Annotated in this window: 51 protein-coding genes and 1 other RNA gene (2 of these 52 cut by a window edge); 5 read left to right on the top strand and 47 right to left on the bottom strand. The window is 45.8% G+C overall.

The window, feature by feature from the left end; all coding sequences use genetic code 11:
- The 8 genes from BVG16_RS11240 to BVG16_RS11205 form a co-directional block, all read right to left on the bottom strand.
- Positions 1 to 1,283 carry the 5' portion of a PhoH family protein gene (locus BVG16_RS11240; RefSeq protein ID WP_078498725.1) on the bottom strand. It extends 49 nt beyond the left edge of the window, so only the first 1,283 of its 1,332 coding nucleotides appear in the window; the start codon lies at positions 1,281 to 1,283; its stop codon lies beyond the left edge, outside the window.
- A gap of 165 nt (positions 1,284 to 1,448) precedes the next feature.
- Complete coding sequence (locus BVG16_RS11235; RefSeq protein WP_078498724.1) at positions 1,449 to 1,652, bottom strand: PNPOx family protein; 204 nt, start codon at positions 1,650 to 1,652, stop codon at positions 1,449 to 1,451.
- Between the two features lie 131 nt (positions 1,653 to 1,783).
- Positions 1,784 to 2,872: an LCP family protein gene (locus BVG16_RS11230; RefSeq protein ID WP_078498723.1), complete on the bottom strand. Its 1,089-nt coding sequence runs from the start codon at positions 2,870 to 2,872 to the stop codon at positions 1,784 to 1,786.
- Positions 2,873 to 2,907: 35 nt separating this feature from the next.
- Complete coding sequence (locus BVG16_RS11225) at positions 2,908 to 3,183, bottom strand: hypothetical protein (RefSeq protein ID WP_078498721.1); 276 nt, start codon at positions 3,181 to 3,183, stop codon at positions 2,908 to 2,910.
- Between the two features lie 29 nt (positions 3,184 to 3,212).
- Positions 3,213 to 3,518: a YlaH-like family protein gene (locus tag BVG16_RS11220; RefSeq protein ID WP_078499096.1), complete on the bottom strand. Its 306-nt coding sequence runs from the start codon at positions 3,516 to 3,518 to the stop codon at positions 3,213 to 3,215.
- A 65-nt stretch (positions 3,519 to 3,583) separates the two neighbouring features.
- Positions 3,584 to 5,425 (bottom strand): translational GTPase TypA, encoded by a 1,842-nt coding sequence (gene typA / locus BVG16_RS11215; RefSeq protein WP_078498720.1) that lies wholly within the window; start codon positions 5,423 to 5,425, stop codon positions 3,584 to 3,586.
- Positions 5,426 to 5,597: 172 nt separating this feature from the next.
- Positions 5,598 to 6,083 (bottom strand): hypothetical protein, encoded by a 486-nt coding sequence (locus tag BVG16_RS11210; protein ID WP_078498718.1) that lies wholly within the window; start codon positions 6,081 to 6,083, stop codon positions 5,598 to 5,600.
- 131 nt (positions 6,084 to 6,214) lie between these two features.
- Entirely contained in the window at positions 6,215 to 6,880 is a 666-nt protein-coding gene (locus BVG16_RS11205) for a TerC family protein (RefSeq protein WP_078498716.1), read from the bottom strand.
- 142 nt (positions 6,881 to 7,022) lie between these two features.
- Between BVG16_RS11205 and BVG16_RS11200 the strand changes: the two genes are divergently transcribed.
- Positions 7,023 to 7,712 (top strand): TerC family protein, encoded by a 690-nt coding sequence (locus tag BVG16_RS11200; protein WP_078499095.1) that lies wholly within the window; start codon positions 7,023 to 7,025, stop codon positions 7,710 to 7,712.
- Between the two features lie 54 nt (positions 7,713 to 7,766).
- Here the strand turns inward: BVG16_RS11200 and thiI are convergent, their stop codons facing one another.
- The 6 genes from thiI to BVG16_RS11170 all read right to left on the bottom strand — a co-directional run bounded on the left by thiI (position 7,767) and on the right by BVG16_RS11170 (position 12,360).
- Entirely contained in the window at positions 7,767 to 9,071 is a 1,305-nt protein-coding gene (gene thiI / locus BVG16_RS11195) for a tRNA uracil 4-sulfurtransferase ThiI (protein ID WP_078498715.1), read from the bottom strand.
- The gene (locus tag BVG16_RS11190; RefSeq protein WP_078498714.1) at positions 9,068 to 10,231 is read right to left on the bottom strand and encodes a cysteine desulfurase family protein; all 1,164 of its coding nucleotides are present in this window, start codon (positions 10,229 to 10,231) and stop codon (positions 9,068 to 9,070) included. The genes thiI and BVG16_RS11190 overlap by 4 nt, the downstream gene beginning before the upstream one ends.
- 129 nt (positions 10,232 to 10,360) lie before the next feature.
- Complete coding sequence (locus BVG16_RS11185) at positions 10,361 to 11,077, bottom strand: lytic transglycosylase domain-containing protein (protein WP_078498713.1); 717 nt, start codon at positions 11,075 to 11,077, stop codon at positions 10,361 to 10,363.
- A gap of 123 nt (positions 11,078 to 11,200) precedes the next feature.
- Positions 11,201 to 11,572 carry an MFS transporter gene (locus BVG16_RS11180; RefSeq protein WP_078498712.1) on the bottom strand — a complete coding sequence of 124 codons (372 nt, stop codon included), beginning with the start codon at positions 11,570 to 11,572 and terminating at the stop codon, positions 11,201 to 11,203.
- A complete protein-coding gene (locus tag BVG16_RS11175) occupies positions 11,569 to 11,802 on the bottom strand; it encodes a DUF1540 domain-containing protein (RefSeq protein ID WP_078498711.1) in 234 nt (77 codons plus the stop codon). The genes BVG16_RS11180 and BVG16_RS11175 overlap by 4 nt, the downstream gene beginning before the upstream one ends.
- A gap of 57 nt (positions 11,803 to 11,859) precedes the next feature.
- Positions 11,860 to 12,360 (bottom strand): YpuI family protein, encoded by a 501-nt coding sequence (locus BVG16_RS11170; RefSeq protein WP_078498710.1) that lies wholly within the window; start codon positions 12,358 to 12,360, stop codon positions 11,860 to 11,862.
- 153 nt (positions 12,361 to 12,513) lie between these two features.
- On the opposite strand from BVG16_RS11170, the gene BVG16_RS11165 reads away from it, so the two are divergent.
- Positions 12,514 to 14,415: a S8 family peptidase gene (locus BVG16_RS11165; protein ID WP_078498709.1), complete on the top strand. Its 1,902-nt coding sequence runs from the start codon at positions 12,514 to 12,516 to the stop codon at positions 14,413 to 14,415.
- 76 nt (positions 14,416 to 14,491) lie between these two features.
- Here BVG16_RS11165 and BVG16_RS11160 read toward each other — a convergent pair whose 3' ends face one another.
- Positions 14,492 to 15,565, bottom strand: a complete 1,074-nt coding sequence (locus BVG16_RS11160; protein ID WP_078498708.1) for a Gfo/Idh/MocA family protein — start codon at positions 15,563 to 15,565, stop codon at positions 14,492 to 14,494.
- Positions 15,566 to 15,570: 5 nt separating this feature from the next.
- On the bottom strand, positions 15,571 to 16,692 hold the full coding sequence (locus tag BVG16_RS11155; RefSeq protein WP_078498707.1) for a Gfo/Idh/MocA family protein: 1,122 nt from the start codon (positions 16,690 to 16,692) through the stop codon (positions 15,571 to 15,573).
- A gap of 150 nt (positions 16,693 to 16,842) precedes the next feature.
- On the opposite strand from BVG16_RS11155, the gene BVG16_RS11150 reads away from it, so the two are divergent.
- Positions 16,843 to 17,697 (top strand): helix-turn-helix transcriptional regulator, encoded by an 855-nt coding sequence (locus BVG16_RS11150; protein ID WP_158081668.1) that lies wholly within the window; start codon positions 16,843 to 16,845, stop codon positions 17,695 to 17,697.
- A 114-nt stretch (positions 17,698 to 17,811) separates the two neighbouring features.
- The gene (locus tag BVG16_RS11145) at positions 17,812 to 18,669 is read left to right on the top strand and encodes a sugar phosphate isomerase/epimerase family protein (protein WP_078498705.1); all 858 of its coding nucleotides are present in this window, start codon (positions 17,812 to 17,814) and stop codon (positions 18,667 to 18,669) included.
- Positions 18,670 to 18,736: 67 nt separating this feature from the next.
- Here BVG16_RS11145 and rnpB read toward each other — a convergent pair.
- The 30 genes from rnpB to BVG16_RS10995 form a co-directional block, all read right to left on the bottom strand.
- Positions 18,737 to 19,141, bottom strand: an RNA gene (gene rnpB / locus BVG16_RS11140) — RNase P RNA component class A.
- Positions 19,142 to 19,233: 92 nt separating this feature from the next.
- Positions 19,234 to 20,349, bottom strand: coding sequence for a Nif3-like dinuclear metal center hexameric protein (locus tag BVG16_RS11135; protein ID WP_078498704.1), 1,116 nt, complete (start codon positions 20,347 to 20,349; stop codon positions 19,234 to 19,236).
- A complete protein-coding gene (locus BVG16_RS11130) occupies positions 20,325 to 21,098 on the bottom strand; it encodes a tRNA (adenine(22)-N(1))-methyltransferase (protein ID WP_198957448.1) in 774 nt (257 codons plus the stop codon). The genes BVG16_RS11135 and BVG16_RS11130 overlap by 25 nt, the downstream gene beginning before the upstream one ends.
- A 1-nt stretch (position 21,099) precedes the next feature.
- Positions 21,100 to 21,957, bottom strand: coding sequence for a hypothetical protein (locus BVG16_RS11125; RefSeq protein ID WP_078498702.1), 858 nt, complete (start codon positions 21,955 to 21,957; stop codon positions 21,100 to 21,102).
- A gap of 92 nt (positions 21,958 to 22,049) precedes the next feature.
- Positions 22,050 to 23,171, bottom strand: coding sequence for an RNA polymerase sigma factor RpoD (gene rpoD / locus BVG16_RS11120; RefSeq protein ID WP_078498701.1), 1,122 nt, complete (start codon positions 23,169 to 23,171; stop codon positions 22,050 to 22,052).
- Between the two features lie 39 nt (positions 23,172 to 23,210).
- Positions 23,211 to 25,043 carry a DNA primase gene (gene dnaG, locus BVG16_RS11115; RefSeq protein ID WP_078498700.1) on the bottom strand — a complete coding sequence of 611 codons (1,833 nt, stop codon included), beginning with the start codon at positions 25,041 to 25,043 and terminating at the stop codon, positions 23,211 to 23,213.
- A 43-nt stretch (positions 25,044 to 25,086) separates the two neighbouring features.
- On the bottom strand, positions 25,087 to 25,551 hold the full coding sequence (locus tag BVG16_RS11110) for a YaiI/YqxD family protein (protein ID WP_198957447.1): 465 nt from the start codon (positions 25,549 to 25,551) through the stop codon (positions 25,087 to 25,089).
- Between the two features lie 105 nt (positions 25,552 to 25,656).
- Entirely contained in the window at positions 25,657 to 27,735 is a 2,079-nt protein-coding gene (glyS, locus tag BVG16_RS11105) for a glycine--tRNA ligase subunit beta (RefSeq protein ID WP_078498698.1), read from the bottom strand.
- Between the two features lies 1 nt (position 27,736).
- Positions 27,737 to 28,615: a glycine--tRNA ligase subunit alpha gene (gene glyQ / locus BVG16_RS11100; protein WP_078498697.1), complete on the bottom strand. Its 879-nt coding sequence runs from the start codon at positions 28,613 to 28,615 to the stop codon at positions 27,737 to 27,739.
- Positions 28,616 to 28,917: 302 nt separating this feature from the next.
- The gene (gene recO / locus BVG16_RS11095; protein ID WP_078498695.1) at positions 28,918 to 29,667 is read right to left on the bottom strand and encodes a DNA repair protein RecO; all 750 of its coding nucleotides are present in this window, start codon (positions 29,665 to 29,667) and stop codon (positions 28,918 to 28,920) included.
- Between the two features lie 30 nt (positions 29,668 to 29,697).
- Positions 29,698 to 29,838 (bottom strand): YqzL family protein, encoded by a 141-nt coding sequence (locus tag BVG16_RS11090; RefSeq protein WP_078498693.1) that lies wholly within the window; start codon positions 29,836 to 29,838, stop codon positions 29,698 to 29,700.
- Between the two features lie 123 nt (positions 29,839 to 29,961).
- Positions 29,962 to 30,867 carry a GTPase Era gene (gene era, locus BVG16_RS11085; protein ID WP_078498692.1) on the bottom strand — a complete coding sequence of 302 codons (906 nt, stop codon included), beginning with the start codon at positions 30,865 to 30,867 and terminating at the stop codon, positions 29,962 to 29,964.
- Positions 30,868 to 30,893: 26 nt separating this feature from the next.
- Positions 30,894 to 31,310: a cytidine deaminase gene (cdd, locus tag BVG16_RS11080; protein ID WP_078498691.1), complete on the bottom strand. Its 417-nt coding sequence runs from the start codon at positions 31,308 to 31,310 to the stop codon at positions 30,894 to 30,896.
- A 14-nt stretch (positions 31,311 to 31,324) separates the two neighbouring features.
- Positions 31,325 to 31,708 (bottom strand): diacylglycerol kinase family protein, encoded by a 384-nt coding sequence (locus BVG16_RS11075; protein ID WP_078498690.1) that lies wholly within the window; start codon positions 31,706 to 31,708, stop codon positions 31,325 to 31,327.
- Positions 31,708 to 32,205 carry an rRNA maturation RNase YbeY gene (gene ybeY, locus BVG16_RS11070; protein ID WP_078498688.1) on the bottom strand — a complete coding sequence of 166 codons (498 nt, stop codon included), beginning with the start codon at positions 32,203 to 32,205 and terminating at the stop codon, positions 31,708 to 31,710. Before ybeY ends, BVG16_RS11075 begins: the two co-directional genes overlap by 1 nt.
- A gap of 12 nt (positions 32,206 to 32,217) precedes the next feature.
- Positions 32,218 to 34,452 (bottom strand): HD family phosphohydrolase, encoded by a 2,235-nt coding sequence (locus BVG16_RS11065; protein ID WP_078498686.1) that lies wholly within the window; start codon positions 34,450 to 34,452, stop codon positions 32,218 to 32,220.
- A gap of 14 nt (positions 34,453 to 34,466) precedes the next feature.
- Complete coding sequence (locus BVG16_RS11060; RefSeq protein WP_078498685.1) at positions 34,467 to 35,441, bottom strand: PhoH family protein; 975 nt, start codon at positions 35,439 to 35,441, stop codon at positions 34,467 to 34,469.
- Between the two features lie 15 nt (positions 35,442 to 35,456).
- Positions 35,457 to 36,638: a sporulation protein YqfD gene (gene yqfD, locus BVG16_RS11055; protein ID WP_078498683.1), complete on the bottom strand. Its 1,182-nt coding sequence runs from the start codon at positions 36,636 to 36,638 to the stop codon at positions 35,457 to 35,459.
- Positions 36,635 to 36,928: a sporulation protein YqfC gene (yqfC, locus tag BVG16_RS11050; protein WP_078498681.1), complete on the bottom strand. Its 294-nt coding sequence runs from the start codon at positions 36,926 to 36,928 to the stop codon at positions 36,635 to 36,637. The genes yqfD and yqfC overlap by 4 nt, the downstream gene beginning before the upstream one ends.
- A gap of 651 nt (positions 36,929 to 37,579) precedes the next feature.
- Entirely contained in the window at positions 37,580 to 38,083 is a 504-nt protein-coding gene (locus tag BVG16_RS11045; protein ID WP_078498679.1) for a hypothetical protein, read from the bottom strand.
- 3 nt (positions 38,084 to 38,086) lie between these two features.
- Positions 38,087 to 39,082, bottom strand: a complete 996-nt coding sequence (floA, locus tag BVG16_RS11040) for a flotillin-like protein FloA (RefSeq protein WP_078498677.1) — start codon at positions 39,080 to 39,082, stop codon at positions 38,087 to 38,089.
- Positions 39,083 to 39,099: 17 nt separating this feature from the next.
- Positions 39,100 to 40,476: an NfeD family protein gene (locus tag BVG16_RS11035; RefSeq protein WP_078498676.1), complete on the bottom strand. Its 1,377-nt coding sequence runs from the start codon at positions 40,474 to 40,476 to the stop codon at positions 39,100 to 39,102.
- 113 nt (positions 40,477 to 40,589) lie between these two features.
- Positions 40,590 to 41,033 carry a GatB/YqeY domain-containing protein gene (locus BVG16_RS11030; protein ID WP_078498674.1) on the bottom strand — a complete coding sequence of 148 codons (444 nt, stop codon included), beginning with the start codon at positions 41,031 to 41,033 and terminating at the stop codon, positions 40,590 to 40,592.
- 15 nt (positions 41,034 to 41,048) lie between these two features.
- A complete protein-coding gene (rpsU, locus tag BVG16_RS11025; RefSeq protein WP_005547957.1) occupies positions 41,049 to 41,222 on the bottom strand; it encodes a 30S ribosomal protein S21 in 174 nt (57 codons plus the stop codon).
- Between the two features lie 127 nt (positions 41,223 to 41,349).
- The gene (locus tag BVG16_RS11020) at positions 41,350 to 41,712 is read right to left on the bottom strand and encodes a histidine triad nucleotide-binding protein (RefSeq protein ID WP_078498673.1); all 363 of its coding nucleotides are present in this window, start codon (positions 41,710 to 41,712) and stop codon (positions 41,350 to 41,352) included.
- 652 nt (positions 41,713 to 42,364) lie between these two features.
- The gene (locus tag BVG16_RS11015) at positions 42,365 to 45,835 is read right to left on the bottom strand and encodes an SbcC/MukB-like Walker B domain-containing protein (RefSeq protein ID WP_078498672.1); all 3,471 of its coding nucleotides are present in this window, start codon (positions 45,833 to 45,835) and stop codon (positions 42,365 to 42,367) included.
- The gene (locus tag BVG16_RS11010; RefSeq protein ID WP_078498671.1) at positions 45,832 to 47,037 is read right to left on the bottom strand and encodes an exonuclease SbcCD subunit D; all 1,206 of its coding nucleotides are present in this window, start codon (positions 47,035 to 47,037) and stop codon (positions 45,832 to 45,834) included. The genes BVG16_RS11015 and BVG16_RS11010 overlap by 4 nt, the downstream gene beginning before the upstream one ends.
- A gap of 116 nt (positions 47,038 to 47,153) precedes the next feature.
- Positions 47,154 to 51,365 carry a helicase-exonuclease AddAB subunit AddA gene (gene addA, locus BVG16_RS11005; protein WP_078498669.1) on the bottom strand — a complete coding sequence of 1,404 codons (4,212 nt, stop codon included), beginning with the start codon at positions 51,363 to 51,365 and terminating at the stop codon, positions 47,154 to 47,156.
- Positions 51,358 to 54,900, bottom strand: coding sequence for a helicase-exonuclease AddAB subunit AddB (gene addB / locus BVG16_RS11000; protein WP_078498667.1), 3,543 nt, complete (start codon positions 54,898 to 54,900; stop codon positions 51,358 to 51,360). Before addB ends, addA begins: the two co-directional genes overlap by 8 nt.
- Positions 54,901 to 55,071: 171 nt before the next feature.
- On the bottom strand, positions 55,072 to 56,436 hold the full coding sequence (locus BVG16_RS10995) for a class I SAM-dependent rRNA methyltransferase (protein ID WP_078498665.1): 1,365 nt from the start codon (positions 56,434 to 56,436) through the stop codon (positions 55,072 to 55,074).
- A 95-nt stretch (positions 56,437 to 56,531) separates the two neighbouring features.
- On the opposite strand from BVG16_RS10995, the gene BVG16_RS10990 reads away from it, so the two are divergent.
- On the top strand, positions 56,532 to 57,506 hold the full coding sequence (locus BVG16_RS10990) for a Na/Pi cotransporter family protein (protein ID WP_078498663.1): 975 nt from the start codon (positions 56,532 to 56,534) through the stop codon (positions 57,504 to 57,506).
- A 125-nt stretch (positions 57,507 to 57,631) separates the two neighbouring features.
- Here BVG16_RS10990 and deoC read toward each other — a convergent pair whose 3' ends face one another.
- Positions 57,632 to 57,671 carry the 3' portion of a deoxyribose-phosphate aldolase gene (gene deoC, locus BVG16_RS10985; protein WP_078498662.1) on the bottom strand. Its footprint extends 644 nt past the window's final position, so the window shows 40 of its 684 coding nt (coding positions 645–684); its start codon lies beyond the right edge, outside the window — the gene reads right to left on this strand; its stop codon occupies positions 57,632 to 57,634.

The raw sequence follows: 57,671 nt of genomic DNA, 5'->3' as shown, positions 1-57,671 counted from the left end.
TCCAATGTAATATGACCGCTTATCCCTTCATGTTTGAACCGTTCAACAATATACGTAAGCCCGTTGCTTGCTGCATCCAAGTAAGGATGATCAATTTGTTCCGGATCGCCCATCAGGATGATTTTACTCCCCTCACCTACACGGGAAACGATCGTCTTGACTTCGTGCTTCGATAAGTTCTGTGCTTCATCAATAATGATGAACTGACCTGGGATCGAACGACCCCGAATGTAGGTGAGAGCCTCTACTTGGATGCTGCCGAGACCCACAAGTATTTTATCAATGTCACCCGATTTCTTGGTATCGAAGAGATACTCTAAATTATCATAAATCGGTTGCATCCATGGGCGCAGCTTCTCATCCTTTTCACCTGGCAAATACCCAATATCTTTCCCCATTGGAACGACTGGCCGCGCAATCAGTAGCTTCTTATATTTATGCTCATCTTCTACTTTCAACAATCCTGCAGCGAGCGCTAATAAGGTCTTTCCCGTACCCGCTTTCCCTGTGATCGTAACAAGGGGTACATCATCATTCAACAATAGTTCCAAAGCCATCCGTTGTTGAGCATTTCGTGCGCTGATTCCCCATACCGGATCATTACTTAAGAATAATGGCTCTAGCTTCGTAGCCTCTGGATTAACGCGCAGTAGTGCAGACTTGCTCGTACCCATTTCATCTCGGAGAATGACAAACTCGTTGGCATACAACGGATATTTTAAGTTCAGATTTGAAATATTCAAATACCGAAACGTGTAGAACTCATCAATGACAGATGGATGTACGTGTAAGGTCAAATAACCTAGATAAAGGTCGGTTAAGGAAACGGTACGATCAGACAAATAATCTTGGGTATTGAGCCCGAGTACATCGGCTTTAATTCGTACCAGAACATCCTTGCTTACCAGAACAACAGGTTTGGGTTCATCTAGCTGCTGCTCTTCGATATGATAATTCAGCGCAACAGCGAGAATGCGATTATCATTGGTGATTTCGCCGAACATCTCTTGTACTCGCACGAAGCTTCGATGATTCAATTCAACCGTTAACTTGCCGCCATTATCTAACGTAATACCGCTATGCAAATGTCCTCTTTCGCGAAGACCGTCCAATAATCGAGACACGTATCTGGCATTTCTACCGATTTCATCGGCATTACGTTTCTTCGAATCGATCTCCTCCAATACCACAGCAGGAATGATAACATCATTATCCTCAAAAGCGTAAATCGCATTGGGATCATGTAACAATACATTCGTATCCAACACAAATATCTTCTTCATCTGCGCCGCCTCCAAGCGTGGTAATCATTGCCGCATCACGTAAACCAATGAGATTAAAGTCCACTACCTCTACTGCGAAAAAGCCATCACCCTCTCCTCAGAATAATCCTATCTGTTGAACCGTTCAACGACTCCAAATACACAAAAAGCCCAGTGATTCACTCACTAGGCTTTTTGAATGGCCGCACGAACTTGTCCGTTCAATTGATCCGCGGCATGTTTGTTGTATGTTGTTGGAATGAAAGGCACAACGGAATTTCGTGAACCATTGTTCATAGCCTCACGCACCGTGTCCATCTTAACTTCAAAGGGTTCCTGCTGCAATTGCAATAATAAAGCTTCGGAAAGTGTTTCAATCGCTTCTGCCATTCGATCGCGCCCTCCTACTTTAACTTGCTATGATTAATCATATTATAGCACAGGCAAAAACTTGCATCCATGAGGAAATGTCCTATACGTACAAACTCCCTATGAAGATAGATATTCACGAACCTACACAATTATTTCTCTGTTAGCTCTTGTTTTAGCGCTTGCTTCGCTTCTTCAAACTTCGCATCGTCCAGATAAACATATGGGCTCTTCCAATTACCCTCAATCGGAATAAAGGTTACATTATCTTTATTCATCGTAAAGTACGTGGTGATCAAATCTTTAATCTGATCTTTCTGCACGTCCATCTTTAAGTTCTTACCTACAGAATCAATGATCGCAGGAACCTTGGTTACTCCGTCAAAAGTCTGCATTTTTCGCATCATCTCGTGCAGAACTTCACTTTGTCTGCGATTCCGTTCGAAATCACTAGAACCTTTCGTTGGATTCTTCGTATTCGATTTACGGTAGCGGACGAAGTTGAGTGCATCTTCCCCGTTTAAGGTTTGGAAGCCTTTTTTCAGGTTAATATTCGTGCCGTCAGCTGTATCAACATAACGCATATCCATATCTACGTTCACGTCTACGCCGCCGAGCGCATCCACGACATCGGCAAAGCCTTTAAAGTTGATCATGGAGATATAATCAATCGGAATATCCAAATACTTACCGACAAATTCCTTCATATCATCGTTGGCTTTATCCTTATCCTGCGAACGAAATGCTGCATAATACGCGTTAATCTTACGTGATTTATACCCCTTCAATTCCACTTTGGTATCCCGTGGGATCGAGACAACCGTAGCCGTCTTTGTTACCGGGTTCATCGTTGCGACCATGAAGACATCGGTATTCAAACCGCCAGAATCTTCCCGTGTATCTACACCTAGCAAAAGCATGGATACAGGTTTGACCTTTGCAGACAACTCCGGCGGAAGAGGCTTCTCATCCGGTGATACCGTTGAAATCGCATCTAAACCTTTATCAGCCTTATATACTAGATAGCCAGCAGCTACACATGCAGAAATGATACCGACAATGAGCAATATGCCTATCGTCTTGAAAAATGTCCGCCAGGGACTTTTTGCCTTTTTCGGCTTTGTTTTTTGTGTCTTTTTTGTATTTTGCGTATTTTGCGTATTTTGCGGCTTATTTGATTTTTGCGCTATGCTTGTGCGCCCGCTCCGCTCCCTTGGAGGGAGCCCTGAAGCTGGATTCATTTGCAACAACACCTTTTCAATAACTAAATCTGTAATTACTCATTGTACTTCGGATTAGAGTTAATGTCATGAAGTAATTGTTCCGCGCTCTCACGCGGAACCATTTGTTTCTTCGTTTTCCCGTCTATCACATATTGAATATGTACCATCGTATGATCGATCATCACAATGTCGAATGCCGTCATTTGATGATCTTCACGAAGTATCGTAGCAAAAAAATCTACGGTATCTGCTGCAGCGCGATCTTCGGGTCTTGCATCTGCAACCATTTTTATCTGAAGCCAGTTAAACAGTGCATCTTGAAGCTTCATTCCATTCTCCCCTTTCGACGTAACCTCGTCTACTTTCCTTCCGCAGAAGGTTGTCCCGCTGCAGCTTCTTTACGCTTTTGGCGCGCTTCGACAAAATATCGAATGCGCACCATAAGCATAAGAGCAACTGCAACTGCGAGACAAGGAATAATGGGCAATTTATCAATTTGAAACACGAGCAGTACAAATGCACAGATCCCAATCAACACATAGATAATCATGTCTTTTAAGATCGGTAATTTGCGAACGCGAAATACCTTGTTAAAGATGTAAACCAAGAAAACATAAATGATCAGATAAGCGATTATCGGATGTGCAGCAAACCAATCATGCAACATGATGTTCACTCCTCTTCCTTGATTTAATAACTTAAATTCCCATACTGCTCGCTAACGTTACATTAACTATTGGCTTCTGCCATTTTACGGTGTTTCTCTGCACGTTCACGTTCCGCTTTATTAAGAATTTTCTTCCGTAAGCGAATCGATTTAGGTGTAATTTCACAATATTCATCATCGTTCAAATACTCAAGAGCTTGCTCAAGAGAATATAGACGTGGCGTTTTCATTTTGACCGTATCATCTTTACCTGCTGAACGAATGTTGTTTAATTGTTTTTCTTTACAGATATTCACGATAATATCGTTATCGCGTGTGTGTTCACCAACGATCATACCTTCGTATACTTCGGCACCTGGTTGTAAGAACAAGATTCCGCGATCTTCAATGGAGAGAATACCATACAATGTCGAAGAACCGTTCTCACTCGATACCAATACGCCTTGGTGACGTCCACCTACTTGACCGCCCACTAATGGTCCGTAGCTATCAAAAGCATGGTTCATAATCCCGTAACCACGTGTCAAAGTAAGGAAGTTCGTACGGTAACCGATCAAGCCGCGAGCTGGAATCAAGAACTCAAGACGAACTTGGCCATTACCATGGTTCACCATGTTCACCATCTCGGCTTTACGAGAACCTAGACTTTCCATGACAGAACCCATGCTCTCTTCTGGAATATCAATCAGCAAGCGCTCGATCGGCTCCATTTTCACGCCGTTCTCTACGCGAACAATAACTTCTGGCTTGGAAACTTGCATTTCAAATCCTTCACGACGCATGTTCTCAATGAGGATACCTAAGTGAAGCTCACCGCGACCTGATACGATAAACGCATCTGGGCTATCCGTTTCATCTACGCGTAAACTAACGTCTGTCTCAAGCTCTTTGAATAGACGCTCACGAAGCTTACGAGAAGTAACCCATTTACCTTCACGGCCTGCGAAAGGACTATTATTAACAATAAATGTCATTTGCAATGTAGGCTCATCAATTTTCAATACCGGTAATGCTTCTGGATTTGCAGGATCCGCAATGGTCTCCCCAATGTTAATATCCTTAATCCCTGCAATCGCGATGATATCACCTGCGCCTGCTTCTTCCACTTCAATACGTTTCAAGCCTTGGAAGCCGAACAATTTCTCGATACGTGCCTGCTTCGTCTGACCTTCACGTGTCATAACTGCCACAGATTGACCTTGGCGGATGACTCCACGGTTTACACGGCCAATCGCAATACGGCCCAAATACTCGTTGTAATCCATGAGCGTAACTAAGAATTGAAGCGGTAGTGTAACATCCTCTGTCGGTGCAGGGATATGACTCGTGATCGTATCATACAATGCAAGCATGTTCTCATCTTGCTTCTCAGGATCTAAGCTGGATGTACCGTTTAATGCAGATGCATAAACAACTGGGAAATCCAATTGATCATCATTTGCACCTAATTCTATGAACAACTCCAACACCTCGTCGATTACTTCATCTGGACGGGCGTTTGGACGGTCAATTTTATTTACAACAACAATGGGAGTCAATTGACTCTCAAGTGCTTTACGCAATACGAATTTAGTCTGAGGCATACATCCTTCGAATGCATCCACGACAAGTAATACACCGTCAACCATTTTCATAATCCGTTCAACTTCGCCACCAAAGTCAGCATGGCCCGGTGTATCCATAATGTTAATTAAAAACTCTTTGTACGTAACTGCTGTGTTCTTCGCTAAGATCGTAATCCCGCGTTCACGTTCGATATCACCGGAGTCCATTGCACGCTCGGTTACTTGCTCATTTTCACGAAAAGTACCGGACTGTTGAAGCAATTTATCGACAAGTGTCGTTTTCCCGTGGTCAACGTGGGCGATAATTGCGATATTACGAATATTTTCTCTTGAATGCATACGAAATGTTCAAATCCTTTCAAATTCAAATTCAAATTTTATTCAAAAACAGTGTAATCTACAACTGGACTACCCAAAATAAGCGCCAGGCAAAATGCCGACGCTTGACATATCCCTTTAATTATACGGAATTGCATAAAAATTGCAAATCAAAATTTTTCCTAAACGACTATTACCAATACCGTTTACGCCCTCCAAAAACAAGCACCAATCCCACGATGATCAAACCGAGTGCAATAAAGTAAATCCCAATGGTCCACAGTAACGTCACCGCCAGGAATACAATGGAAACAATCGTTAAAATCAACGACGCCACATAAGCTGGGCGCGGACGATCCATGCTAAACACGTAATATTCATACAAGCCTACTGCAACCCCAAAAATAAATAGTGGCCACAAATATTTCATCGATCCCCAACCAAAGATATTACAGATCAGGAAGATAAGTCCATAGGTTGTTAATATACCTGCCGGAATGAGGATTCCTGCAGACAATACGCGCGAAAAATATAAGAATTGCAGCACGATACCAGGAATTAAAATGAAAAGCGGCCAAAACACGGAGCCAATAAAGCTAAATACGCCAAGCTTACCAAGCAATATAACGACACCGGCGATCACAATCCATATCCCGAGTCCCTGCTGTTTATTCGTCATGCCAAAACCCCCGTTCACGTAAAATGGACAAGACAAAAAGCGACAGTTTCTACTTTTAGTGTATCTGAATTTTCCCAAAAAAACCACACTCGGCAAAAAAAAAACCGTAGGTTTGCTCCTACGGATGGATATTATTGGCTATGGGCGTGATAATGTTTCGCGGACTTTCCGATGATAATCACCAAAATCGCGGCTGTGACAGGGATTATCGTATGTAGTATTGGCGGCCAGTTGTAAAATACTAAAGACTGCAGTTTTGCATCTTCCATTAACATTTGTCCTGCTGTGAGCCCTAAAATACCGGACCCTAAATAGATGAGAATGGGATACCGGTGGAGTAAATTCACAATGATCGTACTGCCCCACACAATGATTGGAATACTTAGTGCGATCCCAATCACAATGAGTCCGAAATCCCCTTTTGCTACCGCGGCGATCGCAAGAACATTATCCAAGCTCATCACGAAATCGGCAACAAGAATCGTCTTCACAGCTTTCCACATGCTCGAAGCGATTTTGATTCGCGAAAAATTATCTTCATCCATCAAGAGCTTCACCGCGATATAAAGAAGAAGCAAAGAACCAAAGGCTTGGATTAATGGTATCTTTAGCAAATACATGGCAGCAACGGTTAAAACACACCTTAAAATAACGGCTCCAAACGCTCCCCACCAGACTGCTTTTTTTCGTTGGGCAACAGGTAGGTTTTTGCTCGCCATTGCGATAACAACGGCGTTGTCGCCACTTAGGACCATATTAATAATCAGGATCTCAAGCAATAAAAATAGATTTTCCAACGACTTCACCCCTCTATACTTGTATGTGCGAATGAGTCAAGCTATGCTAAAATATGAATCCAAGCCTAATTTGAAACGTATATAAATTATAAAAAAGAAATTAGCACATATAGGACAGACAGAGGAGTGACACGCGTTGGACATTGAAATCTTCAGCTTACAATTTTTTATTGCACTTGCTAACATCGTATTCGTGGACCTTCTATTAGCGGGAGATAATGCGATTGTCATTGGTATGGCAGCACGAAATCTTGATCCACAGCAGCAAAAGAAAGCCATTATTCTTGGAACAGGCGGCGCCGTGCTCATTCGGATCGTAGCTACGATTATAGTCGTGAAATTACTACAAATTCCATGGCTCCTACTTATCGGTGGTTTATTGCTCTTATGGATCGCCTTCAAGCTGTTGGTCGATCATAAAGAAGATGATGAACATGTGAAAGCTGGATCCTCGCTCATGGCCGCTGTATGGACCATCATTCTTGCGGATGCAGCTATGGGACTGGATAACGTCATCGCTGTCGCGGGGGCAGCACAAGGCCACACATTACTTGTCACCATCGGTCTACTGATTAGTGTTCCGATCGTGGTCTGGGGCAGTACCATCTTTATTAAAGTCATTGAACGTTATCCTTGGATTATCTATGCAGGGTCTGCTGTACTCGCCTTTAATGCCGCGAAGATGATTACTGAGGAAGCTAAGATCCATCATTACTTTGTAGAATCGCCTGTCCTTAAATGGACCTTTATTGTGGTCATTGTTGCTCTGGTCATCGGAGGCGGCAAGTTAGTGAAAGGATTACAACACAAACGCCAGGAACAAAATGCATAATATTAGATGAAAAAGGACGCTCCGAAGAGCGTCCTTTTCTTATTACCCCTATCATTAGAACCACGAATCCTCGAGTTCTTTAGAAGACTCCTTGACGATCGAATTTGCTGGTGTGTTCTCAGCCTCGTGCTCCGGGATAGACCCTTTAGCCTCAGCCTCCGTATCCGCATCAAGACCGTCCTGCAAAACAACCGTCTCGGTATTTCGTACCGCTTCAAGAATCATTTCGTCTAAGCCCTCAATATACGCTTCGATATTCTCAACCATTCTAAGATTCGGATTCGTGGAAGGATTCTTAGGTACGAATAACGTACAGCAATCCTCGAACGGAAGGATCGATAAATCATATGTCCCGATATTTTTAGAGATCTCGATAATTTCATTCTTATCCATCATCACGAGCGGACGCAGCATCGGAATATCCGTCGCTTTGCCAATGACATTCATGCTTCCCAATGTCTGACTCGCGACTTGCCCTAAGCTATCCCCAGTCACCAACGCCATGGCACGATGCTGTTCTGCAAGCTTCGTAGCAATACGAAGCATGGAACGACGCATGAGCGTAATAATCAAATTATCATGGCCAACCTGTGTGAATTTCGTCTGAATTTCTGTAAAAGGCACCATATGCACCTTGATTTTACCAGCGAATCCAGCAAGCACTTGGGCAAGATCTAACACCTTCTGCTGCGCGCGCTCACTCGTGAACGGATAACTGTGGAAATGCACACATTCAATCTCAAGCCCGCGTCGCAGTGCAGACCAACCTGCTACAGGACTGTCAATGCCCCCGGATAATAACAGCATAGCTTTACCGTTCGATCCAAGCGGGAAACCGCCTACAGCTGTCACAATCTCATGGTACATATAGGTACCATCCTGACGAATTTCAATATGAAGATTAATCTCCGGATGGTTCACATCTACTTTCAAAGCAGGAAAAGCACGTAAGATTGGTGAACCGACTAAATGATTCATGTCTTGAGAACCATGAGGGAATGGCTTCCAAACACGCCGTGCACTCACTTTAAAGGTAACAGTACGATCACCTTGCGCTGCCATCACTTCGGTCATAAATCCGAGCGCAATCGCTTGAATTTGTTCTAAATCCGTATCCGCTCGCTTCACGAGACAAATCGAGTTGATCCCGAATACATTTTGAAGTTTAGGTACGATTAATGCTGGATCTACACCATGCAATTCAACATAGATTCGCCCATATTCTTTACGGACAATGGGTTCAGGGAATGCAGCCAGTAATCGGCGTACATGATTTAAAGCGGTATTTTCAAATCGAGTTCGGTTTTTCCCTTTAATGGTAATTTCGCCGAAACGAAGGATAAGCATATCATAATTCATCGTCTGTGTTGTCCCTTCTCCAGTGGCTTCAGCTCTTTTACAATGATGCGAAGTGCTTCAGCAAGCTTTACTATATCTTCTATTGACTGTTCTGCATCCATACTAATTCGTATCCCGCCGGATGCGCGTGCTTCATTACATCCCATCGCTAGGAGTACGCGACTTGGCTTTAAATCTTTTGACGAACAAGCCGATTGGGTAGAAGCCACGATACCATGTTGCTCTAACTTATGAATAATAACCTCCGGCTTCATGCCAGGATAGGAGAAGTGTACCACATGCGGGGCACCTTCTTCTAAATTACGGCTCGAATTGAGCACAAGCTCCGGGATCGAATCAATTCCTTGAATCAAATGCTGGCGCAGCTCACGAAGCTTCGTCACAGCCGTTTCTTGACGCTCCAAAGTCATCCGAACCGCTTTGGCCATCGCGACATTATTCGGAACGTTCAAGGTACCTGCACGCAATCCGCGTTCTTGTTCTCCACCTGCAAATAGCGGTTGAATTTGAACGCCTTCCCGACAATATAATACACCTACGCCTTTAGGACCTCTCAATTTATGAGCGGAGATACTATATAGATCAACGCCCCATTCATGCAATTTCACCGGCACTTTTCCGAGTCCTTGCACACCGTCCACATGGAATAGAATACGAGGATACTCTTTTAATACTTCACCTATAGCTTCAATCGGTTGGATACTTCCAACCTCATTATTCACATGCATGATACTCACCAAGATCGTCTGTTCTGTAATCGCTGCTCGGAGATCGGTGATGCGAATCCGTCCGCTTGAGTCAACAGGCAGATAGGTAACTTGGAATCCTCTCCGCTCAAGCAATCTACAGCACTCATAGACGGAGGCATGTTCAATGCCTGTCGTAATAATATGATTGCCCCGGCTTTTCTTCTGCATGGCAGCACCTTGAATCGCCAGATTATTGCTTTCTGTTGCACCAGACGTGAACAAGATTTCATTCGGTTGAACTTGTAGAGCTGAAGCCATCACTTCCCTTGCCCGCGTGACTAACTTCTCCGCTGCAACCCCTGCTTGATGAATGGAGGATGGATTACTATACTGAAGCTTCATTACTTCACTGACGGTTTGAATCACCTCGTCAAATGGCGGCGTTGAAGCACAATGGTCAAAATACAACATATTTCTTTCTCCTTCCCAGCCTCATGACTTATCTATATAAATACAAAGAAAAGGATCAAAGACTGAGGTTTACCCTCATTTTGATCCGTCATCCTTGCTTTTATCCTTTTTCAGCTTGCTCTTATGCAATTATACCGTAACACTTTGAAGCGCATGATCAATCTTTCTTAGATAGTTCTGTGTTTCCTTCGGGAGAAGGTGTAACTTTTCCATTAGCTCCTGCTCGGTCTGAATCCCTAGCTTCGCTAACCGATTAGGCCCGCCATTATATGCAGCTAGCGCGAGCTTCTCTTGTCCGTCAAAACGCTTTAACTGATAGCTTAAGTATTTCGTGCCACCATCAATATTTTGCGCTGGATCAAATGAGTTCGTAACCCCTAATCCACGGGCAGTCGCATCCATTAATTGCATAAGACCTTTCGCCCCTGCAGAGGAGACCGTCTCTGGATTAAATGACGATTCCACTTTAATGACAGCCTTAATTAAGGCTTCGCTAATTCCATACTTCTGACTCGCTTGTTTAATGATATCATCATATTGTGTCGGAATCGTCTGTTGATTCTCATAGCTTGCAAACGCATTTACATTATCTTCATTAAAGTACGGTGAATCGACTAAGGACGGATAAAGACTGGCTAGCATGTTCAAGTCCAGATTGGATGATGTCGATGCTGTTGTAGACTTGTTGTCAACGCTATTCCATAAGAATTGCTCTAATAATGATTCAAACGTATCACTACCCGAGCTTTGTACGGTTGTACTCTCGAGAGCTGTGCCTGATAAATCAATATTATTCATCACTTGCATTTGAATCATTTGCTTCAACACACGTGGATCAATCTGCATTATTTCTCCCCATTCTGTTATCACATTTGATTTTTATTGTACACCTTTTCCCGATCAAGAACCACTCTTTTTCGACAAAAAAAACAGTGAGACGATTCCTGCGAATCGTCTCACTGTCGGTACCTAACGTATAATAAAAGCAAATACAAAAAATGCAATGGCGCCGATCACCATCGACCAAGTTCCCATGGAACGCTGACCTTGTCTGTAAGCGTAAAAGCCTAAAACTGCCGCAGTCGGCCCCATAATGATTGGCCAGAAGAATAAGGATGCAATCGCAAATACAAGAGCAACCCAACCTAACTGCACGCCCGCTCCCACCCCAGCATCATCATCAACGTCAGGTCGTGCATCGATATCACTCTTCTGCACCCATGCACCTGGAGCTACTTCTGACGCATACTCTTCCTTGTTGTGGTCATCCAATGACTTATCTTCATCTCTTCGATGCTGCCGCGTCCGAAATTCATTGCCAAGCTGCTTCCGGTTACTCACCGAGAACCACCTGCTTTTGGCTTGAATGTATGACAGCATGTCACAGACGAAGTTGGAGCAGGTTCAGGCGATTTAGATTCGAAACCTTCGGCAGCGAATTCCGCATCGTAACGAGCCTGTGCATTCGCATCTACATCAATAATGATGGACTGCGCGTGACACTTGTTCCCTGAACCCCAGTAACTGCAATTTACTACACTACAATTCACAACTGGTTTTTGTGTTGTCATCGTTTATCACCCCAGTAACAAGTTACCCGCTACCTCGGTGTCCTAAACTAGAAATTATTATATTTTCTGGTTCTGCATACGACGTTGTGTCAAATAATCACTTTCGTAATACGACAGCTCGTCGCGCAATTCCTCATATATCTTACTTACCTCAAGAATAATGTTACGGGCCGGTTTAATCGGCTTCTTACCGAAGCGAATGGCATCTTGTCCTGTATAAGCATACCGACCATCTTCCGAATAACACTCATTCTTCGGATAATAGAAGCTGTTCACGCAGCGATGGTATACATCATATAATGCTTTTTCAGCAAAATCGACATCGAATGTTGCGCGTCTTAGCGTTACACCAAGCGATTCATAAGAAACCTCGGAAAATACAAGTACATGCCGTAAATCGGATAAAAATCCTTGGTAGAACTCCTTCATTTCCTGCTCTTCTTCTCCAGCTAATTGCGATAATGCATACTCATTCAAGAAGCTTTCCATCTGTTGGATTGCAAGCTTTAATTTCTCTCTTGTCGTTTCACAGAGTTGCTTCACATTAGATGCTGACATATACGGCTCCCCCTTAAGCAAAAGTTCCAACTAAATCCTACCATAAATCACTTCGAAACGGTACACTTTTCCGCAGGGATCGAATAAATTCGCAGCCTTCGTACCACTCTAATATTGATTAGATCACCACTATGGACTACGGAGGGACAACTTATGCGGCGCGGGCTCATCGCCTTATTATTCGTCATCGGAATCGGGGCGCTTCTCTACCCCATTGTAGCACCTAAAAATCCAGCAAATCCAACGCAACCTGCAAACCCAGCACCCGTACCTCAAGCCACACCCCATATAACAACCTTGCAGGAAAAAAACATGAAGGAAATGGTGCTGAAAAACGACGTCGAGTTAACTCAAAAAATGTGCAAAATCGAATGTACCAATCATGTACAGATGATGCTTCATAAACTGGACAAAGCCACCCCAGCTCGTATTCAAGCCTATGCTTCAAAAATGCAGAAAGACCACAAACATATAGGCTATCTAATCTGGATGGACAATCGCGCAAATAAGCAATACGAATACGGTGCTTTGCCTTCCAAAATGGAGCCTGAGGCGAAGAAAACACTCCAGCAGCATATCCTTACCGCGAAATCGAAAGTAAAAAAGCGTGAGAACTATGAATCCGCACCGGTACTTAAAGGAAATCACAAATATCTCGTGATGGGCATCCCAGCGAAGAATAGCGAACGCGGTATGGTTGCCGTCGTGAATCAAGAAATTCTCAATACTGTAAACAAACATCAGCGCCGCAATTTGCGCTTGATTCCTTATCCGCATGATCATAAATTCCGGGTCAAAACCGTAGACAATGATAACATGAAACCCAAAAGAGCCACCCAAGGCGAAGATAATGCGGACACAAGCCATTACTATACGAATGAGATTGTCGTGAGATTCAAGCATCAGCCAACGGCAGACCAGATGGAGAAAATAAAACGTGATATTCATTGTACACATGTACGCCATGTAGGTTATGCTTACATTTTCCGTTCCAATAAGATGAGTGCTGAAGCATTAACATCCTATTTCAAAGCGTATGATCCTGTGTACGTCGAGCCCCATTTCTTGTATTTGACCAACGAAGTAAGCATGAAGACAACACAAAATGATTCCGGAACAGATCAGCCCAACGATTCGTTGTACAAGCAATATCAATGGAATTTGCCAATTATCGAGACCAATAAAGGCTGGCACCTATCCAAAGGTAAAAAAGAAGTTATCGTAGGTATCGTCGATACAGGCGTAGACCTGACACATCCGGATCTAAAAGGTCAATTGCTTAAAGGATACAACGCAATCGATCCCTCGCTGCCTCCAACCGATGATGTCGGCCATGGCACGCATGTTGCCGGTATCATCGGTGCCCTTGTAAATAACCATGAAGGCGTCGCAGGAATGACTTGGTATAATAAAATTTTGCCTGTCAAAGTGTTGGATGACTCCGGAGCCGGCACTTCCTATTCTGTTGCTCAAGGGATTATATGGGCAGCAGATCATGGTGCGAAAGTCATCAATATGAGTCTTGGCAACTACGCGGAAGCCAGCTTCCTGCATGATGCCATTAAATACGCCTACGACAAGGATGTTGTCCTCGTCGCTGCTACGGGAAATGACAATACGGACCAACCAGGTTATCCGGCCGCATATCCTGAAGTTTTTGCGGTATCCGCTACGACAAAAACGAAAGAAAAGGCGTCTTTCTCGAATTATGGGGACTATGTAGATGTGGTCGCACCTGGCGAGAATATCGCAAGTACCTTTATGGACAATCAGTATGCCGCGCTATCCGGTACATCCATGGCTTGCCCTCACGTATCTGCGTTGGCAGCACTCATTCGATCTGTTAACCCGAATCTCAAGAATACGGAAGTCATGGATATCATGCGTAAAAATGTCATCGACTTAGGGCAGTCGGGTCGAGATATTTATTTTGGTTACGGCCAGATTGACGTCGTCAAGGCACTGGAAGCTGCTGATCAGCAGACGCATACGTTGAATTTCTTCCCTTATTTCGTGAAGAAACAAATGGATAAAGCCGCATCGAAATACCAATAATCACAAAAGGAGAATGGAAGTTTTTCACTTCCATTCTCCTTTTTTTTCATTTAAAACATGTTATCCCATTCCTGTACTATTCAATCCGTACGGCATCTCGTTGGGCAATCAAGCACAATTCTGCAGCTTTGAACGCATGTTCATGCGACATCGCATGTTCGGTCCGATGGATACAATCCAATATCAGCGCGCCGAAGAACGGAAAACCGACTTTACCTTGCACTTCCATCCGCTGCTCCCCATCACGATTAACGAGATAGACTTGGTCACCTGCTTGATCGCGAGCAATATCAATATATTTCCGTAATTCGATATACCCTTCGGTACCTAAGATCAATGTTCGACCGTCACCCCAAGTACCGAGCCCATCCGGCGTAAACCAGTCCACTCGAAAATATCCCGTCGCACCGTTGTCCCCAACAAGCGTCATATCACCAAAATCTTGGAGTTCCGGGTACTGCTTATTGTTGTAATTGGCTACCTTGGCGCTTGTGACCTTCGCATCTTTACAACCGGTAAATGTTAAGAATTGTTCAATCTGATGCGATCCAATATCGCACAAGATTCCCCCGTACTTCTCGAATTGAAAGAACCATTCCGGTCGAGAGGCTGCATTCAGTCGATGCGGGCCTAGACCGATCACTTGAATGACGCGTCCAATCGCGCCTTGTTCGATCAATTGCCCTGCGTATATTGCACTCTCGACATGCAGGCGTTCACTATAGTACACCATATATTTTCGCCCTGTACGTGACGCTACAGCTTTTGCTTCTTCCAACTGATGAAGTGTCGTAAATGGAGCTTTATCCGTAAAATAGTCTTTTCCGCTCTCCATCACGCGCACGCCTAAGGGCCCACGTTCACTAGGAACCGCGGCAGCGGCAACCAGACGAATCTCCGGATCCGATAGAATCTCTTCCGCCGAGGATGCCGCTTTTGCTTGCGGGTAATGCTGCAGGAAAACCTTCACTTTCTCATGATCCGGATCGTAAACCCATTTCAGGTCGGCACCTGCTTCACATAATCCGTTGCACATACCGTAAATATGACCGTGATCCAATGCCATCGCAGCAAAATAAAATTCACCAGATTCGACAACCCGACTCGGTTTACCTTGTGGTGCATAATTCATTCCATCTGATTTTTGCATTTGATTCACCCCTTATATACTGAATTAGCTACACGTTCTTGAAGTAATGTATGATACAAATCTTCATCCAAAGGAAGATCTACCCAGTTATCCGTCCAAGTCGATAGCAACATCGCATTCGAGATGGATAATCCTTTAATGCCTTCTTCCCCTGGTGCGATAAGCGGAGCTCCGTGCAATATGCTATCCGTCCAATTCTGGATGATACCCTTATGTCCCGAGTTTTCGCCGTGAACAGGAATCTCGCATTTCCAACATTCCGGCTCACCGAAGCCGCCTTTATATTCTTCGTTAAATACGGACTCAGGCACACGCAGTCTCCAGAACGTCAATTTGTTATCTTCAATCACGATCTTCCCGCGATCCCCCGTCACTTCAAAACGGTTCGTTCCCGGCGCCTCCCCCGTTGTCGTCACGAATACGCCCGTTGCACCGTTCTCATACTCCACGAAGGCGGTGACATCATCTTCAACCTCGATATTGCGATGTTTGCCAAAATAACAAAAGGCACGAACCCGCTTTGGCATTAACCCTGTCGTCCATTGCCACAAGTCAAGTTGATGCGGATCCTGATTCAATAACACGCCTCCGCCTTCGCCTGCCCATGTTGCACGCCATGATCCTGAATCATAATAACTTTGGGAGCGATACCAATTCGTAATAATCCAATTCGTACGCCGGATCTCACCAAGTTCACCTGAATCAATCAATTCTTTTAACTTCTTATAAATAGGGTTCGTGCGCTGGTTGTACATCATACTGAATTTCAGATCTGTTTTGGCTGCTGCATCATTCATTTCTCGAACTTGCTTCGTATATACGCCTGCTGGCTTCTCACACAACACATGTAAACCGCGTTCAAAGCATTCGATTGCTAACTGTGGGTGATCAAAATGCGGCGTCGCGATGAGGACTCCATCGATGATTCCAGAACTCAGAAATTCATCTACGTTATCAAAAGTCTTCACTTGCTCTCCGAAACGCTCCTTCGCCCATTCCAATCGCTCTGGTTTTATATCACATACTGCTGTCAGAATCGCGCCTTTAACTCCACCATTTATCATATCTGAGGCATGTCCCGTTCCCATATTCCCTATGCCTATGATCCCAATTCGTAATTGTTCCATTTGCCTTCGACCCCTTTGGCTACAAATTCGTATTCGGCTTCATTGTATCATTGGCATACGATCATTCTCTTCACTAGCATTTGCCAGTTTTCCATACCATTTAACTCTGGTTGGGGTATAATGGATTCGACAATGGAAAGGAGAATGATCATGGCTGACCAGATTTTGATGATACAACCGGTTATCATAGGTACGTCGTCCGACCATCACAACCAATATACCTACCATACCCATTCTCACTATGAAATTTATTATTTTCGCGGCGGAAAATGCACGTATTTGATCAATGATCAAATCTACATCATGGAGCCTGGTGATCTTCTTCTTATGCACGGCATGACGCTTCATCGCCCGCACATTGACCCCGTCGAACCGTATATCCGTACCACCATTCATTTTGATCCCGTATTCCTGCAATCTTTCATGCATGCACCTTTAAAAGTAAACGTTCTTGAACCTTTTCAGAAATTACAAAATATTCGCCTTCAGCTTCGGGATGAGACCAAACAAGAGGTTGAAGCATCCATAGACCGGATACAGCAGCTATATGACCTTGGCGATGTGGTATCCATTCAGCGAAGCCATGTACTGCTGCTCGATTTATTGCTTCAAATTCACAACCTATGCAGTACGCCGCTGCAAGCAAAAACAGTCTTGCCATCTGCTAGAGCAGAACACGTCCAACGGATTATCACTTTCATCGAACAGCATTATGCCGAAGAGATAACGCTAGAACGTTTAGAATCAGAATTGCATCTTAGCAAATATTATCTGGCCAAAATTTTCAAGGAGATCACTGGCTTAACTATTTTCTATTACCTAATGCAGCGTCGCGTCAAACAAGCTAAAGTCGAACTCATGGGAGGCGTAAGGCCGATCACCGATATCGGTTATGAGGTAGGCTTCAAATACCCCTCGCATTTCAGCCGGGCCTTTAAGCAGCACGCTGGCGTAACACCAGAACAATATCGGAAAAAGAATCTTTTTCCAAGCTCATCATCATAAAACAACAATATCAGTTAAATGTTCTTCGACATCAGCAAATTTCAGATAATGTCCCGTTCGATACCTATGCTATCATGAACACAAATAGACGAAATACATAAGGAGCGAGCTACTATGAAATTTGCTGTCTTTACGGTCATGATGCCAGAGATCCCTTATACAGAAGCACCAGCACTCCTCAAGAAATATGGTTATGACGGTGTGGAGTGGCGTTTTACATCAATATCTGAAGAGAAGCGTCAAGACTCCCCCTCTTTCTGGGGAAATAATCTATGTACCCTGGATTCCAACGCAGATCCTTCCGTATGGACCGAAGTTCATCGCCTGACTGAACAAGCGGGGTTAACTGTGCCGAACATTGCAAGTTATATCACATGCGGCGATCTTCAGGCTGTAGAACAAGCCATGAAAGCAGCAGTGATCTTGCAAGCTCCGTCGATTCGTGTAGGAGCTCCGGGATATGACCGCAAGATTGGATTTGATGCGTTATTCCAGAAGACGCGGGAGTTCCTGAGCGGGGTATCCGCATTAAGCGAACAATATGGTATCCAAGGGCTCGTGGAGATTCATCACAATACCATCATTCCAAGCGCAAGCGCAGCGCGTCGCCTCGTAGAAGGCTTTGATCCGAAGCGTATCGGTGTCATCTATGATTCAGGAAACATGGTATATGAGGGATACGAACAGACATTAATGGGGTTACAAATTCTTGGCGAGTATCTAGCCCATGTCCATGTAAAAAACGCGAAATGGGCACCAACCAATGAAAAAGAAATTACGGCAGGGCATGCTGCTCATTGGCAAGCATCGTGGGAAGGCATTTCGAATGGTATTATTCATTGGCCGCAAGTTATTCAGGATCTGAAGACTTTCGGTTATGACGGATGGCTCAGCTATGAAGATTTTAGCGGCACTTTGCCAACAGACAGAGCATTACAGGATAATTTGGCCTATATTCGTTCACTTCTATAGTGGTAAAATAAAGCACAAATTAAAAACCGCAAAACACTTCAAAAGTGTCTTGCGGTTTTTAATTTGCGTGGAAAGTTCGCCGTAAGCCGGGTTCTGTACTTACCGTGGTAATACGGGGGCTACCCTCCCACTTGTAAGTGACAATCATCTATCTAGACTGTACATTGCTGCACAGTTCCAGCGACCAACCCAGACGCACCTCGGGCTAAGGCTGCAGCCTCGAAAGCTGCTTGCGTCCCATTAGGTCTTGCTCCAGATGGGGTTTACCAGGAACGAAGTCACCAGCGTTCCTCGTGGTCTCTTACACCACGGTTCCATCCTTGCCTGATCCGCATAAAGCGGCCATCGGCGGTCCATTTCTGTGGCACTATCCTTCAACTCGCGTTGACTGGACGTTATCCAGCATCCTGCCCTGTGGAGCCCGGACTTTCCTCTCGTGATTTGCATCACCAGCGATTGTCTGTCAAACTTTCCGACAACATACGTTAGTATACTCGTATTTGTCCCAAAGCACAAGAACAAAGTCCTAGCAAACTTAGCTCATTCTGGAAATCCACGTTATGCCTAAACGAATTGGAACACTTCCGTCGATAATTCCGATGCGATAATCCGTGTCGTATATTTATGTTCTTCCATTTTCTTTTGTAACATCGCGGCTACGGCTGGCTTGACGATTTTCTCCACATTGTGACCGGGATCGATTAATGCAATCCCTGCTGCTAATGCATCGTGGGCCGTATGGTAATCAATATCTCCCGTGACCAGCACATCCGCACCGCGGAATAAGGCGTGCTTCACATATCTTGATCCGGAGCCGCCAAGCACGGCAACCTTTCTCACATCACGCTTCAAATCACCAACAACACGAACTTGCGGTACGTCAAAACGTTCCTTCACACGCTCAACCAAATCTGCTAATGTCAACGCGTCCTGAAGCTTCCCTACGCGACCTAGCCCAAAGCTGCGTCCTTTTAAATCCATACGATATAAATCGTAGGCAACTTCTTCATACGGATGCGCCTTGAGCATCGCTTGAACCACTTTACGCTGGATACTTTGAGGGACGATCGTCTCGATTCGTATCTCAGGGACACGTTCCATGACACCTTGGCTGCCGATATACGGATTGGTTCCTTCCAGCGGAACAAAGGTTCCTGTCCCTTGGCTATTAAAGCTGCAATGGCTGTAATTACCGATATGTCCTGCCCCTGCATTTAACATAGCCTGCATAACCTTCTCATGATCTGTCTCCGGTACGAATACGACTAACTTGAACAGATGATCTGTATGAATCTCTTCGAGGCATGTGCAATCCTGTAATTCGAGTGCGTCTGCCATCAAATCATTTACGCCGCCTTCAGCCGTATCCAAATTCGTGTGTGCAATATAGACTGCGATGTCATGTTTGATCAACTTCTCATACAGTTTCCCCATAGGTGTATCCGTCGTCAGTTGAGCAATGGGACGATATATAATCGCATGATGAGCAATGATCAAGTCCACGTCTTTCGCAATCGCTTCATCGACCACTTCCTCCGTCACGTCCAAGGCCACAAGGACATTCCTGATTTGCTTTTGCAGCGTCCCTAATTGTAGGCCAATTTTGTCATCGGGTACGGCATAATGTTTGGGAGCGAACTGCTCCATGTATTGAATTATGGTCTGCCCTTTTGCAAGCATTGCAATACCTCCTCAATTCGCCCAATTTGTTGTTGAAAAGCCTGTTCCTTGACGCGGGACTCCTCTGCTTGAGATTGCTGCAGTGTCTGTACGATTCGTTCCAGCTTGCTCTTCTCGGACTCCCATTTGCGAGCAAATGCAGCATTCGGTTGACTCAATAAGTAAGGTCCCATCCAAATTTGTTGCTCCTTCGATACGTGAACACCATAGGCTTCTAAGGGATTCGCGGCATACAACTCCGCATTGCGCGCTGCAGCATCTTCAGCCCGAACAGCGACAATCACTTCGTAGAACTTCCCGTCTTCCTCAAGGATATGTTCATCCACTAACAGCCAATTCTCCTGTAATAGCCATTGACGTACCGTGTCTTCACCGACATTCGGCTGAAGCACCAATCGCTCGATCCCGACCAATTTAGCAGGATCTGCCGATAAAATTTTGACGATAAGACTACCGCCCATACCAGCAATCGTAATGACATTCACCTCGCCCGGTTGGATAACGGCTAACCCATCGCCTTCACGCACGGTTATGTACTGCTCCAATTGTTCTTCACGAACTTGCTTCTGCGCTGCCTCGAGCGGCCCAGGATTTACTTCCCCCGCAATCGCGCTTAATGCTTGTCCTGAATTCACAAGATAGCACGGTAAAAGCGCATGGTCTGATCCAATATCTGCAACACGGGAGCCATGTGGTACTTGATCAGCTATTAACTTTAATCGTTCAGAAAGCTTTATTATCTTCGTCATGTTAAACAACCCACGCAATCCATTTTTTTCGTAAACTAAACAATAGCACGGCTCCTAGAACAATCTTCACGAACAATGCCGACTGAATAAATCCCATACTTAAATATTCTTTATAAAAGAACATTTCGTGCAGTTCTGGAACGAACCAGAGTAATGTACCGATTAGGAATAAGACAGATGACCCCGTCTTGTTCTTATGATGTACATACCAACTCAACCAAAGCATTACGAAACAAATCGGCAACCAGAAGATCTCAACTTCATACCAAGCTGCATCCGGCATCGTTCTGGTCAGGAATGCACCGTATAACAGAACAAACCCGATCCATCCACAAAAATGAAGCAAGGGTACTTGGACGAACGTCCCGATCAGCAGCCACGTTAGACTACACGCCATAATTAGCATGACAACACTAAATTGGTTATCTACCTCATGCCACTGCAGCAGCATCATTCCTACGCTGATCATCGTCATGCTGCCAATCCCAAGCATCATAAGACTTGTGGACGGTTGCTTCCGTCGAATCTTCACGCCAAGCCCGTAACAACAGGTAATAAAAGCAACTCCTGTGAAAATTTGCAATGCAAGAGGAAATCCTTTAAAATGAAGTACAACAAAACAAATCAAGGAAAAAATAACAAATCCAAGCAACCAACGTTTCCAGCTCCATAACATCAGTGACTGTATGGAGAACCAAGAAGATGTAGAAGAACCCGCTGTATGAAGCCGTTGATCTGGATGATCTTCATATAGATTCAACAGAAAATCACAGTATTGCTCTGGTAATAATCGGCTATTTCGCCAATGAAGGATTTCTCTTACAATGATCTTTCGTTTGTCCAATTTGTCCGATTCCATTCCATTGATCCTCTCCCTCGGCTGAGAGATATCTGAGCCGTTTCTAACAAAAAGACCTTACTGCAAACCGCAGAAGGTCCATAACATGCGCTTTATTCGAGAAAATCTTTAAGACGTTTGCTTCGACTTGGATGACGAAGTTTACGCAACGCTTTCGCCTCGATTTGACGGATCCGTTCACGTGTAACGCCAAATACTTTACCTACTTCTTCTAACGTTCTTGTCCGACCATCATCTAATCCAAAACGTAGACGGAGAACATTCTCCTCGCGCTCGGTCAATGTATCGAGAACGTCTTCCAATTGTTCTTTCAACAACTCGTAGGCTGCTGCATCTGCAGGAGCTAATGCCTCTTGATCCTCAATAAAATCACCCAAGTGAGAGTCGTCTTCTTCCCCGATCGGAGTCTCAAGCGATACTGGCTCTTGTGCAATCTTCATAATTTCACGGACTTTATCGGTGCTTAGTTCCATTTCAGCTGCAATTTCTTCTGGAGTTGGTTCGCGCCCTAATTCTTGCAGTAACTGACGGGATACCCGAATCAATTTGTTAATGGTTTCGACCATATGCACAGGAATCCGAATCGTTCTGGCTTGGTCTGCGATCGCACGGGTAATCGCTTGACGAATCCACCAAGTCGCATACGTACTGAACTTAAATCCTTTACGGTGATCAAATTTCTCGACCGCTTTAATCAGACCCATGTTCCCTTCTTGAATCAAGTCCAAGAATAGCATACCGCGTCCAACATAACGTTTTGCGATACTTACCACGAGACGAAGGTTCGCTTCAGCTAATCTGCGTTTCGCTTCTTCGTCGCCATTCTCAATACGTTCCGCTAGAAGAACTTCATCGTCAGCAGATAGTAGAGGTACACGTCCGATTTCCTTCAGATACATCCGCACGGGGTCATTAATTTTAATACCTGGTGGGAGTGTTAAATCATCGTCGAAGTTGAATTCATCATGTTCACGTTCTTGATCGTCAGATCCCCTGTTGTCTTCATCGGTTTCGTTGTTGACCTCAATCCCCAAATCAGCCAAATGTTCAAAAAACTCATCCATTTGCTCTGCATCTTGATCAAAAGATGCCATCTTCTCCATGATTTCCTTGTAGCTCAGTGTGGATCTTTTCTTACCGATCTCAATTAATTGATCTTTAACTTGGTCTAATGTCAATTCTGTTTCTAGTTCAGTATGTTGATCATTCGCCATAATTCGACTCCCTCCTCCCTAGAAACTGCGTATTATCCATCATTTCAGGTCTCTCTCTAGGGCTATAATCTCACTTGCAATTTGTGCAGCTCGCAGAAAATCTCCGGCGCGCTCCGCTTCTTTCACTTCATCTCGTTTATGTTTAACTTCACGAAGTCTTGGTACCTTCTGAATTTCACGAATGTAATCATCAAGCACTTGTGGGTTAAACTCCAACTGAACTTCCATCATGGATATCGAAATTGCGATCTTCTCCAAGCGGTCGTCTAACAATGAAGAGATGAATCGGCTGATATCCGGTTCCTTCCCTTGTGCGTAGTATGCATATAGATAAGCAGCAATCGCTGCATGATCTTCTACGTTAAATTCATCACCGAGACGTTCTTGAACATAACGGGTAACTTCCAGATCCTGTAGCATGAGCGCAATGATTGTTCGTTCAGCGTTATGATAGGCTGGTAACAGGTTTGGTGGCGGAGTTACTCGTTTTTCATTCATAACATTATTCCACCAATTGTCGTTATTATCCCCAACCGGTTTCTTTTTTTGCAACGTGATTCGAAATTCATTACATTCTTGCTTCAGCGTCTCATAATCAAAGATTGGAAATTGTTGAGCTAATTCTTTCAAATAAACTTCACGCTCTGTCGGTGATTGTATTTCAGCGATTAATTTCGTCGCCTCACTGACATACCGCTGCTTACCACTGTCTTCTAGCAGTATATGGCTTTTTTTCAAATATATAAGCTTAAATTTCGTAGGGGTAACTGCACCTTCAATGATTTGATGACGGAATCGCTCTTTCCCATGTTCTTTAATATATTCATCTGGGTCTAATCGGTCCGGCAACACGGCTACACGAGCTTGAAATCCTGCTTTCTCAAGCATGGGTATTGCCTTCATTGCTGCAGCTTGTCCAGCATCATCGCCATCGTAACAGACAACGACTTCTTCTGCTTGGTTCTTCAAATGATTCAAATGATCGGATGTTAGCGCGGTTCCCATCGTAGCGATTCCGTTCGTAACACCAGCATCCCAAGCTTGAATCACATCAACATATCCTTCAAATAGCACAATTTGGTGGGCTTTTCGTATGGAAGGTTTGGCATGATGCAAATTATAAAGCACACGGCTTTTATTAAAGAGCATCGATTCTGGTGAATTCAAATATTTGGGTTGACCATCATGCAGCATTCGTCCACCAAACGCGATGACTTTACCGTTACGATCCCAGATTGGAAACATGATTCGATCCCGAAAACGATCCACATACCCTGATTCATCCGAACGCATGGATAAAAGTCCACCTTGTTCCATCTCAGAAAGATCGAATCCTCGCTTCGTCAGAAATTGAGTTAATGTATCCCATCGGTTCGGCGCATATCCGATTTGAAATTGATCAATAAGCTTGTCTGTAAAACCACGTTGTCGCAAATACTCCATTGCAGGCTGACCGTGATCCGAGTTTTTGAGCAGAAAATGGTACAGCATCGCGGTAAGTTCATGCGCTTTAAGTAGTTGGTCGCGAAGCAGGTTACGAGGGGATTGTTCCATCGCCTGGGCGTTCCAACTTATTGGGATGTTCGCATCTTCCGCCATGGTACGTACTGCTTCCGGAAAGGAATAGCTCTCGATTTCCATCACGAACTTAATCGCATTTCCACCTTTGCCACAGCCGTAACAATGAAAAATTTGTTTGTCTGGTGTAACTGTAAATGACGGTGTCTTCTCAGAGTGAAATGGGCACAGCCCTTTCATATACTTTCCTTGCTTAGTTAGATGAACATATTTTCCGACGACATCAACGATGTCATGTTGTTGTAACACCGCTTCAATAACATCTTCCGGAATGTTGCCGTTACCGGTACTCATCTGAACCACCTTCATCTCTTTTACACGTACGTATATTTATTCGCTATAACGAAACATTCTCCTGCAAGTTCCTCAAAACTTTTGTCAGTTTATGTTGGAAAATTTGTCGATCTTCTTCTGTGAAGGGTTTTGGACCTTTGGAATGCTTCCCACTTCGCCGTTGTTTGGCTTGGGTATGCCTTCGATCCAATAAGAAATCAATCGTCTCATCCGTATATTGCTGACCTCGCGGCGAGAGGACAATAGCACGTTTGGCAAGCCCTATCGTCGCGAGTCCGAAATCTTGGGTCACAAGAATATCTTGCGCACAGATTCGATTGGCAATATATAAGTCGACAGATTGATCTGATCGATCCACTTGAATTGTTTCGACACCTTCCGACACTTGCAGTCTGTGATCGTATGAAGCCACCATAAGTACTGAAGCTTGGTACAATTTTGCGGCTTGGATGATCTCTTGCTTCACTGGACATGCATCTGCATCCACTACAATGCGATAAGTTGACATAGGGATGGAGATCACCCATTTCTTCATAAGGATTTAAAGAGAACTTACATTCTCCTTATTATTATATACGATGAAGAATGAAAAAATCCTGCAAGCCATTGCGACTTAAGCCCAGACGATTTTCGAAAAATCAGCAAAAGACTTCAAATCTTCCGAAATAGCATGTAATTGAGCCAATCGGTTCGCACGAACATCGAGATCTTCAGCCATAACCATGACTTTGTCGAAGTATGCTGTAATCGCTTCTTTTAAACCGCTAAGGTCTTGAAGTGCTTTGGCATAATCGCCTGTCTGTAAAGATTCTTGATAATGTGCATGGACATCGTTGTAGCAATCGAAAAGATCACGCTCAACGCTTTCCACAAATTTTCCAGCATCAATGGTAAAATCTTCTGCTTTCGCAGCCAAATTCGATGCACGGTTGAACGATTCGACCGTTACTTTAAAGTCAGGCTGCTCATTCACAACCTTCATTAATGCTGTACCGCGTTGTACGACCGATACGACATCATCATAACCACTCGCCATAACCGCATCTACAACATCATAACGGACATTGTCAGATAAGACATTTTTGACACGAAGAGCAAAGAAGTCATATAGGTCTTTACGTATTTCATCACGGCTTCGTTTCAACAATTGTTTGGACTCATGGACAGCGATCGCCATATCGAACAATTCAGTTAACGTGAAAGATAACCCTTGATCCAGCATAATTTGCACGATGCCTGCTGCTTGGCGGCGCAATGCATACGGATCCTGCGATCCCGTCGGGATGATGCCGATCGAGAAACAACCTACGATGGTATCCATTTTATCCGCAATACTTACAATAGCACCCGGTAAGGAAGACGGCGATTGATCGCCTGAGAATCGAGGTTGATAGTGCTCATTGATGGCCACAGCAACCTGTTCGGCTTCCCCTGCTTTACGCGCATAATCCTCACCCATAACGCCTTGAAGTTCAGGGAATTCATAGACCATTTGCGTAACCAGATCAAATTTGCATACATCCGCTGCACGGCTAACCCATGCAGTTGTGTCCGCATCTGCTTGAAGACGCGTAGCAAGCGTATCTGAAATGGCACGAATGCGGCGAACTTTATCCCCTACCGTGCCTAACTCTTCATGGAATACGATCGTCTCCAGCTTCGCAAGGAAATCAGCGATTGGAGATTTCTGATCTTCATGATAGAAGAATTTCGCATCGGACAAGCGTGCGCGCAATACCTTTTCATTCCCTTTTGCAACCGTTTCGATAGCATGACGATCCCCGTTACGAACCGTAACAAAGAAAGGTAGAAGTTGACCTGATGCATTAAGCACCGGGAAGTAACGTTGATGCTCACGCATCGATGTGATTAAGACATCTTGAGGAATTTCCAAGAATGACGGATCGAAAGTTCCGAATAGTGCATTCGGATACTCTACCAAGAACAATACTTCCTCCAAAAGATCCTCTTTGATCGCAATCTTCCATTGCTTCTCTTCAGCTAACGCATGGATTTGATCTAAAATCAGCTTTTGACGTTCCTCCACATCTGCAATAACGAATTGTTCGCGTAGACGATCTACGTATTCTGCAGGTGAGGAGACGATCGTTTCTTGGCCTAAGAACCGATGACCGCGAGTTACATTCCCCGCATGAACACCGCAGATTTCTAAAGGTACAATCTCTTGACCAAATAGAGCGACTAACCAGCGAATTGGACGCACAAATTTAAAATCATAAGCACCCCAACGCATATTTTTCGGGAAATTCATCGCCGAGATACAATTCATCAGACCTTCAGCGAGCAACGAAGAAGTTTCTACACCTTGGCTGCTTTTGTTCGCATAGATATATTCTACGCCGCCTAATTCTTTGAAGAAGAATTGCTCCAGTTCAACACCTTGACTGCGTGCAAAACCTAAAGCTGCCTTACTCCAGTTCCCGCTCTCATCTTGTGCAATTTTACGAGAAGGTCCTTTCACTTCTTCGTTCACGTCTTGCTGCTTATCTGCAACGGCATGAATAAGAACTGCAATTCGGCGTGGAGTTGCATATGCCTGAACGTCGCCAAACTCAATGCGAGATTCCGTAAGCCACTTCACGACACGTTCCTTCAATTGCTCCATGGCATTCCGAAGAAAGCGAGCAGGTACTTCTTCCATTCCGATCTCTAGTAATAAGTCTCTAGTCATCTTACACCTCTCCTTTCTTCAGCATAGGGAAGCCTAGCTTCTCGCGCTCTGCTAAATAAGTAGCTGCTACTTGACGAGCCAAGTTACGTACGCGTGTAATGTATCCCGTTCTTTCGGTTACACTAATTGCGCCGCGTGCATCCAATAAATTAAACGTGTGTGAACATTTCAGCACGTAATCATAAGCCGGGAATACAAGGTTCTGATCCATCGTCTTACGCGCTTCCTCTTCATACGTGTTAAACAATTGGAATAGCATTTTAACATCAGATGTCTCAAATGTATATTTCGAATGTTCATATTCAGGCTGCAAGAATACGTCCCCATAGGAAACGCCTTCTACCCATTCCAAATCGAACACATTTTCTTTTGCTTGGATATACGAAGCAAGGCGCTCTAATCCATACGTTATTTCAACCGCTACAGGATTCGTCTCAATACCTCCAACTTGTTGGAAATATGTAAATTGCGTCACTTCCATACCATCCAACCATACTTCCCAACCTAATCCCCATGCACCGAGTCCTGGATGCTCCCAGTTATCTTCAACAAAACGAATGTCATGTTCAAGCGGGTCAACACCAAGACGTTTCAAGCTTTCTAAATAAAGCTCTTGGATATTATCCGGCGATGGCTTCATGATCACTTGGAATTGGTGATGCTGGTACAACCGGTTCGGGTTCTCGCCATAGCGTCCGTCTGCAGGACGGCGTGAAGGCTCAACATATGCCACATTCCAAGGCTCAGGACCAATGCTGCGTAAGAAAGTCATTGGATTGAGCGTACCCGCACCTTTCTCCACATCGTACGGCTGAACAACAATACATTTTTGTTCGGCCCAAAAATTTTGCAGGGTCAAAATAATCTGCTGAAAGTTCATTTTCCATGCTCCTTTACCAATGTAGTTCTATCTCTCTGTACAACAAAAAACTCTCTTCCCCATGCCCGTTGTACAGACATAGGGACGAGAGTATATTTTCCCGCGGTTCCACCCTACTTGATCAAGCATTCCTGCTTCATCCGCTTTTCATAATCATCGTGGCTCTAATCGGAAGTGCCTTTCATTCACATGCTGGACCGGGCTTTCACCATCCCCGATTCGCTTCACACGCGCAACATCTAGAATTACTCTCTCCCACCACATTTTCAACCTAAAAGGTCATAATCCTATATATTATAACTTTAAATATTATATTTGTCCATCTGATCCAGGAAATTTTGTGATTTAAGATTTAGTCCTAAATGCACATCCAAGAATGAACGCATACATTGCTTCATTTGCACTTTGGTTGCCGGTTTGACGTCTATATTTCCTAGACGACGCATATCCATTCGATCAAATAACCGTAACAACTTCAGCGTTCCTTCCGAAATCGCGAGGGCTGCTGGATCTCGATTCTGACAATGAATACATAATGTACCGCCCAATCGACTGCTAAATAGCATAGGTGCGTCATCTCTCCCACAAGAGACACAGGTCAATAACTCAGGACTATATCCTGCGGATTGTAAGATTTTCATTTCATATAAATGAATGGTTATTTGGGGATCTTTCCCTTGTTCGAGCGCCTGAAGACAGGCATGTAATTGTTCGAACAAATAGCCCCCAACTTCACCTTCTTCCAAGCCGCGGTCTAACAGTTCAGCTGCGTAAGAAGCATAGGCCGTTAGATGAAGCTGTTCTCGTAAAACATGGTGAGATTCTAAAATCTCACCTTGATTCAACGTGCCTAATCCTTGACCTGACTTGAAATACATAAACTCCCCGTAAGTAAATAACTGTGTCATCGCGGCATGCCGGCTTTTTACTTTTTTTGCGCCACGAACGAGAACGCCTACCTTACCGTGCGTCTTGGTACATACCGTGATGATTTTATTCCCCTCACCGTAGTCCATGCTGCGGATGACAATTCCTTCCACCCTATAAAGCACATCTTATCCCCCATGATTTCCACTAAAATATCATTCCGACATGTCAACCTGAACGGGTTCTTCCGAGTCCTCTAACTCCGTCTCGATGTTCTGGCTGTTCACTTCTTTGTATAGCATATACGCATCGACATCCCCCGTCATCGCAAAATACTTCCACGAAAAATCTCGCATTCGTATTCATCCTTTCTATTCGGAAGTGACTATGCCCTCCTTTATAGGATGTACGAAATCAGAAGAACTATCCCGATTCGATGAGGTTGGGGAATCTGCTAAAATTGGAATTTTCGGGTATATCTATACATCATGACGGAAGCCGAGATCCTTCAAAATCCGCTCCTGGTTGCGCCAGTCTTTCTTCACTTTTACCCATAACTCAAGGAATGTCCGCGATCCAAGCAAGTTCTCGATATCCCTGCGCGCAAGCTTACCGACTTCCTTCAGTAGAGAACCTTGCTTCCCGATCACGATACCCTTCTGAGAATCCCGTTCCACATAAATGACAGCACCAATATAGACGACGCCATTCTCCTGAACCTTCATATCTTCAATCGCTACAGCGATGGAATGAGGGATTTCTTCACGTGTCAAATGCAAAATTTTCTCGCGAATCAGCTCGGCTACCACAAATTGTTCCGGGTGATCTGTTACTTGATCATCTGGATAGTATTGCGGACCTTGAGGGAGATACTTCGACACTTGCTCTAACAAAGTATTCACGTTATTCCCGTTCATCGCAGAGATCGGTACGATTTCAGCAAAATTATACAGATCCTTATACGCCACGATAATCGGCAGCAATGTTTCGGGATGAACTTGGTCAATTTTATTCAACACCAAGAATACCGGTGTAGAAATCTTTTTCAATTGTTCGATAATATATCTATCGCCGCCGCCAATCCCTTCAACCACATCCACGAGGAATAACACAGCCTCGACTTCATTTAACGTATTCAAGGCAACGGTATTCATGTAATCACCAAGCTTGGATTGTCTCTTATGAATCCCTGGCGTATCCAGGAACACAATTTGCGAATCATTGGAGGTATATACCCCATGAATTTTATTCCGCGTAGTTTGCGGCTTATCCGACATAATTGCAATTTTCTGACCGATCACTTGATTCATAAGCGTCGATTTCCCAACATTCGGGCGACCGATAATGGCAACAAATCCGGATTTAAATTGTTTTGACTTTTGCATGCTGCTGCTCCATTTCGTAAGTAAAATTAAGATGTTACATCGAGACTGCTCTGATCAAACGCACCAGGCAACAACGCACCCACGGTGGTTTGTTTCCAGTCTCCTTTTAGGTTCCCCATAAACACGGGCATATCTCTCGCACATAATTCCACGAGAACCTGACGGCACACCCCACAAGGCGTGATCGGCTCTGTCGTATCCCCAATGACGGCTATTGCTTGAAAGCTGCCAGGTATATGTCCGTCTGCAATTGCACGAAACATTGCCGTTCGTTCTGCGCAATTCGTCGGTCCATACGCGGCATTCTCTACATTGCAACCATGATGAATATTTCCGTCTTTGTCAAGTAAGGCTGCACCCACTTGGAAATGCGAGTAAGGTACATAGGCTTTCGTACGAGCAAGTGCTGCTTGTTGCAATAACGCTTGTCCATCCACTTTCATCAGAACCCACCCTCTCATCGATTCCATACTTGCTGAAGCCAATCCATCACTGGCGTATAGAAAATAATAATTCCTATGATGACGGCAAAAGCCGCAGTGACGATGACAGCGCCTGCGGCTATATCTTTGGCAGATTTGGCAAGTGGATGAATTTCTTCCGTTACCAAATCAACCGTTCTCTCTATAGCTGTATTCATCAATTCTGTTGTAATCACCAATGCAATCGTCAACAAGAGGACCAACCACTCGACTTTCGAAATCGAAAAAAACCAACCTGCAATCACCATGAGGATACCCATTGCAATATGAAAAGGCATATGCCGTTCTTCACGAATTGCTTGAAGGACACCGGTGAGCGCCACTTTAAACCGATTTTCTGAGTATCGAGTAGGACTCATTATCGTGTCAGTCCTGCTTGCGCAAGCACGGACTCCTGTTTACTCATCATTTCTTTCTCGCTAGGCTCATCCTGATGATCGTACCCAAGCAAATGCAAGAACCCATGTACGAACAAGAATCCTAATTCCCGTTCTAACGAGTGACCGTAGTCCTCGCTCTGCTCCTTCGCTCGCGTGACGGAAATAATAATATCTCCGAACGTATCATGAAATGGAGGTGCATCATCTTCGGATTCCACTTCATAAATAATATCTAATTCCTCATCCAATTCTTCATGCATCGCAAAGGAAAGTACATCGGTAGGGCGATCAATCCCGCGATAATCCCGATTAAGCTCATGGATCTGTTCATCATCCACAAACGTTAACTCGACTTCACCGTCCGTGATCCCTTCCATCTCGGCAGTAAGTTGCAGCAGTTGATTCAAGCGTTCAATCAATTGCTCCGAAATCTCCATTTGCTCTTGTTCGTTATTCCACTCTAAATGCACACTCATGCATGACACCTCTTACGATTTTGTTTTCGCTTTTACTTCATCCGGATATTCGATCCGGGAATGGAAAATCCCCATGACTGTTTCCTTCAAAGAATGAGCCACTGTATCTAATTCTTTCATCGTTAAATCACATTCGTTATATTGCGAGTCGTCCAGGCGATCCCGAATAATCTTGGCAATCATTGCTTCAATCTGATCCACCGTAGGATTTCGGAGCGAACGAACCGCCGCTTCGACGCAGTCAGAGATGCCTACAATCGCAGATTCTTTAGATTGCGCCTTCGGGCCTGGATAACGGAAATCGTCTTCTGTGAAATCCGGTTCAACACCTTGCTCTTCGGCTTGTTTAAGCGCTTTGTAATAGAAAAACTTCAAGAATGTTGTTCCATGATGCTGCTCCGCGATATCACGAATCGGCTTCGGAATTTTGTAATCCTTGAGCATTTCTACCCCATCCCGAGGATGTGCCGTAATAATGGATTTACTAAGCTTCGGTTCTATTGCGTCATGCGGATTCTCAATATTGGTTTGATTTTCGATGAAATAGCTTGGTCGTTTCGTCTTCCCAATATCATGATAGAAAGAACCTACTCTACATAACAATCCATCGGCTCCAATGGCTTCTGCTGCAGCTTCCGACAAATTCCCCACCATGACACTATGATGATACGTACCAGGTGTCTCCGTTAGCAATTTACGCAACAACGGATGATTCGGATTCGACAGTTCTACAAGCTTCAGCGCAGATAAGATGCCGAATGTGATCTCGAAGAAAGGCATCAAGCCTACCACGAACACCGCCGTGAGTAATCCGCTGGCAAAAGCAAAACCAATCGCATACAACACATCACGTTGTACAAATGAATCCCCATTGATCATCGCGAGCATCGCGACCGATAGGGAACCGAATAAGCAAATCATGATGCCGGCTTTCAATATCGTGGATCGCTGGCTTGCACGATGGATTGCGAACACCGAAGCGAACGATACGACCGCTGCAACAAATCCGTAATGGAAATCAAAGATCTGACCTTGCCCCACATTGAATATAATGCTTGCAATAATACTAAAGATGAACGCACTGATGAATGCAAGCGACATATCGAGCAGTAATGTCACGAGCATGACACCCATAGCGACTGGCGCAATATAACCAATATAGGACGCTTCTTTGGTCTGCCATAAACCTACGATTTGCATGGCCACTAGATTCAAGAAAAAGATAACCACGAGCATTAATAGCTGTGCATTATTGAATTTGAACCCTGTTCCGCCTGACTGTCTAATGAACATGAACAGCATTAGGGAGAACAATACGGACATAATCAAGACACCGAACTGCGGCCAATAGTTCACATCCGTTGTGAGTAAATCCAATTCGCCAAGCAGCTGATATAACTCCGGCGTGATCATTTCACCCTTGTGTACCACGATGTCTCCTTGCTTAATAAACACCGTTTGCGTATTCTCACGGGCTTGTACCTTGGCTTCCTTCGTGCCTTCTTCGTCATAGAATTTATTCGGTGTAAGAGCGAACCGAACGAGTTCTTGCACAACTTCACGAGTAGCACGCTTGTTCAGCGAGCTAATATTCACTTGTTCTGCGACCTTCGCGCGTACGGTTTGGGCATCCGTTATTTGATCATTCATCAACTTGATCACAATGGTACGCGCTGTTTCTTTAATTGAAATAATGTCTTCAGGCGTCAATCTAGCGATTTTGATATACGTCTCTTCAGGAATCTTATATTCCTGCTCCGTGACTTTGGCACGCATTTCATCCAATAAGCTTGCGGAATAATTGGATCTGTTGTTATTAATAAAATTGACAATGTACTGATTCGGGATTAATGGGATATCTTTGCGATAAATCTCTACTTTCTCGGTGAACGATATCGCATCATCTTGATTCAATTGTTCAATTCGCGCCATGATGGCGTCTGTAATATCTTGATTACGGATTGGAACAATCTTATAAATCGGCTGAACCTGCTCTGCGGCCTGCTCTTGGGCCTTTAAGGTTGCCTTGTTGTTCGCAACTTGCGCAGGGGCAAGGATTTGCTTCTCACTTGGCAAGCCGACCTTAATGTTATATTTCTCCGGAACCAAGTGCGGCGCCAGACTAAAATAAAAAAGAATCGTTAAAAACAAAAACAGAAGAAAGCGTACGCCGACGCTGTACTTCCATCCTGTCATTTTGTATTGAAATGTGGTCCCCCATGCGGAGGATATTTTTTTTTGGAACATAGAGACAGTCCTCTCTATTCGTGTTTTTCGGAATCCTTCTGATATGCGACTATAATCTTCTGTACTAAGGAATGACGAACAACATCTTGCTCCGCAAAATGTACGAATCCGATCTCCTCAATGTTCTGAAGGATCGTGGATGCCTCGACGAGTCCTGATTTTTTGCCTCGAGGCAAGTCAATCTGTGTGACATCCCCGGTAATCACCATTTTGGAGCCAAATCCAAGACGTGTTAAGAACATCTTCATCTGTTCTGCAGTCGTGTTCTGAGCCTCGTCCAATATAATAAAAGAATCATCCAAGGTACGTCCACGCATATAAGCTAAGGGCGCAATTTCAATTAATCCGCGTTCTAGCGCTTTAGCGGTTTGTTCTGGTCCCATGACATCATAAAGCGCATCATAAAGCGGACGCAAGTATGGATCGACTTTCTCTTGCAGATCGCCTGGTAAAAATCCAAGACTCTCTCCAGCTTCGACAGCAGGCCGCGTCAATACAATGCGTTTCACAGAACCTTCCTTGAGGGCAGCGACTGCCAACACGACAGCCAAGTAAGTTTTCCCTGTTCCAGCAGGGCCTATGCCGAACACAACATCCCGCTTCTTGATAGTGGTTACATAATGCTTCTGACCAATGGTCTTCACACGGATTGGTTTTCCACGGAATGTTGTTGTAATTTCACCTTTATACAAATCCAATAACTGGTCAGTCCGCAAATCCTTTGCCAATTCACATGCATACAACACATCGCGGTCTGTTAATATGTACCCGTTCCGAACCAACTGCAACAGCACTTCGAACAATTGCTGCAATGAATCGACTTCACGGCGCCCGCCATGAATAACAATCTCTGCTTCACGCGAACCAATCTGTCCCTCAATTTGTTCTTCAATAATCTTCAAGAACTTATCCTGCGGGCCGAAAAGAGCGAGCCCTTCAGACGCATTTTGCAACGGTATTTTGACAGAATATAAGTGTTGATCAGGCAATAATCCTCAGTCTCCTTATGGTTGGACAATCGGAAGTTCTTCCGTAATCCATTGCTCTACTTCAAAAAGTATGTTCAAATAAACTTTACCATTCTTAATCTCCTGATGCAAAATTTTTTCCGCTTGAATTTGCGCATTTGGACCATTTTTGACAAGAACATCGGATCTCGCCTGCTGCAAGCCAACATTTTTAGCATCTGTCTCGGAGAGTTCACGTTCAATATATTGTACTTCCATCAGCTTCTCCGTCATCATGCCTACAGGAAGTTGATAGGGTCCTACCTTTGCATCCTCTCGATCCTCTACAATATCATACTTGGCAAAAGGAATTTTTCCATACCCCGTCAATTGGAGTGCTCGATCGCCCGTGATTAGATATTTCCGTTCCTTCCACTCGCCTGTATACGTTTTTTCCTTTTGAATCAAGGGAACACTTACTTCATATTCATGCCAGACGAGACCTTTCACATCCCCCCTCGCCACGACCACTTGCGGGTTCTGTTCCGAGCCAATGATACCGGAGATCAGTATTGATCCCTTTTTGACACGAGTATTCTTACGTACCTGCGGCCGCCCCTGCTCCGTGTAAATATCCGTTATGACAGCATCTGCTTTCGCCACCAAATGGCGCGGATTATTTAAGACCCGCTCATCCGGTTTTGTAGCCTCTGCTACTTGTATTGTGATATTCGTGCCGTGCTTCTCAACCCCCACCCAAGTGACCCCAGGAATGCTATGGGATAGCCTTTTCGATAAATCCTCTTGATTCTTCAACCGGAAGGACCATTGAAAGACATAAATGCCTTCTTGTCTAGCCGCCTTGAGTATCTCGTCTTCTGAGAGCCTCACATTGCCTTGCACGTCCACTTTCCAGACAAGCGAAGACAGCACGTACAATCCGAGCAAAAACAAGAAGAAGCCCGATATGAACGCTTTGCGACGACCAAGCTTGTTTAATTGAAAAGGCAGACCGAACCGCTCTTGTACATGCACACGGCAGCTTGTCTCTTTTAATAAGGGACGGAATTCGAAAAAATCACGCAGCAGCACCTTCATCGTTATTCCTTGTCCACCCCGGAAGCGAACATCCCAAATCTCCAGCCGCTTCTTCGTCGCCAAATTAACGAACTGCTCCCGTTGCTCACCTCGAATAACGACACTTACATAACCTTGAATAAAAGAATTGAGTTTATTCAACGTGATTCCCCCGTTCTCATATATTGAATCCCCGTAATCTTGCCTTCGACAATGACTTCATCGGGCCAGATGGCACGAATGATCAGGTCGCTCCCTGTCAATTCAATCTCACCTGTACTGACGGATAATCTTAATCGATCGTCTGAAAAATGACGTACCCCTCGATGATTTTCGATATGTACCTGTACATCGCCCATCATCGTAACTCGAGGCAAATCAAATACGACGTCTTGCGGTAGATCTAACATTTCCGTGGTCATCTTCCGAATTTTGCGAGCAAAACGACGCATTAAGATAGTGCCCCCCTTGCGATTGTTGCTATGTAAATTGCGTGCGCATCCCATTTCTTATAGATAGTTCGTATATGTCATGTACTTTACAAATTATGCGGGGAGATCTTCATTTATGAGAAAAACCTCTATCGAGGCCCATTCGAAGATGAGCGAACGCGTTGAGAAGTAGTTTTATCGCCAAGGAGAATTTTAAAAGTTACGATACGTCGAAACTTTGATAAATTCTATTGTGGTGAGGAAGAACGCAAAAAACCGTTCTCGCCCGAGAACGGTGGGAGGTGGGGGAGGAAAATAAGTGATTTACGAAATCTTGACAAATTATATAAGCTCTTTGTGTGTAACGGACATGAGAGACCTTATTGTTTGCTATGCTCATAGATTAGCCGTTTTGCGGACCTAGATGCCCTTATTCCATTCGAATCATGAGTATATAGCTTATGTTTAGTATGATAAGAGCTGCTGTGTCCGTTCACCCTGCATTTTGAGCACTTTTGGCATAATTAAGGTCTCCTGTGTCCGTTCAATTCTCGCTCCGATCCCTGCACCCTAACTCGATTTCGGCAAATCTCTCGAAAAGTTATCAATTCTTGAATATCAAGAAAAGCCCCCAACGCACTCAAAGAGCACGCTGGGGGCGGGATAGGCAGGTTATCTTCTGCCGTAGGGTTTCTTAGCACGCGGAGGACCTAATATTTCGGCCCATACGACGCTTTTGGCTAATTCTGATCTTGTGACATTCAAATCCAACGTATTGCGCTCAGAACGCGATTCTGGACGTTCAGGAGCAGGCACAATCCGTAATCGTTCTGGACGACGCTCAGGCTCCATCGATCCTTCGTTATTCAAATCGTAATCATACGCCATAGGATCAAACTCCGAATACGATGATTCCGACGTCGACGTATGTTCGAATCCACGATAAGGCTCGTTGCCAATTCTCTTTTCATCCCGTTCATCTCGTTGATCGGAATCCGACGACTCCGTTGCAAAAGGACGATCGCGATCACCGCCGAAGGACGGCATTCTGTTCTTGGAATTCCCGTTCTTTTTCTTGGCGAAAAAGGAACCTAAGAGCCCCAGAATGAGTACGCCCAGAATCGGGCTTTGAACGAAAAACCGAATGATTTTCTCAATTAATTCACTAATTTCCATAAGCTATCTTCCATCTTTCGAATCGCTAGGACCAGTCTCTCCCGACTTCCCGATCGATCCGCGCATTTGCGTATCAGCTTCAATATTTTTCAGGTTCATATAATCCATCACGCCTAAATGACCACTGCGCAACGCCTCTGATAATGCAATAGGTACTTGAGATTCCGCTTCAACGACGCGAGCTTTCATCTCGACGACGAGCGCCTTCATCTCTTGCTCATGCGCTACAGCCATCGCACGGCGTTCTTCCGCTTTTGCTTGGGCAATGCGTTTATCGGCTTCAGCTTGCTCGGTTTGCAAATGCGCACCGATATTCTTACCTACATCAACATCAGCAATATCGATAGACAGGATCTCAAATGCAGTACCTGCGTCTAAGCCCTTTCCTAATACCGTACGTGAGATCATGTCCGGGTTCTCTAATACATCTTTGTGTGAATTACTAGAACCTACTGTCGTTACAATCCCCTCGCCTACACGAGCGATGATGGTTTCTTCCCCAGCACCCCCGACTAAACGCTCAATGTTAGCACGAACCGTCACACGTGCCTTAACCTTTACTTCAATCCCGTCTTTCGCAACAGCTGCGACAGTCGGCGTTTCAATCACGCGCGGATTAACACTCATTTGTACAGCTTGCAAGACATCACGGCCAGCAAGGTCAATCGCTGCGGCACGTTCGAACTCCAGTTGAATATTAGCACGATGTGCTGCAATTAACGCGTTAATAACACGGTCTACATTACCCCCGGCTAGATAGTGACTCTCTAACTGGTTAATCGTTAATCCTAAACCAGCCTTGGTTGCCTTGATCATTGGATTCACAATCCGGCTCGGCGTAACACGACGCAAGCGCATCGCAACAAGCGTGATAATGCTGATACGCACCCCTGAAGCAAGCGCCGAAATCCACAACATGATCGGGAAGAAGCTCAAAAACACCGAGAGCACAATAATAACAACTGCAGCAATTAATAATACACTAATCAATGGATCCATGAATCACATAACCTCCGCTATTTTTTAATCAATTTTTCACGCACAACCACTCTTGTACCCTCAATCTTCGCGACAATAATCGGTCGATTGGCTTCGATAAAGGTGCCGTCTGTCACGACATCGACATGTTCATCATCAATGACGACAGTGCCCGATGGACGCAGCGTCGTTAAGCTGACGCCTTCTTTATGAAGCAGATAGCTCTTGTCTTCACTGGATAAATACCCTTGTTCAGATGTTAAACTATCCTTCAGAATAAAGCGATTCCAGATCCCACGATGCTTGAAGATCCGAGCCACGACCACAACAACAATCAATGCAGCGACAAAAGCAATCCCAAGCGATAGCAGCGCGTCTGACGTATCAAAGGCTGCCATGACAACGCCTGCAATCAAGGATAGAGATCCCAAAATACCTAAGATTCCGAAGCTTGGGACGAATACCTCGCAGACAAGCAGCACAATGCCAAGTACGAACAAGACAATCGATCCCTGCTCTGCAAAACCAGCTACAAAATTCCCGAAGAAGTACAACCCAAAACCGAGAAGACCAATCACACCCGGTATACCGAAACCTGGTACGAACATTTCAATAGCTACCCCGGCAATCCCCATAAATAATAAAAGGGTCGCGATCACGGGATGGGTCAACCATGTAGCAAGCTTCTCGAAAAACGTCTGGTTCACATGCTCGATAACGGGATTGTCGATCCCTGCATACGAGACGGCCTCCTCTAACGTGTTGGCGATATGATCGGCATAACCAACAGCCAACGCCTCATTCGCCGATAAAGAAATAATTTCTCCCTGCTGTTTAACCTTCTGGATTGGTTTCAGCTCGACAACCTTTTGGCTATCCACCATCCCTTCAGCAATGTCGCCATTCCGATGATTCTGTTCGGCAACCGAACGCATCATACTTGCCCATGCAGCAATCGTCTTCGCATTCTCTACAGGCTTCCCGCTCCCGTCGACCAATGCCGCAGCACCAATCATACTTCCCGGTTTCATGACAATTTGATCTGCACTCAGTGAGATATAACTTCCTGCAGATGCGGCTTCACTCTCCACGTAAGCTAACGTGGGAACTGTAGACGACATGATCACATTCCCAATGTCGAGCGCGCTATCAACGCGCCCTCCTGGCGTGTTCACATTCAATACAATGAGCGAAGCATGTAAGTCTTCTGCCTTATGAATCGCTCTTTCAACGAACTGTCCCAATCCTGACTCTATGCTCTGTTTCACAGGAACAACAACGACAAGCTTCTGAGCAGGATTGTTCGAAGCTGCGTTCGCCTGTAAATCAGCGATGCCGCTCCACCCCAACATCAACAATGGCATAACCATGAGGAAGGCTAGTCCAAATCGCTTAAACCACGAATGCAAGTCCATTCCTCCTTTCATCTTCAACTTATCAAGCGCTTACTTATTCACATTATACGTAAATTTTAGTATTTCGTTTCAGAAATAAAAAAACACCCCTAAAAATTAGGGGTGTTTTGCTTTTATTGCAGAAATTGTTGAACCGCTTGGTTCACTAATTTACCGTCAGCGCGGCCTTTTACCTTAGGCATCAAGGCGCTCATCACTTTTCCCATATCGGCTTTTGAAGAAGCACCGGTTTCCTGGATGGTCTGCTGTACAATTACTTTAATTTCTTCTTCAGAAAGCTGGGCAGGAAGGTACTGACTAATTATTTCGATTTCTGCATGTAAGTTGACGGCAAGATCATCACGACCTGCCTTATTAAACTCTTGGAGGGAATCTTTTCGCTGTTTGATTTCACGACTTAGAATTTCAAGCACTTCATCGTCATTCAAAGTTCTTTTCAAATCTATTTCAAGATTCTTTATCGCCGAACGAACCATTCGAATGGTGGAGAGTTTGAACTTGTCTTGACTTTTCATCGCTTGCTTCATATCTTCGTTCAATCGTTCGCTTAAATTCATCGTTGTTAGATCCTCCTAAAACTTTCTCTTGCGAGCAGCCTCGGACTTTTTCTTGCGCTTAACGCTCGGCTTTTCATAGTGCTTACGTTTCTTCACTTCAGCCAATACACCATCCTTAGCAATGGAGCGCTTAAAGCGACGAAGAGCAGCATCAATTGTTTCGTTTTTGCGAACTTTCGTTTCAGACACCAGTTTTCCCTCCCTCCGACCAGACCGTCCAAGACGGATAACACGGTTCATCAAATTTCATTATATGTGAAAAGGAAATAGGGTGTCAACTATGAGTCCATTTCCTTTTTCTACTTTTCTTACAAGCCTAGTCATTATGTACCGATGCACTACCCACTAAAGCGCCTAACTTCTCGCCGCCAAGCAAATGATAGTGAATATGGAACACAACCTGACCACTGTCTTTGCCACAGTTATTAATCAAGCGGTAACCTGCTTCTGCGATACCTAAATCACGTGCGATTTGCTGTGCTGCTTGATGTATTTCACCGATCAGAGCAAGATCTTCCGTCTGAACATCGTTCATCGTAGGAATATGTTTTTTAGGAATAATAAGCACATGTTGTGGCGCAGAAGGTTGAATGTCGTAGAAGGCTAAAATACGTTCGTTCTCGAACACTTTTTTGGATGGGATCGAGCCCTCGATAATTTTACAAAAAATACAATCCATTATGGCAACCTCCTGTAAAAATGGTTTACTTTATCATTCATATTATCCATCATACAGAATTTATAGCCAAGAGTCCAATCGAGATGAGAAAAACTTCGATTGAAGCCGTTTTTAACAAAAAAAAGGGAGCACTAGTTAGAGATATACGCCGGAGTCCTAGATGCAACTTCCAGTGCTGGAGCTCCTTCCAATCGAAGGAGTCGACGTATACTTCTAACAAGTGCTCATATATGATGTCGGTAAGTGTATTATAACAGCGGGTTGTGCCATACTCTGTGAGTTGTATCACAGAGTATAACAGTTTTCCAACTTTCTAACTTTTATTACTTATCGAGAGATTGCCGAAATCAAATTTGGGTGCAGGGAACGGAGCGAGAAATGAACGGACACAGGAGACCTTAATTAGACCAAAAGCACTCAAAATGTTGGGTTAACGGACACAGCCGCCCTTATCATGCTAAACCTAAGCTATATCCTCATGATTCGAATGGAATAAGGGTATCTGTGTCCGCAACAACGGATAATCAATGAGCAAAGCAAATAATAAGGTCTCTCATGTCCGTTATACACAGAGAGCTTGCTTTAGAAGCAAGTTTTGCAAGCAAAACTTGTGGGTCGCTCATCTTTGAAAGGACATCGATAGAGGTTTTTCTCATAATGTCTCTATCGAAATAACCGAACCCTCACCCGATTGCTGCGCAGGCGTCACAACAAGCTTCCTCGCCAACCGTGCACGCAATTCCGGTACGTGACTAATGATCCCTACCGTTAAACGATCCAAATGTAATTTTTCCAATGCTGTAATGACCGTATCCAACAATTCAGGATCCAGTGTACCGAATCCTTCATCGAGGAAAAAGAACTGTAAAGGATATTTACCTTGCAATTGAATTTGTGCGGATAGCGCCAAAGCAAGTGCCAGCGAGGTTAAGAACGTCTCCCCGCCTGACAAGGTTGATACCGGTCGCCGCACGCCTCCATTCGCATCATCGCGAATCACAAAACCTCCAGCAGAATCCACTTCTAACGCATAACGCTGCTTCGTCAAGAAGCTTAAGCGGTCTGACGCAGACCGACTAACCTGCATGAGCTGCTCCTCTGCAATGAACTCTACAAAGGTATTCCCACGAAAGACAGCTTGCAGTTGCGATAACCGTTCGATTTGTGATTGTTGTATAACACGATTCTGTTCTAGTACAGACCACCGCTCTGCTTTACGCTTCAATTCTTCAACATCACGCTCTGCTTTTGCTTTGGATCGAACCGCCTCTTCATCTTGCTGCAATTGCATTTGAAGGTTCTGAACACAGGCTTGCCACACTTCTTCCGTGAACGTCTGCCCTTCTAATTGTTCATCTAATCGTTGAAGCTGAACAACGAGCTTCTGCTGAAGTTCTCGGTGAGATTGAATCTTCTCCGCATGAATTTGTCGATCCACTTCTGAAATGCATGCCACACGCACCTCTGAAGCGTCCATGAACATCGAGTTACGGCGCTGCTCCTCCCACACAAGCGTCGCTTGCGCTAATCGCTCTTCGGCAGATACAGAGGCTTGCTTCGCCGTAGCCGCTTCCTGGGTCGATTTTTGCAGCACTTGTTGAGCTTGGTCATTGGTACTCTTAAGCGTCTGATGTTTAGAACGAAGCGTTCTTAATGTTTCTTGGACGCTTTGGATGATGTTCAAAACAGAAAGGGCTGATCCTTGTTCCCCGATCCATTGACGAAGTCTAGCTTGTTTTTCTTGTGCCAGCTGTTGCTTGCCTTCGAGTTGGGCGGATAGAAGAACCATATCTTTTTCCACTTCATTCAGCTGCTGTTGATGCCGTGTTAATTTATCATTGGTTTCTTCGATAAATGGAACACTTCGTTCTAACCGCTCTTGAATATCTTGCAGCTTTTCTTCCTTTGTTTTTAGCTCAACTAGAATTTCATCCAATTGCTCCACACGAATAAGAGGCAGTTCCTGAAGCCATTGATCCTCAATGACCTTCATTTCAGCAGAAAGGGTCTCCACGGAACGCTCTTGTTGAATTCGCTGCTGCGTTTTAGCTTGTTGATCTGCTGTCAGTGCCGTGTTCTGTCGATGCAGCTCGGACATCCGCGCACGCAGTTGTTTCACGGATTGTTCCATTTCATGAAGCTTCAGATCATGACGAGAACCGTCCTGCTGCAATTGTTCAACCGCCGATTTTACAGATGAAAACATCGTATATCCCATACCAGGATTAGATAGTACCTGTTCGGCATCCAATGCGTCCATCGTAGCATGTGCTGCTGCCGCTTCTACAAATCCCTGCTGAACCGATGCATCGATATCAAGCGATTGCTGCATCGTCTCCCATCGCAATATGAAATGACGATATTGAACCCGCAAATCATTCAACTGATGAATGATTTGTTCTACATTCGCCAACGCTTCTGCAATCCTCGATTCTTCCCCCTCTTGCATACGGGATGAATCCCTATTCGCATGCGGTTGAGCATGGGTAGATGAACCACATACAGGACAAGGCTCGCCTTGGACTAATTGCGCTGCGAGACGGACCGCGATATGCTTGAGCTCTTCCTCACGCTGCAGGTCTCGGACACGTGACGATTCACGAATGAGTGCTTCATGCAGTTCTTCAAGGAGCGCCTGATCTGACTGGAGTTGGCCCAGAAGCTTTTGGCCGTCTGTGAGCCATTTCAGGCTTTGCTCTTGAATTAGTTGTTCTGATTCACGTTGGAGTGATGCCGATGATTGCAGCTTCGCAAGCTCCTCTGTTGTGGCTTGAAGCTCTGCTTGCGCTTGCATATGTTGGCGCGCTATATTCTGCAGTGTTTGCCGAAGTCGATCGGCTTTATATACTTGATCACGCCACTCTGGACGCACTTCATGAAGCTTTAAAGCTTCTTTTAACTCTGCTTGCCGCTTGACGGCCTTGTCCGCTTGCTGCTTTAAGTGTGTGTATTGTTCCGTCAGCACGGCTTGATTCGATTTCGATTGCTGCTGTCGTTCGAATAGATCATCTGTCTCCCGTTTCAACTGCACACATTCTTGCTCCAACGTACGCGCTTGCTCCAGATGATCCAACCGGACGAGCAGCTTTGGCTCTTGTTCCGACATCTCCTGTTGAATCTGTTCCCAGGCTTCTGTTGATGCTTGCGCCTTATGCTGCGCGGTTTGTTGTGCAGCTTGAGCGATCTCAGCCTGCGTCTTCCGTTCAGCCGCCATGTGGACAGATTGCTCATATTCTGTTACGAACGGAAGCAAACGCTGTGCCAGTTCCGAACGTTTCAACAGCTGTTCCAGTTGTTGGATCTCATGATCGTTATCATTCAAAGCAAATTGCTTCGTCAGCAATCCATTTCGTTCTGTCATCAATTCTCGAAGATGCTTCTGTCGATCATGCTGCCCTTCGGCTTCCTTCCGCTTCACACGTTGTTCCTCTGCGAATTGACGTGCTGTGTCGAGCACGATTTCCGCTTCCCGTAAGGCAGACTCCGATGCGTCGCCCAGCCCTTGCTGCTCCGCAGCGATTTCTTTTAAAAGCACATCTGTCTCTTTCAACCGACGACTTAATTTGATATTCAAATCATCGCCGTACTTCTCGAGATGAAATAACCGCTGAAGCATTTGCCTGCGGTCGCTCCCCTTGAGAGCTAGAAACTCTGCAAATTTCCCTTGTGGCAATACGACGGCACGCGTAAAGTCTGTAATGGTTAATCCAATGATGTCCTCCACGCATCGCGTAACATCAGCTAGCTTGTCCGCAAGGACGATCTCTCCCTCTTCCGAGATCTCAATAAACCGGCTTACCGTATTGCTAATCGACACCTCGTTCACGCGCTTGAAGCGCCGTTCAACCCGATATCGCTTAGGTCCTGCTGCGGCGAGCAATTCAAATGTAAAAGAAACAGACAGCTGGTTCTCCGATATATTCATGATGCCTTGCGTACCATTGGTGGCACGTTCGACTTTTCCGTACATCGCTAAGGTGATGGCATCCAACACCGTTGATTTGCCGCTGCCTGTCGGACCGAAAATTCCGAATAAGCCTGTCTCGCATAACATGGTAAAATCGATCTCTTGCGGTTCACGATAGCTCTGCAGCCCAGCTAACTTCAAATGGACGGGTTTCATGCCGACTCACCTCCATTCGCAACAGGCTGTGCAGCATCTGATTCCGTACCTTCAAGGAGCTCCATAAACAGTCGAACCAACGACGCGTCTGGCTCTGCGCCGCCCGTCTGGCGTTGATAGAAACGGCGGAACAGCTCGTCGATCGGCATCTCGGATTTATTCGTCATGAGCACATCCGCTTGTTCCATCTCGGGGTAGATCGGACGGATATGAACAATACCGTCATGCGCTTTACGCAGAATTTGGATTTGTTCCATCGTCATCGCTTCGGTCATTCGGATCTCCAGATCAATCCATGCCTGAGGATCACGACCCTCTTCCAGCCAGCGAAACACCTCTTCCACGCCACCTTGCGCTTGCCATCGAACAACCGGACGCCCGCTGGTCAAGAAAATCTCTTCAGGCTGCACGATCTGTCCAGGCGCAATGTCAAACACGGTGACGGACTTCGCCTGTCCTGCTTCGGAGAAGCTATAGGCAAGCGGTGATCCGCTATAACGGATCATTCCTTCACCCTTCACGCGCTGCGGACGGTGAAGATGCCCTAGCGCCGTGTACTGGGCGCCGATGTTCAGGGCCGCGGTGTCTACCGTGTAGGCACCGCCGACTTGAATCGGACGTTCCGAGTCCGATTCAACGCCCCCCAGCACGTAAATGTGGCTCATCGCCACATTGATCGTGTCCGGGGCGAAATGCTGCGCCTGCTGGCGCAGCAGACGCCCGACGCGCGCGCTGTACGCGCTGCGGATGCCGGATTCATCGGCATCCGCGTCCGTCAGAAGCTCGGCTAATCGAGCTTCTGACGGATACGGCAGTCCAGCGACGACTGCGCGCTCGCCTGTGCGTGCAATGTCAAAGCGCATCACATCAGAGGTCGGCAGACCGACGATGCTGATGCCCGCCCGAGCCACGAGCGGACTCGACGCCGCAAGTCGCTCAGGCTGATCATGATTGCCTGCGATGACGGCAATGGGCCGACCTCCGTTCGCGGATAACCTGGCCATCGCGTCAAAGAATAGCTGCTCTGCTGCGGCTGGCGGATTCACGGAATCGTAAATATCGCCCGCCAGCAGGATCAGATCAATCTGCTGATCCTCTACAATATGCACGAGTTCATCAACGAACGCAGCCTGCTCCTCCAACCGACTGCGCCCTTCCAATGTTCGTCCAAAATGCCAATCCGCGGTATGCAAAATTCGCATCCGTTCGTCCCCCTTGCTAATCAATTCAATGTACTCTTTATCAATCTACACTTATTATCCATGCACTCTTTTTTATCATCGAAGGATAGCTTGCAAGCTATCCACAAGCTATCCTCCTACAGTTTTACCACATGACACCCGTCAAAGAAATACAATACAAGCTCGTCTACCGGTCTGTTCCAAATGTGCTCCACCGCTTTGGCATAGAGCTCCAATTGGAACCGATAACGTTCTGAGATCGCCTCCAAGCCGCCCTGTTCCGTTACGATTCGATCCGTCTTATAATCGAGCAGTACCAGCTTCCCGTCCGATGTCTCGTACATACAGTCGATAACCCCTTGGATGAGGACCGTCTCATCCTCTAGGGATTGCAGGTCTGCATGGAATCGATCGTCCTCCCCTTGCGAGGCTTGCAGCTTCTGAAGGTGCGGGATCGCTTCGAGTACGTGAAGGCCAAAGCTAAATGGCACCTCGCGTTGTATCCAAGCAGCTGATCGAAGCTGTTGACCCGCTTCACCACCATAGAACGCCGCAACACTGGAGGCGTCTACGGCTTCACGCTGTTCATTTGTAATTAGGTTACGTTCAACCATTTGTTCCAATAAAGCTTGGACAGCATCGGCATCTATTTCCTCATCCGCGGATATAGGAACATGCTGCATAACCAAGTGGTATACCGTTCCTCGTTCTGTCGGCGTGAGTTTCTTCTTCTCCATAAATCGAGGTCTTCTCAAATGTAAGGTCAGCGCAGCTTCACTTGCTGACTCATCCTTGATCTCCAGACCATCCGTGTGTTCGCTACGCCATTCGGTATATTCATACAGCTCTTCCGCAGGATCCTCTTCCTGCATTTGCAGCATTCGTTTCATTTCCGTGACCGACGTCTTGGCGGCAATGCCGCTAGCGACGAGATATGGATAGGACCATTCCAGCTTCGTGCCGATCGTGTGTCTGAATGGGCCATCCACCGATGTTACGCTAGGTTTCTCCTGCTCAATGGAATGATCAGACCCTTCCCCAACTTCTGACACCATGCTATCATGTTCCACGTCCTGTTCTACGGGTTCATCTAGGAATAGCGCTAGTTGACCTTCAAACGAATCAACGGGCTCCCCATCTTCAGATACCGGTAGATCCCATTCTTGTATATGAACAGGCAGGCTTGAAGCTGCTTCAGAATAACCCGTCTGTCCTTCGGCCATTTGCATGACGAGATTCAGCTTTGCCATGTAAGCATCATCTTGATCTACGGTTTCTAGGCCTACCGCAGCCCATTGCTGTATTTCATCCGCTTGAACAACCGATACATACCATTGAGACGGATCATCCGCTAGGCAATCTCCTGATCGGTTCGGCAGACCGCCGATGCGGCGGAGCTCACTTGCATCGCGATGACGAATCAAGGACGGTGCGATCCAATCCAAATAACTACGTCCTCTGGCAAGTAGATAATCAGGCAATAGCAAGTCAGGTGTATCTAAAGCTTGTCCCCAAGTCTGTAATTGTCGTTCTAGATTTTTAACGGTTCCAATCAAGAATAACTTTTCTTTGGGGCGCGTGAGTGCAACATAAAGCACACGCATTTCTTCCGCCAATAACTCCATCTTGACCTGCCGCTTAATCGCCAAGCTAGGTAACGTCGGATAGGCCACACGCAGATCTTGATCTACATAACGCGGTCCAAAGCCAAGTTGCTTATGCATCAAGAATGCGGCGCTTAAATCTTGTTGATTGAATGTTTTGGATAATCCCGCCACGAAGACCACGGGAAACTCCAGGCCTTTACTTTTATGAATCGTCATGATTCGGACAACATCTTCTTGCTCTCCAAGCGCACGCGCTGTTCCCAGATCTCCGCCGTTATCCTGCATGCGTTCAATAAATCGCAAGAAACGGAACAGACCGCGGAGAGATGTCGTTTCATATTGTCTAGCGCGATCATAAAGCGCCCGTAAATTCGCTTGACGCTGTGTGCCGCCAGGAAGACCGCCAACCCAATCGTAATAGCCTGTTTCACGGTAGATTCTCCAGATCAGCTCGGATAACGGTCCCTGTCGCGCTTCATCGCGCCAGTGTGCGAGCTGTTCCATGAACCGCTGCAGCTTCCCGACTAAGGTCATGCTGACCGAAACCTGCCCAGCCTTTATCCCATTTCCTTGCGTCGCTTGTTCGGTCAATTTCACCATAGCATCATAGTAGGTGAGACCTTTACCGTTCAATCGAATTTGCGCAAGTTCTTCCGCGGACAGCTGCACCATCGGAGACCGTAATACGCCGGCAAGCGGAATATCCTGCACGGGATTGTCAATCACCTTGAGGAGCGAAGTCATCACTTCAACTTCGGTCGCCTCGAAATATCCCGTATTCAGTTCTGCATACGCAGGAATGCCTTCTAACCGCAATTGCTCAATCATCAGCGGCGCCCACTGCGATGTTGAACGCAATAAGATGACAATATCTCGGTACGTAATCGATCGCATGCCCTTCAGATGTTTATCATAGACCTGAAAAGGTGTCCCATACTCGCCCATCAATTGCCGAATTTGCGTAGCGATCATCCGCGCCTCGAGCTGTGCCGTCATGAGTTCTTCGGCATCGATCTGCTCAGGTCTGCGTGAACCAGCACCTTCCCCTTCAACCGTGTTCGTGTCATCTGTATCGGAATCATCAATCGCTTCTACCCCTTCCGCGCCCGAAGCACCGCCGCGTTCGATCAACCACAATTCCGCAGGATAGGTTTGACCCATCGCCTCCTCGCCAACAGGGTATTTAGCCCCGCAGACCAGTTCTGCACGTTCGTCATAATCGATTTCTGCGACGGATGCATTCATAATCTGGCGGAAAATCGTATTTACGGCATCGACAATCTCCTGCCGGCTTCGGAAGTTACGAGCCAAATCAATGCGTAACCCTTGTCCAGAACTTTCAGAAGGATAAGCTTTATATTTATTCAAGAACAATCCCGGCTCTGCAAGACGGAATCGATAGATACTTTGTTTCACGTCACCCACCATGAAGCGATTCCCTGCTCCAGGCCGTGATATTAAAGTAACGATGGCTTCTTGCACCATGTTCGTATCCTGATATTCATCCAACAGCACTTCAGCGAATTGCGACTGATACTCCAAGGCCGCATTTGACGGGTACGTCTCATCGATCGTTGACGCCGGATGCCGCAGGATTTGCAAGCAATAATGTTCCAAATCCGAGAAATCCACCAAACCCTTCGCACGTTTCTCTTGCTCATATTTCTCACCGAAAGTCACCACAAAGTCGGCTAACGTACACATCAATGGCGCCAATGCCTGCATTTCGCCCAAGAATAGCTCTGGTGGCCGGCGAAAGAGCTCATCCTGCATGCCGGAGAGTATTTTTTTCACCTGATCTCTAAGTGCCTTCACTTGCTCTTGAAGCTCTTTGTTATACTGGTCTCCGCGGCAAGCCTTTAATTTACCGAATTCAATCTGGGTAAAATGTTCATACAACGTCTCCCAAGGCGCATCTTCCGCTGCTTCCCGCAGGGCTAACACCATACTCATATCTTCCATCAGGGTATCTCGGTACGGTTCGGGCCCACCAGGCTGTTCTAACAGCGTTAATGCCTGCTTCAGCACGCCAACCACGCCGCTTAATGTTAACCGTACGTCAGCTACAATGCTTTGTGCCCATGCGCTTCGGCCTAGCTGCTCCACATCCGCGACATCAAATGTACTCGCCATGGTGTACATCCATTCCTTCGGCCAAGGATGGCTGCGTGAGAAGTCATACAATGATTGAACAAGACGTACCATTGCCTCGTCACTGCGCTCTCCGCTGAACCAATCGACAAGCTTGCGGAAATCACTGCCCTCCGGGTCGTTTGCATAACGATCTTCGAATAAATCTTCCAGCACTTCCTGTCGTATGAAATCCGCCTCGGTTTCATTGGCAATTCGGAATGCCGGATCTAACGGAATCAGTTGAAAATATCGCTGAATCACTTCAAGACAAAAAGAATGGAGCGTCGTGATCGAAGCACGATTCATCAGGGCAAGCTGTCTGCGTAAATGCTCAGACTCCGGATTCTTGTCCAATTCCTTCTCTAACGCTTCGCGGATCCGCTCGCGCATTTCCGCCGCTGCAGCCTTTGTAAAGGTCGCGACCAGCAACTGGTCCACATTCAGCGGTTCCGCTTCGGATGCGATTTTGCGGATAATTCGTTCGACGAGCACGGCTGTTTTACCGGAGCCGGCGGCCGCTGCGACAAGAATATTTTCACTGCCTTTGACAATGGCACTCCACTGATCATCTGTCCATTGACTGTCGACCGGCTTCTGAACGTTACTCATGATCCATCACGCCTCCTTTCTCTTCTAGTAAGTGCCATACATCGTCTTTCTTTGGCTTCGATAATTTCTTAAAGTGATTGCCTTCGACTAATTCGTCAAATTGACATACGGGTTTATAAGAGCAATGGTCACATGCCGTACTTTGTGCGATTTTATAGGGTTCGATGGCCACTTCACCGTTCGTAATATCCGTCCCAATGTGCCGGATCGTCGATCTTACTGCCGAACGCAATGTATCCCACTGTTCCATCGTCGCAACCGAAGCATTGCTGTAGAATCCTCCATCTGCCTTTACGGCAACAGGCAGCACTTGAGAGTACCCTTTCTCCAGCGGCGCATCCATTAAGGATACGACCTCCCGATCCGCGAGCAGCAAGCCTTTCATCTTGAAACGTTTGAGCATTTGGTCTTCTGCCTGATCCCGCGTTAACCCGTTCGAAGCTTGCAGCAGCGGATTGTGTACGTGAAAATACAGGGTCCCTGCCGGAAACGCCTTTTCGCCTAACCAGACTTCCGCATTGGTTAGCAAAACGTCGAGATACGTCAACATCTGTAAGGACAAGCCATAATATACTTCGTGCAGCTTTAAGTCCGTCTGGCTTGATTTATAATCAATCACTCGGAGCATAACACCTTTATCGCCGTCGGCTTTATCCACACGGTCAATACGACCGACGATTTCCATCGTGCAGCCGTTATCTAAGGTAAATTGCAGCGAAGGCAAAGGCTTGTCTGGTCCAAAATCCAATTCTAATCCGATTGGTTCGAAGGATCCCCTTCTTGCATGTTCCCCAAGGATCGCGGCTGCCCGCCCGACGATATCTTTCAGCTTGCGTGCAATATAGCCAAACCGTTTGGAGCTAAGCAATATTTCTCCTTGCAAACGAGGCGTTAGCGTCTCCACGATTTTTTCCGCTTCAAACCGGCATTCCTCTGGCGTCAAATCGCTCCAATGCCTGTCCTCTGCCTTAAATTGCATCGCCATTTGGCTTAATGCCGCATGGAATAATTGACCGATATCCGGCGCTTCTAACCGGAAAAGCTGCCGTTCTTTGAGCCGCAATCCATGCGAGGCAAAGTGGGCAAACGGGCACGACACATACTTCTCCATCCGCGACACGCTCGACTTGAGGTGCGTACCATACAGTTTTCGGCTCGTCTGCGCCTCGAGGGAGGCTGCATCATTTTTATAGAAAAGGGATTGCAATAACATTTGCAGCTTCGGCTGCCAAGCCGGTTGATTCGCGAACCAATCAAATACTTGCCACCAGAAATCCGCAATATCCAGACCTCGGCGCCATTGCCGAAGCTGTACGATCAAATACGATAACGTGCGCTCCGGATGCGCAATATAGCTCAACTGCTCTTCAGGCGTCTGCAGCGGATGCGGTTCTCCAGATAATAAGCGTTCTTGGATCCCCGGGAAAATCGTACGAAGATGCCGCATTAATTCCGATGGTAGCATGGTCTTGCCTTCTTCATCAGCAAGCGGGTAGCTGACCCATAAGTGCTCACTAGGCGTCGTTAAGGCATTGTATATAATAAATCGTTCATCTAATAATTTACGTCGAATGCCAGGAGCTAATTGCAGCCCAATCTCTGCGAGGCGTTCCCGTTCTTGTTCCGTGAGCACACCATCCTCAATCGCGCGAGCAGGAATGACCCCGTCATTGACACCCATCATGAAGCAATATCGGATGTGGCCTGAACGTGTACGATCCATGCTCCCAATCAGCACTTGATCCAACGCGGCAGGCACGAGGGCGAGCTTTATACTCTCTAACCCTGTCTCAACAACGCCCGTGAATAACTCAACAGAGAGCTCTTCGTCGCCCATCATCTCCACGATTTGATCCAATAAATCGATCACATTGCCCCAGAGTTGACGATGTTCCTTGGCCCGAACGGGCTGTCCAGCAACGGTCTCCCGGTGACTCATTCGATCCAAACGATCTGCCGCTTGAATTCGCACGAGCAAGCTGTAGACCGCCTCGCACATTCCGCGGACGTTCGTGGCATGGCGAAGTGCTTTTTCAAAGGCATGTAGCGGCTGCACAATTTGCAATCGGCACTGTTCTAACACGTCATCCGTTCGTAATTCCTGCTCTGCTTCTTCGGCTGGAGCTTCGCTCGGATCCAAAGAGATAGAATGCATTTTTCGCCACGGCTTGCCGTCGGTCCAGCGAGAACCTTGAATGCCGGTTGCCAGCACATAATTCTCGAGCATATCCATCTCATGGCGCCCAATGCGACCGTCTTCAGATAATAGGAAATCCGTCTTGATACACCGGAATACCGCATCATACCGCCAATGATTCTGGACGATCTCAAGGGAGGATCGAATAAATTCGACCAAGGGATGATGAAGTACGTTTCTTTTCTGATCCAAGAAATATGGAATCCCGTGATCTCGGAATACCGTCGTAATCAATTCTTCATAGTCTGCCGTATTACGTACCATAATGGCCATTTCACGCCAGCGCACCTGTTTCTCTCGGGCTAACCGAAGCATTTCCCGCACAACGCCTTCCACCTCGGCTCGCCGATTTACTGCGCCATAGAGCGAAACGCCGCAAGCAGGGTCTTCCGGGTTTAAGATCGATTTATCTGCCAGCTTCATCGGTTTGCGACGATCATAACCACGCTCGAGATGCGACAACATCGGACTCTTCTGAAAACGCGGTAATGGGGTGCTATCCAATACGACGGATGCCTCCACAGCTACATTGCACTGTTCAGCAAGTGCACGAACCTGCATATAGGTCGTTGCTGTCGGATGGAATAACTCTAATTCATGAGGCGGAAGCCCGTCATCGTAGGTCTTATCCACACAACATGTCACGGTTACCTTCTTCGCATGTTGGATTAATTGTTCTAGCACCTGATATTCCTGTGGCGTGAACCCATGAAACCCATCAATCCATATTTCCGCATCCCGAATGTAGGTCGAGTCAGGAATCCCTGATGCGAGCAGCTCCAAATAATGCTCCGAATCCACATAGTGATTCGCTAGCGTATCCTCGAACTCTCGATAAATGGATGTTATATCATGTAATTTATCTTGCATAAGCGACTGTCCGCTCATATGTTGTGATGCAAATTGGAGATGTTGGTCTAGCTGCGTGACATCTAAGCAATAACGTTTGAACTCGTTATACAGTTCATTTAATTTATCGACAAAGCCCAGCTGATCGGCAGATTTGCCGAAGAGCTTCAAAGCTTCCTGTTGGCGGTGAATAATCTTATAGAGAAGCATCTTCTTGCCATCATCATCGATAGGAAGCAACGCAGTTCCCCCGCGTTCTTGCATAATCCGAAAGGCTAGCCGGCGAAAGCTGAGCACCTGCCCGCGAATCATGCCCTGTACATCCGGGGAACTCACGATCGCATGCTCGACTTGAAATGTCCCTTGTTCCGGCACGATGATGATTAATGGGGGACCCTCTGGTTGTTGACGCAGCTTATCCCTGACTTGGTTCAGAATCGAGTACGTCTTTCCGCTGCCCGATCGACCGATAATAAATTGAATCGACATTACGTTCCTCCTTATTACAAACATCCGTTCTACTATTAAATCTATTTTACCATAAATACACCGCTTGTTGCGTTGTGGAAGAAGATGTCGAAAGTGAACAAAAAAAAACAAGCAACGGCACATGCTTTCTCAGCCATTACTTGTTTCCTTCATAGAATATCGACGTACGATTTATTTACTGCGCACTTCGAACACGGCAAATTTAAGGTAGTGTCCTTCCTGTACGCCAAGAATTTGCGGATGATCCTTCCCAGCAGCACGCCATTCGACAAGACGCAGAATTTTGCCGGCATCTTTGGCCGCATCTTGGATGGTCTCCAAAAACAGATCCGGACGCATATGGAACGAGCAGCTTGCTGTCACTAAATATCCACCTTCATTCACGAGCTTCATGCCATGCAAGTTAATGTCTTTGTATCCGCGGCAGGCGCCAGCAACTGCACTTTTGGTCTTTGCGAAAGCTGGAGGATCGAGAATCACCACGTCCCAGGTACGACCTGCCTGTGCATTCATTTTGACCGACGTATCGACTTTGGCGTCTAGTTGTCCGCGGACAACCCGTTCTTCCGCACCCTTAACTTGGGTTCTCAAATAATCAAAGGCATCTGCAACGACGAATTCAACCCGCTCCGAGAAACCATTCAACTCGACGTTCTTCTTGGCGCTTTCGATCGCATGCTCAGAAATATCTAAACATGTGACTTTTTTGGCACCGTATTTACACGCATTCAGCGTAAAGCTTCCCGTGTGGGAGAAGCATTCGAGCACCGTTGCGCCGTCCCAATAAGGGAATGTAACGACTTTCCCATTTGCATTGACAGGCTTGCGCTCGACCGCACCTTCAACCTCAATATTTTGCAGCGAAATGCCGCTGCGTCGGCCCCAACCCTTCATCAAGGGTTCGATGGATGCACGATTTTCCCGTTGATCAAAGAAATACCCCGTTTTCTGGCCTTCCACAATATCCACTTCAATGAGCAGATCGTTTTCTTTGACCATTACATGCCGTGGACATTCTCCGTAGAGCAGCCCTGTCGTCTGTTCTAAGCCCTCAAGCTCGCGAATAGGCACATCGCTTCGTTCGTAAATTCCTTGCGGCTTCATGACCTCTACCAACGCGGACACGATCTTCTCACGATGAACATCCATACCCAGCGTTAAGATTTGTACGACTAGCACATCGGCGAACCGATCCACAATTAATCCGGGTAAAAAATCGGCTTCCCCATACACCAAACGATACGCATGAGCATCGTCTAAGAAACGTTCGCGATGGGCTAGACACTGCTGAAACCGTTCTACAAAAAAGGTATCATCGATGGCGTCCATCGGTTTATATGAAACGACACGTACCGTGATTTGCGAAGCTGGATTATAATACCCTACCGCAAGAAACTTCCCTTTATCATTTAATATTTGGACAAGTTCACCAGGGTTCGGCTCTCCGTCTACACGCTCAATTTCATTATTAAATATCCAAGGATGGCCTTGTTCTAATCTTTTCTTCCGATTGCGTTGCAAAATAACTGCTGCCATTCTCCAGTTCTCCTCTCTAATGACAAAGATGCTTGTCATGGTCGTCCTGTTTTTTTCATACCTATGTAATACGTCTTTTTGCAAAGGAGCTATTTATGTTCGGATCGATCGTATTTCCACTGCTGTATGGACTTTCCCTGTTTCTCTTCGGTATGAAGCTTATGGAATTAGCCTTAAACCTCTGGGCGGGTCCTTATTTAACTCGAGCCATTGCCGTATCTACCAAAACGCCTCTTCGCGGCTTATTATTCAGTACCGGAATTACGGCACTGCTACAGAGCAGCACAGCGGTGACCGTCATTACGATGGGACTTGTAAACGCTGGACTGCTTCCCTTCGCCCGCTCCTTGGGCATTATTCTGGGCAGCAACATCGGTACTTGCCTCACCACGGAATTAATCGGATTGAATATTAATCAATATGCACTGCCTTTAATGGCCGGTTCCGTGAGTATCTGGGCCCTGACGGTCCTACTCGCTGAATATCGTCCTCATGTCCTCCATGGAATCATGGATTGGTTAAGACCCGCACAATTTCTCTCTTTAGCGGTATTTGGATTTGCATTAATATTATTCGGCATTGAAGAGATGAAATCCATCGCTCCCGCATTACAAGAACGTGGGTTATTCAATTGGTTCCTCGAACAATCCGCACAGAGCATGTTATGGGGACTTGCAGCAGGTGCCTGCATCACAGCCATCATCCATAGCAGCGCAGCTATGATCGGACTCACCATGGGCTTGGCCGCAATGGGAGCCATTCCTGTAGAGCTTGGTATTGCGATCGTCATTGGTTCCAATGTCGGGACATGTGTAACGGCACTGATTGCTTCCCTTGGAGGAAGTCGTTCAGGGAGTTATGTAGCTTGGACCCATATCGTGTTGAATGTTGGGGGAGCGATTCTATTTTACCCCTTACTCGCTCAGCTCCATACGATCGCCGGTTGGATGACACCCGATCCATCTGCACAAATTGCTCACGCACAGACGATCTTCAATATAGCTAGCTCACTTCTGGCATTACCGTTCTGCTATTTGCCTGTGTGGAACCGAATGCGTACAATCACCTAGTTGAATCGAGAATATAGCCTTCGCTATCGTAACGAATTCAAGGGCACAATGCAAGACAAGAACCGAACATTCCGAATGTATACACAAAACGGGACCGACGACTCATCGCCAGCCCCTTGATTCCTTTAATAATTGCCATTCGTGCTTGGTGCTGTACCCGATACA

This window comes from Paenibacillus selenitireducens, from assembly GCF_002021565.1.
GTDB lineage: Bacteria > Bacillota > Bacilli > Paenibacillales > Paenibacillaceae > Paenibacillus_K > Paenibacillus_K selenitireducens.
This window is presented reverse-complemented; position numbering and strand designations above follow the sequence as displayed.

What these genes read in the sequence shown, in the direction of transcription:
- BVG16_RS11235 (WP_078498724.1), bottom strand. Translation starts at nt 1,652, where the DNA reads ATGGCAGAAGCGATTGAAACACTTTCCGAAGCTTTATTATTGCAATTG.
- BVG16_RS11230 (WP_078498723.1), bottom strand. Translation starts at nt 2,872, where the DNA reads ATGAATCCAGCTTCAGGGCTCCCTCCAAGGGAGCGGAGCGGGCGCACA.
- BVG16_RS11225 (WP_078498721.1), bottom strand. Translation starts at nt 3,183, where the DNA reads ATGAAGCTTCAAGATGCACTGTTTAACTGGCTTCAGATAAAAATGGTT.
- typA (WP_078498720.1), bottom strand. Translation starts at nt 5,425, where the DNA reads ATGCATTCAAGAGAAAATATTCGTAATATCGCAATTATCGCCCACGTT.
- BVG16_RS11210 (WP_078498718.1), bottom strand. Translation starts at nt 6,083, where the DNA reads ATGACGAATAAACAGCAGGGACTCGGGATATGGATTGTGATCGCCGGT.
- thiI (WP_078498715.1), bottom strand. Translation starts at nt 9,071, where the DNA reads ATGAATTATGATATGCTTATCCTTCGTTTCGGCGAAATTACCATTAAA.
- BVG16_RS11190 (WP_078498714.1), bottom strand. Translation starts at nt 10,231, where the DNA reads ATGTTGTATTTTGACCATTGTGCTTCAACGCCGCCATTTGACGAGGTG.
- BVG16_RS11185 (WP_078498713.1), bottom strand. Translation starts at nt 11,077, where the DNA reads ATGCAGATTGATCCACGTGTGTTGAAGCAAATGATTCAAATGCAAGTG.
- BVG16_RS11175 (WP_078498711.1), bottom strand. Translation starts at nt 11,802, where the DNA reads ATGACAACACAAAAACCAGTTGTGAATTGTAGTGTAGTAAATTGCAGT.
- BVG16_RS11170 (WP_078498710.1), bottom strand. Translation starts at nt 12,360, where the DNA reads ATGTCAGCATCTAATGTGAAGCAACTCTGTGAAACGACAAGAGAGAAA.
- BVG16_RS11165 (WP_078498709.1), top strand. Translation starts at nt 12,514, where the DNA reads ATGCGGCGCGGGCTCATCGCCTTATTATTCGTCATCGGAATCGGGGCG.
- BVG16_RS11160 (WP_078498708.1), bottom strand. Translation starts at nt 15,565, where the DNA reads ATGCAAAAATCAGATGGAATGAATTATGCACCACAAGGTAAACCGAGT.
- BVG16_RS11155 (WP_078498707.1), bottom strand. Translation starts at nt 16,692, where the DNA reads ATGGAACAATTACGAATTGGGATCATAGGCATAGGGAATATGGGAACG.
- BVG16_RS11150 (WP_158081668.1), top strand. Translation starts at nt 16,843, where the DNA reads ATGGCTGACCAGATTTTGATGATACAACCGGTTATCATAGGTACGTCG.
- BVG16_RS11145 (WP_078498705.1), top strand. Translation starts at nt 17,812, where the DNA reads ATGAAATTTGCTGTCTTTACGGTCATGATGCCAGAGATCCCTTATACA.
- BVG16_RS11135 (WP_078498704.1), bottom strand. Translation starts at nt 20,349, where the DNA reads ATGCTTGCAAAAGGGCAGACCATAATTCAATACATGGAGCAGTTCGCT.
- BVG16_RS11130 (WP_198957448.1), bottom strand. Translation starts at nt 21,098, where the DNA reads ATGACGAAGATAATAAAGCTTTCTGAACGATTAAAGTTAATAGCTGAT.
- BVG16_RS11125 (WP_078498702.1), bottom strand. Translation starts at nt 21,957, where the DNA reads ATGGAATCGGACAAATTGGACAAACGAAAGATCATTGTAAGAGAAATC.
- rpoD (WP_078498701.1), bottom strand. Translation starts at nt 23,171, where the DNA reads ATGGCGAATGATCAACATACTGAACTAGAAACAGAATTGACATTAGAC.
- dnaG (WP_078498700.1), bottom strand. Translation starts at nt 25,043, where the DNA reads ATGAGTACCGGTAACGGCAACATTCCGGAAGATGTTATTGAAGCGGTG.
- BVG16_RS11110 (WP_198957447.1), bottom strand. Translation starts at nt 25,551, where the DNA reads ATGTCAACTTATCGCATTGTAGTGGATGCAGATGCATGTCCAGTGAAG.
- glyS (WP_078498698.1), bottom strand. Translation starts at nt 27,735, where the DNA reads ATGACTAGAGACTTATTACTAGAGATCGGAATGGAAGAAGTACCTGCT.
- glyQ (WP_078498697.1), bottom strand. Translation starts at nt 28,615, where the DNA reads ATGAACTTTCAGCAGATTATTTTGACCCTGCAAAATTTTTGGGCCGAA.
- BVG16_RS11090 (WP_078498693.1), bottom strand. Translation starts at nt 29,838, where the DNA reads ATGCGAGATTTTTCGTGGAAGTATTTTGCGATGACGGGGGATGTCGAT.
- era (WP_078498692.1), bottom strand. Translation starts at nt 30,867, where the DNA reads ATGCAAAAGTCAAAACAATTTAAATCCGGATTTGTTGCCATTATCGGT.
- cdd (WP_078498691.1), bottom strand. Translation starts at nt 31,310, where the DNA reads ATGAAAGTGGATGGACAAGCGTTATTGCAACAAGCAGCACTTGCTCGT.
- BVG16_RS11075 (WP_078498690.1), bottom strand. Translation starts at nt 31,708, where the DNA reads ATGAGTCCTACTCGATACTCAGAAAATCGGTTTAAAGTGGCGCTCACC.
- ybeY (WP_078498688.1), bottom strand. Translation starts at nt 32,205, where the DNA reads ATGAGTGTGCATTTAGAGTGGAATAACGAACAAGAGCAAATGGAGATT.
- BVG16_RS11065 (WP_078498686.1), bottom strand. Translation starts at nt 34,452, where the DNA reads ATGTTCCAAAAAAAAATATCCTCCGCATGGGGGACCACATTTCAATAC.
- yqfC (WP_078498681.1), bottom strand. Translation starts at nt 36,928, where the DNA reads ATGCGTCGTTTTGCTCGCAAAATTCGGAAGATGACCACGGAAATGTTA.
- BVG16_RS11045 (WP_078498679.1), bottom strand. Translation starts at nt 38,083, where the DNA reads ATGGAAATTAGTGAATTAATTGAGAAAATCATTCGGTTTTTCGTTCAA.
- floA (WP_078498677.1), bottom strand. Translation starts at nt 39,082, where the DNA reads ATGGATCCATTGATTAGTGTATTATTAATTGCTGCAGTTGTTATTATT.
- BVG16_RS11035 (WP_078498676.1), bottom strand. Translation starts at nt 40,476, where the DNA reads ATGGACTTGCATTCGTGGTTTAAGCGATTTGGACTAGCCTTCCTCATG.
- BVG16_RS11030 (WP_078498674.1), bottom strand. Translation starts at nt 41,033, where the DNA reads ATGAATTTAAGCGAACGATTGAACGAAGATATGAAGCAAGCGATGAAA.
- BVG16_RS11020 (WP_078498673.1), bottom strand. Translation starts at nt 41,712, where the DNA reads ATGGATTGTATTTTTTGTAAAATTATCGAGGGCTCGATCCCATCCAAA.
- BVG16_RS11015 (WP_078498672.1), bottom strand. Translation starts at nt 45,835, where the DNA reads ATGAAACCCGTCCATTTGAAGTTAGCTGGGCTGCAGAGCTATCGTGAA.
- BVG16_RS11010 (WP_078498671.1), bottom strand. Translation starts at nt 47,037, where the DNA reads ATGCGAATTTTGCATACCGCGGATTGGCATTTTGGACGAACATTGGAA.
- addA (WP_078498669.1), bottom strand. Translation starts at nt 51,365, where the DNA reads ATGAGTAACGTTCAGAAGCCGGTCGACAGTCAATGGACAGATGATCAG.
- addB (WP_078498667.1), bottom strand. Translation starts at nt 54,900, where the DNA reads ATGTCGATTCAATTTATTATCGGTCGATCGGGCAGCGGAAAGACGTAC.
- BVG16_RS10995 (WP_078498665.1), bottom strand. Translation starts at nt 56,436, where the DNA reads ATGGCAGCAGTTATTTTGCAACGCAATCGGAAGAAAAGATTAGAACAA.
- BVG16_RS10990 (WP_078498663.1), top strand. Translation starts at nt 56,532, where the DNA reads ATGTTCGGATCGATCGTATTTCCACTGCTGTATGGACTTTCCCTGTTT.